Source organism: Streptomyces sp. NPDC037410 (assembly GCF_055602235.1).
In genome coordinates, this window is the sequence record NZ_JBVJWR010000003.1 from 269,085 (window position 1) to 314,770 (window position 45,686).

General features: G+C 72.6%; 45 protein-coding genes and 1 pseudogene. 18 read left to right on the plus strand and 28 right to left on the minus strand.

What is annotated here, in order from left to right:
* Positions 1–493, minus strand: a 493-nt coding sequence (locus ACZ7HT_RS06650) for an HAD family hydrolase (RefSeq protein WP_471160671.1), incomplete at its 3' end; no start/stop codon positions are given.
* A gap of 9 nt (positions 494–502) precedes the next feature.
* Positions 503–1,693 (minus strand): serine/threonine protein kinase, encoded by a 1,191-nt coding sequence (locus ACZ7HT_RS06655; RefSeq protein ID WP_471160674.1) that lies wholly within the window; start codon positions 1,691–1,693, stop codon positions 503–505.
* Between the two features lie 311 nt (positions 1,694–2,004).
* On the opposite strand from ACZ7HT_RS06655, the gene ACZ7HT_RS06660 reads away from it, so the two are divergent.
* The 4 genes from ACZ7HT_RS06660 (at position 2,005) to ACZ7HT_RS06675 (ending at position 6,300) form a co-directional block, all read left to right on the plus strand.
* The gene (locus tag ACZ7HT_RS06660; protein ID WP_471160677.1) at positions 2,005–3,300 is read left to right on the plus strand and encodes an extracellular solute-binding protein; all 1,296 of its coding nucleotides are present in this window, start codon (positions 2,005–2,007) and stop codon (positions 3,298–3,300) included.
* Complete coding sequence (locus ACZ7HT_RS06665; RefSeq protein ID WP_471160680.1) at positions 3,290–4,204, plus strand: carbohydrate ABC transporter permease; 915 nt, start codon at positions 3,290–3,292, stop codon at positions 4,202–4,204. The genes ACZ7HT_RS06660 and ACZ7HT_RS06665 overlap by 11 nt, the downstream gene beginning before the upstream one ends.
* Positions 4,201–5,136, plus strand: coding sequence for a carbohydrate ABC transporter permease (locus ACZ7HT_RS06670; protein WP_471160683.1), 936 nt, complete (start codon positions 4,201–4,203; stop codon positions 5,134–5,136). Before ACZ7HT_RS06665 ends, ACZ7HT_RS06670 begins: the two co-directional genes overlap by 4 nt.
* Before the next feature lie 66 nt (positions 5,137–5,202).
* On the plus strand, positions 5,203–6,300 hold the full coding sequence (locus tag ACZ7HT_RS06675) for a radical SAM protein (protein ID WP_471160686.1): 1,098 nt from the start codon (positions 5,203–5,205) through the stop codon (positions 6,298–6,300).
* Here the strand turns inward: ACZ7HT_RS06675 and ACZ7HT_RS06680 are convergent.
* From ACZ7HT_RS06680 to ACZ7HT_RS06690, 3 genes are all read right to left on the minus strand, one after another.
* Positions 6,282–7,250 carry a mevalonate kinase family protein gene (locus tag ACZ7HT_RS06680; protein ID WP_471160689.1) on the minus strand — a complete coding sequence of 323 codons (969 nt, stop codon included), beginning with the start codon at positions 7,248–7,250 and terminating at the stop codon, positions 6,282–6,284. The two genes, ACZ7HT_RS06675 and ACZ7HT_RS06680, sit on opposite strands and share 19 nt — an antisense overlap.
* 5 nt (positions 7,251–7,255) lie before the next feature.
* Complete coding sequence (locus tag ACZ7HT_RS06685; protein WP_471160692.1) at positions 7,256–7,750, minus strand: NUDIX domain-containing protein; 495 nt, start codon at positions 7,748–7,750, stop codon at positions 7,256–7,258.
* 61 nt (positions 7,751–7,811) lie between these two features.
* On the minus strand, positions 7,812–8,903 hold the full coding sequence (locus ACZ7HT_RS06690) for an NAD-dependent epimerase/dehydratase family protein (RefSeq protein ID WP_471160695.1): 1,092 nt from the start codon (positions 8,901–8,903) through the stop codon (positions 7,812–7,814).
* A gap of 218 nt (positions 8,904–9,121) precedes the next feature.
* On the opposite strand from ACZ7HT_RS06690, the gene ACZ7HT_RS06695 reads away from it, so the two are divergent.
* Positions 9,122–10,759: a hypothetical protein gene (locus ACZ7HT_RS06695; RefSeq protein WP_471160697.1), complete on the plus strand. Its 1,638-nt coding sequence runs from the start codon at positions 9,122–9,124 to the stop codon at positions 10,757–10,759.
* A 143-nt stretch (positions 10,760–10,902) separates the two neighbouring features.
* Here ACZ7HT_RS06695 and ACZ7HT_RS06700 read toward each other — a convergent pair whose 3' ends face one another.
* The 6 genes from ACZ7HT_RS06700 to ACZ7HT_RS06725 form a co-directional block, all read right to left on the minus strand.
* Positions 10,903–10,995 (minus strand): putative leader peptide, encoded by a 93-nt coding sequence (locus ACZ7HT_RS06700; protein ID WP_362218341.1) that lies wholly within the window; start codon positions 10,993–10,995, stop codon positions 10,903–10,905.
* Positions 10,996–11,107: 112 nt separating this feature from the next.
* The gene (locus tag ACZ7HT_RS06705; protein ID WP_471160700.1) at positions 11,108–12,925 is read right to left on the minus strand and encodes a glycoside hydrolase family 15 protein; all 1,818 of its coding nucleotides are present in this window, start codon (positions 12,923–12,925) and stop codon (positions 11,108–11,110) included.
* Positions 12,926–13,028: 103 nt separating this feature from the next.
* Positions 13,029–13,388 carry a nuclear transport factor 2 family protein gene (locus ACZ7HT_RS06710; protein ID WP_471160703.1) on the minus strand — a complete coding sequence of 120 codons (360 nt, stop codon included), beginning with the start codon at positions 13,386–13,388 and terminating at the stop codon, positions 13,029–13,031.
* Entirely contained in the window at positions 13,385–13,807 is a 423-nt protein-coding gene (locus ACZ7HT_RS06715) for a GlcG/HbpS family heme-binding protein (RefSeq protein WP_471160706.1), read from the minus strand. The genes ACZ7HT_RS06710 and ACZ7HT_RS06715 overlap by 4 nt, the downstream gene beginning before the upstream one ends.
* Before the next feature lie 60 nt (positions 13,808–13,867).
* Entirely contained in the window at positions 13,868–15,067 is a 1,200-nt protein-coding gene (locus tag ACZ7HT_RS06720) for an MFS transporter (protein ID WP_471160709.1), read from the minus strand.
* A gap of 167 nt (positions 15,068–15,234) precedes the next feature.
* Positions 15,235–16,047, minus strand: coding sequence for a universal stress protein (locus ACZ7HT_RS06725; protein WP_471160711.1), 813 nt, complete (start codon positions 16,045–16,047; stop codon positions 15,235–15,237).
* Between the two features lie 122 nt (positions 16,048–16,169).
* Here ACZ7HT_RS06725 and ACZ7HT_RS06730 point away from each other — a divergent pair, with 122 nt between their 5' ends.
* The 5 genes from ACZ7HT_RS06730 (at position 16,170) to ACZ7HT_RS06750 (ending at position 20,792) form a co-directional block, all read left to right on the plus strand.
* Positions 16,170–17,084, plus strand: coding sequence for a universal stress protein (locus ACZ7HT_RS06730; protein WP_471160713.1), 915 nt, complete (start codon positions 16,170–16,172; stop codon positions 17,082–17,084).
* On the plus strand, positions 17,081–17,986 hold the full coding sequence (locus ACZ7HT_RS06735; protein WP_471160716.1) for a universal stress protein: 906 nt from the start codon (positions 17,081–17,083) through the stop codon (positions 17,984–17,986). The genes ACZ7HT_RS06730 and ACZ7HT_RS06735 overlap by 4 nt, the downstream gene beginning before the upstream one ends.
* Positions 17,983–18,882 carry a universal stress protein gene (locus ACZ7HT_RS06740; RefSeq protein ID WP_471160719.1) on the plus strand — a complete coding sequence of 300 codons (900 nt, stop codon included), beginning with the start codon at positions 17,983–17,985 and terminating at the stop codon, positions 18,880–18,882. The genes ACZ7HT_RS06735 and ACZ7HT_RS06740 overlap by 4 nt, the downstream gene beginning before the upstream one ends.
* A gap of 184 nt (positions 18,883–19,066) precedes the next feature.
* Positions 19,067–19,639 (plus strand): Rv1733c family protein, encoded by a 573-nt coding sequence (locus ACZ7HT_RS06745; protein WP_471160721.1) that lies wholly within the window; start codon positions 19,067–19,069, stop codon positions 19,637–19,639.
* Positions 19,640–19,982: 343 nt separating this feature from the next.
* On the plus strand, positions 19,983–20,792 hold the full coding sequence (locus ACZ7HT_RS06750) for an HAD family hydrolase (RefSeq protein ID WP_471160723.1): 810 nt from the start codon (positions 19,983–19,985) through the stop codon (positions 20,790–20,792).
* 99 nt (positions 20,793–20,891) lie between these two features.
* On the opposite strand, the gene ACZ7HT_RS06755 is transcribed toward ACZ7HT_RS06750, so the two are convergent.
* Complete coding sequence (locus ACZ7HT_RS06755; RefSeq protein WP_471160725.1) at positions 20,892–21,878, minus strand: Acg family FMN-binding oxidoreductase; 987 nt, start codon at positions 21,876–21,878, stop codon at positions 20,892–20,894.
* Positions 21,879–22,228: 350 nt separating this feature from the next.
* Here ACZ7HT_RS06755 and ACZ7HT_RS06760 point away from each other — a divergent pair, with 350 nt between their 5' ends.
* Positions 22,229–23,962 carry a sensor histidine kinase gene (locus ACZ7HT_RS06760; RefSeq protein WP_471160727.1) on the plus strand — a complete coding sequence of 578 codons (1,734 nt, stop codon included), beginning with the start codon at positions 22,229–22,231 and terminating at the stop codon, positions 23,960–23,962.
* A 149-nt stretch (positions 23,963–24,111) separates the two neighbouring features.
* Here ACZ7HT_RS06760 and ACZ7HT_RS06765 read toward each other — a convergent pair whose 3' ends face one another.
* On the minus strand, positions 24,112–24,798 hold the full coding sequence (locus tag ACZ7HT_RS06765; protein ID WP_471160729.1) for a response regulator: 687 nt from the start codon (positions 24,796–24,798) through the stop codon (positions 24,112–24,114).
* 284 nt (positions 24,799–25,082) lie between these two features.
* Here ACZ7HT_RS06765 and ACZ7HT_RS06770 point away from each other — a divergent pair, with 284 nt between their 5' ends.
* Together ACZ7HT_RS06770 and ACZ7HT_RS06775 are read left to right on the plus strand one after the other, a co-directional pair.
* On the plus strand, positions 25,083–25,541 hold the full coding sequence (locus tag ACZ7HT_RS06770; protein ID WP_471160732.1) for a DUF6325 family protein: 459 nt from the start codon (positions 25,083–25,085) through the stop codon (positions 25,539–25,541).
* A 31-nt stretch (positions 25,542–25,572) separates the two neighbouring features.
* Entirely contained in the window at positions 25,573–25,860 is a 288-nt protein-coding gene (locus tag ACZ7HT_RS06775) for an SHOCT domain-containing protein (protein WP_471160735.1), read from the plus strand.
* Between the two features lie 92 nt (positions 25,861–25,952).
* On the opposite strand, the gene ACZ7HT_RS06780 is transcribed toward ACZ7HT_RS06775, so the two are convergent.
* The 7 genes from ACZ7HT_RS06780 to ACZ7HT_RS06810 all read right to left on the minus strand — a co-directional run bounded on the left by ACZ7HT_RS06780 (position 25,953) and on the right by ACZ7HT_RS06810 (position 33,053).
* On the minus strand, positions 25,953–27,260 hold the full coding sequence (locus ACZ7HT_RS06780; RefSeq protein WP_471161114.1) for a chloride channel protein: 1,308 nt from the start codon (positions 27,258–27,260) through the stop codon (positions 25,953–25,955).
* A 267-nt stretch (positions 27,261–27,527) separates the two neighbouring features.
* Positions 27,528–27,866: a P-II family nitrogen regulator gene (locus ACZ7HT_RS06785; protein WP_041133080.1), complete on the minus strand. Its 339-nt coding sequence runs from the start codon at positions 27,864–27,866 to the stop codon at positions 27,528–27,530.
* Positions 27,863–29,185: an ammonium transporter gene (locus ACZ7HT_RS06790; protein ID WP_471160739.1), complete on the minus strand. Its 1,323-nt coding sequence runs from the start codon at positions 29,183–29,185 to the stop codon at positions 27,863–27,865. Before ACZ7HT_RS06790 ends, ACZ7HT_RS06785 begins: the two co-directional genes overlap by 4 nt.
* A gap of 145 nt (positions 29,186–29,330) precedes the next feature.
* Positions 29,331–29,522 carry a hypothetical protein gene (locus tag ACZ7HT_RS06795; RefSeq protein WP_471160742.1) on the minus strand — a complete coding sequence of 64 codons (192 nt, stop codon included), beginning with the start codon at positions 29,520–29,522 and terminating at the stop codon, positions 29,331–29,333.
* A 32-nt stretch (positions 29,523–29,554) separates the two neighbouring features.
* Positions 29,555–30,595 carry a ComEC/Rec2 family competence protein gene (locus ACZ7HT_RS06800; protein ID WP_471160744.1) on the minus strand — a complete coding sequence of 347 codons (1,041 nt, stop codon included), beginning with the start codon at positions 30,593–30,595 and terminating at the stop codon, positions 29,555–29,557.
* The gene (locus ACZ7HT_RS06805) at positions 30,595–31,875 is read right to left on the minus strand and encodes a hypothetical protein (protein ID WP_471160747.1); all 1,281 of its coding nucleotides are present in this window, start codon (positions 31,873–31,875) and stop codon (positions 30,595–30,597) included. The genes ACZ7HT_RS06800 and ACZ7HT_RS06805 overlap by 1 nt, the downstream gene beginning before the upstream one ends.
* Positions 31,872–33,053 carry a caspase family protein gene (locus ACZ7HT_RS06810; RefSeq protein WP_471160750.1) on the minus strand — a complete coding sequence of 394 codons (1,182 nt, stop codon included), beginning with the start codon at positions 33,051–33,053 and terminating at the stop codon, positions 31,872–31,874. The genes ACZ7HT_RS06805 and ACZ7HT_RS06810 overlap by 4 nt, the downstream gene beginning before the upstream one ends.
* An 89-nt stretch (positions 33,054–33,142) precedes the next feature.
* Here ACZ7HT_RS06810 and ACZ7HT_RS06815 point away from each other — a divergent pair, with 89 nt between their 5' ends.
* Complete coding sequence (locus ACZ7HT_RS06815; protein ID WP_471160753.1) at positions 33,143–34,225, plus strand: DUF2235 domain-containing protein; 1,083 nt, start codon at positions 33,143–33,145, stop codon at positions 34,223–34,225.
* Here the strand turns inward: ACZ7HT_RS06815 and ACZ7HT_RS06820 are convergent.
* Genes ACZ7HT_RS06820 through ACZ7HT_RS06830 form a run of 3 tightly spaced genes read right to left on the minus strand, consistent with a single transcriptional unit; the run spans position 34,222 to position 36,268 of the window.
* Complete coding sequence (locus tag ACZ7HT_RS06820; protein ID WP_471160756.1) at positions 34,222–34,926, minus strand: sigma factor-like helix-turn-helix DNA-binding protein; 705 nt, start codon at positions 34,924–34,926, stop codon at positions 34,222–34,224. The genes ACZ7HT_RS06815 and ACZ7HT_RS06820 overlap by 4 nt on opposite strands.
* A gap of 19 nt (positions 34,927–34,945) precedes the next feature.
* A complete protein-coding gene (locus ACZ7HT_RS06825) occupies positions 34,946–35,146 on the minus strand; it encodes a sigma-70 family RNA polymerase sigma factor (protein ID WP_471160759.1) in 201 nt (66 codons plus the stop codon).
* Positions 35,147–35,173: 27 nt separating this feature from the next.
* A complete protein-coding gene (locus ACZ7HT_RS06830; RefSeq protein ID WP_471160762.1) occupies positions 35,174–36,268 on the minus strand; it encodes a baeRF3 domain-containing protein in 1,095 nt (364 codons plus the stop codon).
* A gap of 338 nt (positions 36,269–36,606) precedes the next feature.
* Between ACZ7HT_RS06830 and ACZ7HT_RS06835 the strand changes: the two genes are divergently transcribed.
* Positions 36,607–37,140, plus strand: a complete 534-nt coding sequence (locus ACZ7HT_RS06835) for an EF-hand domain-containing protein (protein ID WP_471160765.1) — start codon at positions 36,607–36,609, stop codon at positions 37,138–37,140.
* Between the two features lie 18 nt (positions 37,141–37,158).
* Here the strand turns inward: ACZ7HT_RS06835 and ACZ7HT_RS06840 are convergent, their stop codons facing one another.
* Positions 37,159–38,076 carry a LysR family transcriptional regulator gene (locus ACZ7HT_RS06840; RefSeq protein WP_471160768.1) on the minus strand — a complete coding sequence of 306 codons (918 nt, stop codon included), beginning with the start codon at positions 38,074–38,076 and terminating at the stop codon, positions 37,159–37,161.
* Positions 38,077–38,143: 67 nt separating this feature from the next.
* On the opposite strand from ACZ7HT_RS06840, the gene ACZ7HT_RS06845 reads away from it, so the two are divergent.
* Entirely contained in the window at positions 38,144–38,959 is an 816-nt protein-coding gene (locus tag ACZ7HT_RS06845) for an SDR family NAD(P)-dependent oxidoreductase (protein ID WP_471160771.1), read from the plus strand.
* 37 nt (positions 38,960–38,996) lie between these two features.
* On the opposite strand, the gene ACZ7HT_RS06850 is transcribed toward ACZ7HT_RS06845, so the two are convergent.
* A complete protein-coding gene (locus ACZ7HT_RS06850; protein ID WP_471160774.1) occupies positions 38,997–39,962 on the minus strand; it encodes a TetR/AcrR family transcriptional regulator C-terminal domain-containing protein in 966 nt (321 codons plus the stop codon).
* Positions 39,963–40,142: 180 nt separating this feature from the next.
* Here ACZ7HT_RS06850 and ACZ7HT_RS06855 point away from each other — a divergent pair, with 180 nt between their 5' ends.
* Positions 40,143–41,354, plus strand: coding sequence for an FAD-dependent monooxygenase (locus tag ACZ7HT_RS06855; protein ID WP_471160777.1), 1,212 nt, complete (start codon positions 40,143–40,145; stop codon positions 41,352–41,354).
* Between the two features lie 19 nt (positions 41,355–41,373).
* Here the strand turns inward: ACZ7HT_RS06855 and ACZ7HT_RS06860 are convergent.
* Positions 41,374–41,637: pseudogene (locus ACZ7HT_RS06860) on the minus strand (nuclear transport factor 2 family protein); the annotation flags it as partial.
* Positions 41,638–41,752: 115 nt separating this feature from the next.
* On the opposite strand from ACZ7HT_RS06860, the gene ACZ7HT_RS06865 reads away from it, so the two are divergent.
* Positions 41,753–43,288, plus strand: a complete 1,536-nt coding sequence (locus ACZ7HT_RS06865) for an alpha/beta hydrolase (RefSeq protein WP_471160780.1) — start codon at positions 41,753–41,755, stop codon at positions 43,286–43,288.
* A gap of 48 nt (positions 43,289–43,336) precedes the next feature.
* Here the strand turns inward: ACZ7HT_RS06865 and ACZ7HT_RS06870 are convergent, their stop codons facing one another.
* Together ACZ7HT_RS06870 and ACZ7HT_RS06875 are read right to left on the minus strand one after the other, a co-directional pair.
* Positions 43,337–44,362, minus strand: a complete 1,026-nt coding sequence (locus ACZ7HT_RS06870) for a TolB-like translocation protein (protein ID WP_471161117.1) — start codon at positions 44,360–44,362, stop codon at positions 43,337–43,339.
* Positions 44,363–44,367: 5 nt separating this feature from the next.
* Positions 44,368–45,576 (minus strand): MFS transporter, encoded by a 1,209-nt coding sequence (locus ACZ7HT_RS06875; protein ID WP_471160783.1) that lies wholly within the window; start codon positions 45,574–45,576, stop codon positions 44,368–44,370.
* Positions 45,577–45,686 lie beyond the last annotated feature (110 nt).

Below are 45,686 nucleotides of genomic sequence, written 5' to 3' on the forward strand. Positions count from 1 at the left end.
CTTCCCCCCCCCCCCCCCCCCCCCCCCCCCCCCCCCCCCCCCCCCCCCCCCCCCCCCCCCCCCCCCCCCCCCCCCGGTCCTCCAGGTCCCAGAACCAGTTGGAGCACACCCCGACGAGCAGCCCGCGCCCGCGCAGCGCCGCCAGCGACTCCCGTACGTCACCGAACAGCGCGAGCCGGAGCGACTTCATCGCCCGGTCGAGCTCCTCGACGAGACCGTCGAGCTGCTCCTTCGGCACGCCGCAGGACCGCGCCCGGCGCCGCAGCCGGTCGCGCTCCCACGTCACGTACGCCGTCTCGTCGGCCGAGTGCGCCGCGTGCTCCTCGCACTCGGCGGGTCCCACCGACCACTGGTCGCCCCACAGCTCGCCCTCGGCCGCCAGACCCCGGCGCGCGAAGACGCCCCGGTGGTCCGGCGGCAGCGGCTCCACCATGCGGACCAGCGTCCCGTAGAAGTCGAAGACGACCGCCCCGATCCCGGCCGGCACCACCACAGGGCTCTCCTAGAACCGGCCGTACCTGCGCGGGAAGTAGTCCTCAAGACCGCCGTCCCGCTCGATGTCGACGGTCGCGCAGTGCAGCCCGCCACCGAAAGGACCCACCGCCCGGAACGGCACCGGCACGATCTCGAAGCCGTACGAGGAGAGCTGCTCCGCGAGCCGCACCTCGTTCTCCTCGACGCACAGCGTGTTCGCGTCGAGGTTCAGCATGTTCCCCGCCAGCCACGGGCTGCAGAACGACAGCTTCGGCGGATGGTCCCAGCTCGCCGGCTGCACCGCCTCCACGATCTCCCAGTCGTTCAGCTTGAAGAACTCCATCAGCTCCGCGTCCGCGAGCCGCTCCCCGCAGTGCAGCACCAGGCCCGGACGCAGCGGCACCCACGTGGCGTCGATGTGCAGCGGATGGGTGTTCGTCGAGGTCACCGCGTGCACCCGGTGGTCCGGGAAGTGGCGCCGCAGCCAGTCGTACCCGCTCCGGTTCGTCACGAACGACAGCTGCACGAACAGGTCCTTGCCGAACCGTGCCACGTCCGCCGCGTCGAACAGCGGCTCCGCCTCCGTGAGCACCAGGTCGTAGTCACGGACCTTGGCCAGCTGCACGTCGGTCGGCAGGTCGTTGTACGTGTCCCAGAACCCCGTCCTGTACGAGGCGTCCGTGAGCCGCGGCTTCGGCGCGGCCTCCCAGCGCATCCGCGGGTCGGCGTCGAAGAGGTCCTGGAGCACCGGTCGGTAGCAGAGGTACTCGAACCAGCGGCTGCGGTACGACATGGTCGCTTCGAGGACCTCGTTGCCGACGGTGAGCAGCAGGTCCCGGGGCGGCATGCAGCCGAACATCGACTCGTGCGTCCACTCCGGCGTGGACACCTCCGTGGTGAAGTCGACCGGTGTCGGCCGGTCCACCCGGATGCCGCGCCGCCGCAGCATGTCCGCGAAGTCGTCGAGCTGCTGATCGGCCTCGGCCACCATGTCCCCGGGCATCGGGCCGTACGTCCCCAGCGGGAAGCCGTCGTCGGGATAGTCCCGGCGCACCGCGTGCTCGGGCGCCTGCACCACCGTGCCCTCGGCCCGGCCGACGATCACGTGCCGCAGCGGGTCCCAGCCGTTCCACGCGTTGACCCGCACGGGACGCTCGGCGGTGCCGGGGGAGTCGGGAGCGGAGCTGTCCTGCGCGGGGGTCGTCCTCTGCTCGGTCACGTACAAACCCTTCGATGGGGGACGTGGAGTGCCGCAGGTGCCAAACTGCGGGCAGCGAGCCGTCACCGTCAAGAGCCACTCCGTCACCCGCCGTGCCCTTCGCGCCAGCGTGGCCTGAGGTCGGCCCCGCCGCTGCCGTCCGCGACGACAACGGCGCAGCGCAGCCGGGGAGGACTCCGCTCTTCGGGGGACGCGCACCGCCGTCTTCCGGCCGAAACTCCGCGTCGCGGCGAAGACCCGTGATCAGCGGGGTAGGGAGAGACCGTCGCCGAAGCCCCGTACATCCCGACCCGTTCTCCACGGAGGAATCCATGACACCGCGCCTGACCCGCCGTTCCATGGTCCTGGGAGCCCTCCTGCTCACGGTGGCCGGCTGCGGCTCGGGCGGGGGCGACGCGCCGGGCGGACGGGCGGACGGCGGCGGCACGCTGACGGTGTGGCTGATGGTGGACGCCCGCGAGAGCTGGCCGGAGCTGGTCGCCTCCGCGAACAGCCGGTTCGCGAAGGCGCACCCCGGGGTGAAGGTCGACGTCCAGTACCAGCAGTGGACCACGAAGAACCAGAAGCTCGACGCCGTCCTCGCCGGGCGGAACGTGCCCGACATCGTCGAGATGGGCAACAGCGAGACCACCAACTACATCGTCAACGGCGCCTTCGCGCCGCTCGACCCGAAGACCTTCGACCGGTCAGGGCAGTGGCTGCCCGCCCTCGCCGACGCCTGTCGCTCCGACGGCCGGACGTACTGCGTGCCGTACTACGCGGGAGCCCGCGTCGGCGTCTACCGCACCGACTACTTCAAGAGCACCGGCATCACCGGAGCCCCGCGCACCTACCCCGAGCTGATCTCCGCGCTCGACCGGCTCAAGGCCCGGTACGGAGCCAAGGACCCCGCCTTCTCCGCCCTCTACCTGCCCGGCCGCTACTGGTCCGCCGCCATGGGCTTCGTCAAGGACGCCGGCGGCGAGATGGCGGTCGAGAAGAACGGCCGCTGGCAGGGCGCCCTCTCCTCGCCGAAGTCCGTCGCCGGGCTCACCACCTGGAAGAAGCTGATGGACGCCTACTACGTCGGCGACCGGGCGAAGGACAACGGCGACCAGCCGGCCGTCATCGGACAGGGCAAGGTCGGCGTCTTCTACGGCAACACCTGGGAGGCGGAGGCCGCCGCCGACGCCAAGTCCGGGGGCGATCCCCGCCTCAAGGGCAAGTTCGCCACCTTCGCCTTCCCCGGGCCGTCCGGCGAGCTGCTCCCGCCGTTCCTCGGCGGATCCACCCTGGCCGTCCCCGCCAAGTCACCCCGCCAGGAGCTCGCGGCCGACTGGATCCGGATCTTCACCGACCGGGAGTCGCAGCGGCAGCTCGTCGCCGCCGACACCCTCCCCAACAACACCGTCCAGCTCGCCGACGTCGCCGCCGGGGGCATCAACGGACCGGCCGCGCGGGCCGCCGCCCGCGGCTGGGTCACCCCCCTCGCCCCGGGCTGGACCTCGGTGGAGAAGTCCAACGTCCTGCCCGAGATGCTGGAGCGCATCGCCACCGGCAAGGCGTCCGTCGAGGACGCGACCCGCGAAGCGGACCGCAGGATCGACGCCGTGATCAATGAGCGCTGAACCGGCCGGCCGCCGGCCGCGGCCCCTCCTGCCCTACCTCCTGATCGCCCCCTCCCTGCTCGCCCTCCTGGTCGTCCTCGGCTATCCGCTCGTCGACATGGTGACCCTGGCCTTCCAGGACATGACCCGCAAGGAGCTGTTCAGCGGCACGGCACCCCCCTGGGCGGGGCTCGGGCAGTTCCGGACGATCCTCGGCGACGGGTTCTTCTGGACGGTCGTCGCCCGCACGGCCCTGTTCACCGGCGTCTGCGTGACCCTCACCATGGGCTGCGGCCTGCTCGTCGCCCTGCTGATGCGACGCACCTCGCCCTGGGTACGGGCGGCCGTCGCGGGAGTCCTCGTCGCCGTCTGGGCCATGCCGGTGATGGTCGCGGCGGCCGTCTTCCGCTGGCTCTTCGACGCCGACTACGGTCTCGTGAACTGGCTGCTCTCGACACTGCCCGGCATCGACCTCGCCCGGCACAACTGGTTCACCGACCCCTGGGAGGGCTTCGCCGTCATCACCGCCGTCGTCGTCTGGGGCGCCCTGCCGTTCGCCGCCATCAGCCTGCACGCGGCGCTCACCCAGATCCCGCCCGAACTGGAGGAGGCCGCCCTCATCGACGGCGCCCGGCCCTCGCAGGTCTTCCGGTACGTCACCTTCCCCGCCGTCAAACCCGTCTTCGTGATGGTCACCACCCTCATGGCGATCTGGGACTTCGGCGTCTTCAACCAGATCTGGCTGATGCGCGGAGGACAGCCCGAGCGCGAGTACTACCTGCTCGGCGTGTACTCGTTCATCGAGTCGTTCGCCGTCAACCGCTACAGCACCGGATCCGCCATCGCCCTGGTCACCGTGGTCCTGCTGCTCGCCGGGGCCGTGCTGTACCTGCGGCAGATGCTGAGGCTGGGGGAGGCCGAATGAGCGCTCCTGCCAAGCATGTGGGCGGAGTCCGCCGACCGAGCACCCCTGCCGGGCGTACGAGCGGGGCCCGCCGACCGGGCACCCCAGCCAGGCGTACGAGCCGGGCCCGGCGCCGAAGGCAGCGCCGCCGTGACGACGTCCTCGGGCTCCTCGTCGCCGCCGCCATCGGATTCCCCGTCTACTGGATGGTCCTCACCGCGTTCCGGCCGGCGACCGAGATCCTCAGCCTGCCCCCCGAGTTCTGGCCGAGCCACCCCACCCTGGCCAACTTCGACCGGGCCCTGAACACCGAGACCTTCTGGGCCAACGTGCGCTCCAGTGCCGTCATCGGCCTGGGCACCGTCCTCCTCTCCCTCCTCGTCGGCACGCTCGCCGCGTTCGCCCTCGCCCGCTTCCGCTTCGCCGGGCGCAAGGCCTTCGTCGTCGTCATCCTCACCGTGCAGATGATCCCGCTCGCCGCCCTCGTCATCCCCGTCTACCTGCTCCTCAACGACGCGGGCATGACCGACAGCCTCGGCGGTGTGATCGTCGTCTACCTCGTCTTCACGCTGCCGTTCACCGTGTGGATGCTCCACGGCTTCATCGCGGCGATCCCCGTCGAGCTCGAAGAGGCGGCGATGGTCGACGGCTGCGGCCGGCTCGGCGCCTTCGTCCGCATCGTCCTGCCCCTGCTCGCCCCCGGGCTCGTCGCCACCTCGGTCTTCGCGATGGTGCAGGCGTGGAACGAGTACGTCCTCGTCTACGTCCTGCTCTCCACCCCCGAGAAACAGACCCTCAGCATCTGGCTGGTCTCCTTCCAGACCAGCTTCGGAACCGACTACGGCGGCCTGATGGCAGGAGCCACGCTCACCGCCCTGCCCGTCGTCGTGTGCTTCCTGGCCGTCCACCGCAAGATCGCCGCGGGGCTCGCCACCGGCGCTGTGAAGGGCTGAGAGACGCCCGGCCGGCACCGGCACGACCCGCCACGGCAACCGTTCACCACCTTTGAGGAGAGCCCTGTGACGCACGACCGTCTCGACCTCGTCTCCAAGCTCTACCAGCCCTCCGGCTGGCCCCGGATCCTGGAGGCCGCCTCCGGCTCGCCCTCCGGCGCCCCGCTCGTGGTGGACCTCGACCCCACCACCTTCTGCGACCTCGCCTGCCCCGAATGCATCAGCGGAAAGCTCCTCAACCAGGGCCGGTTCACCCCCGAACGGCTCGCCGCCCTCGCCGAGGAGCTCGTCGCCCTCTCCGTACGGGCCGTCGTCCTCATCGGCGGCGGGGAACCCCTCGCCCATCGCGGCACACGCCGGGTCTTACGCATCCTCGGCGAGGCCGGCCTGGCCGTCGGAGTCGTCACCAACGGCACGATGATCAGGCAGAACCTCACCGAGCTCGCGCAGTACGCCTCCTGGGTCCGGGTCTCCGTCGACGCCGGCACCGCCGAGACCTACGGCAGGTTCCGCCCCGACCGCAAGGGCCGCAGCGTCTTCGACAAGGTCATCGGGAACATGCGGCTGCTCGCCGCCGAGAAGAAGGGAGCCCTCGGCTACTCCTTCCTCGTGATGTCCCGGCAGGAACCCGACGGCACCACCGCCACCAACCACCACGAAGTGCTGCGGGCCGCCGAACTCGCCCACGACATCGGCTGCGACTACTTCGAGACCAAGGCGATGTTCGACGACGACCACCACATCGTGCAGGTCCCCCGCACGATGCTGGACTCCGTCGACCGGCAGCTCGCCGAGGCCGCCCGCCTGGAGGGCGACCGCTTCCAGCTGGTCAACTCCTCCACCCTCACCTCCCTGCGCGGCCACGTGGGACCCGTCCAGCCCAAGGCGTACGACCGCTGCCGCGTCGCCGAACTCCGCACCCTCATCACCCCCTCCGGGGTGTACGTGTGCGCCTACCACCGGGGCAACCCGCTCGCCCGCATCGGCGACGCCGTCACCGACGACCTCGCCACCATCTGGCAGAAGTCCGACCGCGGGATCGTCGACCCGAGCCGGGACTGCCGGTTCCACTGCGCGCGCCACCGCTCCAACCTGGAACTGGAGCGCATCGCCGACGGAACCGGCGAACCCCCGCTCACCGAGGACTACGACCCCTTCCTCTGACCTCCCGCCACCGGCACCGCCTCCCGTCGCCCGCCCGGCGCCGCCGACGTGGCAATGACCCGGGCCGCCGGATGGGAGACGCCCAGGTCCCGCGAGAGCCGCGCCACGGTCGCCGTCACCTCCGCCGTCGGGCAGACGCCGACCAGCGCACCGCCTCCGCCGGCCCCGCTGAGCTTCAGCGGCAGACCGGCGGAGCGCAGCGCGGCCTCCCGCAGCTCCTCCAGGAGCGGCGTCGACATCCCCTGGTGGTCCCGCATCGCCACGTGCGCGTCGGACATCGCCGCCCCGAGCGCCGCCAGGTCCCGGCCCCGCAGCGCCTCCCACACCCGCCCCGACGCCTCGTCCGCCGCGGCGCGGTAGGCGGCGAGCGCCGGGTCCCCGGCCGCGAGCTGCGCCCGCACGTCCCGGATGTGGTGCCCGGTGTCCTTGCGGGTGCCGGAATCCACGACGATCACCCGCCACTCTTCCGGGAGCTCAAGCCGGTCACGCACCACGGGCAGCCCCTGCTCCCGGCCGTCGAGGAGCAGCGCCCCTCCCTCCACCACCGCCAGATGGTCCATGCCGCCGCCGTGGAAGACGGCGAACTCGAACTCGTACGCCCACCGCGTCAGCGTGCCGTCGGAGACTCGCCGCCCACGGACCGAGGCGTCCGCGAACGCCCGGAACAGCGCCACGATCCGCGCCGTCGACGACGACAGACCGCTCGCCGCCGGCGCCTCGCTGTGGACGGTGACGGCCGGCGGGCGCGCGGCCAGGCCGGGCAGCCGCTCGCGCAGGAACGCCCACACCTCCTCGCCCCAGCCGCCCTCCTCGGCAGCGGGTCCCGCCCCGACCTCCACCGTCGTCATCAGGCCGAGCGCCAGGCTCACCGAGCGGCCCCCGCCGAGCCAGTCCAGGTCCTCGCCGGACAGACAGGCCCGGCAGGGCACCACCGCGCGTATCGGATCCATGGAATTCACCTTGCCTGGAACCTTCCCTCCGTCAGGAACCTCTCGAACAGGGACAGCACCACCGCCGTCGGCGGGTGCAGCGGCCCGGGCGGCGCGTCGAGCGGCAGGAACCGCGCCTGCCGCACCTCGTCCGCACCAGGGCTGAGCGTGCCGGACCAGCGGCGGGCGACGAAGCACAACGCGAAGCAGTGCGTCACGTCCCCGTTGGGGTACGTCACGGTGTGCAGCCCCGGATCGGACAGCGACGCGAACGCCTCCAGGTCCTCCCGCGCCACCCGCAGCCCGGTCTCCTCCGACAGCTCCCGCACGGCGGCGTCGGCGAAGTCGCCGTCCTCCTCGCAGGACCCGGCCGGAAGCTCCCACACGCCCGTGTCCACCCGCTGCTGGAAGAGCCCGCGGCCCTCCCCGTCGAACAGCAGCACCTGCGCCCCCGGCACGAGGAGCTTGCGGGAGCCGACCCGCTGCCGCAACGACCAGATGTAGGAACCCGCGTAACCCATCGCGTCCGTCTCGCTCTCGCCGCCGTGACCCGGCCCCGCGGGGCCCCGGAACCGCAGCGTGTCACGCGCCCGGCGACTCCTCGGTGAGCCAGCGCGGCATGGCGTCCGGCGTCGCGAGCAGCCACCGCACGTACCGCTCGACGCCCTCCTCCACCGGGATGCGGGCCCGCCAGCGCAGCAGGTCGCGCGAGCGCTCGGTGGAGGCGTACCCGCCGAGCGGGTCGCCCTCGGGACGGGGGGTGACGATCCGCCGCGCGCCCGGGAAGTACGGGGCGATCAGATCGGCCACCTCGCGCACCGACGTCGGCCGGCCGGTGCCGATGTTGACCGTCTGCTCGGCCATCTGCTCCTCCGTCAGCGCGAGCGCGGTCGCCTCGGCGATGTCGTCGACGTGGACCAGGTCGCGGACCTGGACCCCGCCGCCGTTGAGCCGCATCGGCCGGCCGAGGCGGGCCTGGAGCGAGAGCCAGGGCACCATCCACGAGTGGCTGCCCGGCTTGGGGATCTGCGGCTCGCCGTAGACGGAGAAGTAGCGCACCACCGCGTACTCCGTCCCGCTGGACGCGCCGAGCATCAGCCGGGTCTGGTGCTCCGCCCACAGCTTGCCGTTGGCGTACACGGACATCGGGAAGAGCGGCTGGTCCTCGTGGAAGACCTGCGGTCCCGCCACGTCGGGGAGCCCGTCCCCGTACACCGAGGCGGAGGAGACGAGCACGAGCCGCCGCACCGGGAACCGGGCCGTCTGCTCCAGGACGACCTGCGTGCCCTCGACGTTGGCGCGGAACGCGATGTCGGGGCGCCGGGTGCAGGCGGCGACGTCCGCGTACGCGGCGGCGTGGACCACGAAGTCCGCCTCGCGGATCAGCACCCCGACGGTGTCCCGGTCGCGCACGTCGCCGACGACGAGCCGGGCGCCGCTGCGGGCCACCCCGAAGGTCTCGTGACCGGATTCGGGATAGGCGTCCATCCGGTCCAGGACGGTGACGACCGCACCGGCGTCCCGCAGCAGTGCGACCAGCCTGCTGCCGACGAGGCCGCCGCCGCCGGTCACGACGACGCGCGCGTCGCGGAGCTTGTCGAGGCGCGAGCGGACGGTCTCCTCGGCGGCCTCGCCCGCGGCGGCGCGGTCGGTCGAGTGGGGTAACACGGGCATGGAAGCCTCTTTCCGCTGTCGGGGGAGAGGCACGCGCGCTGTGACGGGCCCCGGCGTGCCGGTGCCCAGCATCACCGGCCCCTCGCCCGCCTGCCAGAGGGCCATTTCGGCACCCTTGCGGGCCCCCGGCACCGCCCGTACTGTCCGGAACCGGCTGGCGGACACGGGTTTCACGGAGGCCCGGCGCGGTCCGGGCCGAACCGGAGCGAGGAGGACGTATGGCGCGTCAACGGCTCAGCGCGGTGGTCATGACCCATCCCAGACGCCGTGAGGCGGCCGAAAAGCTGGCCCTGAGCGCGCCGTCCGGCCGTCTGCGGGTCGTCATGGACCCCGATCCCACCGGCACCCCGTCGGTCCTTCGCACCGCGCTCGCCGCGTGGTCGGCCATCGAGGACGGGGCCACGCATCAACTGGTGATCCAGGACGACATGGTGTTGTCCGAATCCTTCTTCGGCCGCGTCCGCTCCGCCGTCGAGGCACGGCCCGACGCGGCCCTGGCCCTGTTCGCCCTCTGGGACTCCAGGAACGGCGCCGCCGTACGCATGGGAGCCATGGCCGGCGCCCGCTGGGTCGGCGCCGTCAACGAGTACTTCCCGTGCGTGGCCATCGTGCTGCCCAGACGGCACGCGGAGGGCTTCGCGGCCTACGGCAGGCAGCGGCTCGGCGGCTGGCCCGACGACATCCTGATGCACCGCTACCTGCGCGACCAGGACGTGCCCCGTCTCGTCGCCGTACCCAATCTCACCGAGCACGAGGACCGCGGCTCGATCTCCGGGAACGCCTTCCGCGGGCCGCGCCGCTCGGTCTGCTTCCTGCCGAAGGACGAACCCATCCGGGAGGACCGGACCCTCACCGGCCTGACCGTGCTGCCGTTCTTCAAGTACGGCGTCGCGCAGTGCGCCGTCCGGGTCCCCGGACCCGGCCCCGAGCGGTGGCTGCACCTGGACACCGAGCAGTACCTCGAAGGCGCCGGACTTCCGGCCGCGTCACTCCGCCCACCCGGTGCGGGTACGGCCGGGGCGGACGTGCGGGGGACCTGGCTGACGGCCCTTGCCATGGGCTTCGAGGCGGCCCGCAACGGCCTTGCGGCACCGGCCACGGAGGCGTACGAGGAGGCCCTGGCGACGATCGGCCCCGGCGGCATCAGCAACGTCTCCACCGAGGAGCACATCGCCCGGCGCCGCGACCCACTGGCCGAAGTGGCGCGCCGGGCGATCGACACCGGACGGGAGGCCGCCGCCGAGCTCCGCCCCCGCCCGCGCAGGCGGAGCGGCCTCGTGTGGCAGGGCGCCGCGAACCCGCTCGGGGAACACCTCGCTCGCCGCCTTGCCGACCGGCGGGTGCGAGCGGACGCCGTGATCGACCTCACCCGACTCGACTCGGCGCGACCGCACCTGACGGTCCATCCGCACGGCGACCCGCACCCGTACACGCTGAGCGTCGGCGAACTCTACGGCCCGGGCTGCTCGCACCGCACCCCCATCGGCCGCATGGTGTGGGACGCGCTGCGCAGCCGGCCCGTCACCGTCCAGGGCGACCCGGACGCCGCGGTGCACGCCGTGTACGTCCACGACCTCGCCGACGCCGTCGCCGAGGTCCTGCGCACCCGCCCGGAGAACCGCGCGCTCACGGTCGCGCCGGAGGAACCGTGCACGGCGGCCGAACTCGCCCAGTCCGTACACGATTCCGTCCGACCCGTCCCCCTCCTGACGTCACCCCAGGCCGAGCCGGCCTGGCGCACCCCGCCCGACCACGCGCGGCCCGCCGCCTGGACACCCGCGACGGGCCTGGCACGCGGACTGCACGCCTTCGCCCAGTGGCTCGCGTACGAGGGAATCCTGCTCGAACCGAAGTGACCGTACGGGAACAGGTCCTGCAGGGCGGGCCCGCGGGCTCAGTAGCGCAGGAGCCCCGCGTCTGCGGGGATGCCTCCGGGGCCCGGCGGACGGGGCGTGCGGAGGGGGAGCGTGAGGGAACGGCGAAGTGAGCGGAGGAGCGGTCAGACGCAGCGACAGACAGCGCTCGCGACACGGACGAGGTCCACGTGCCGGCGCTGGACGAGGGTGACCGAGCGGTCACGCGGGGGCTGCATGGGGCAGGAGTCTCGCGGAGTCGGTCAGGGGCGTCAACGGCGTTCGGGCAGGTTGACGCGCGTAGTTCGCATGATCGAAACGGTGCGTACGCGGTCGGTCCTCGCGGCGGCGTCAGGCGTCCAGCGCCGCGTCCAGGGTCAGCGCTGCGGTGATCAGCGCGAGATGGGTGAAGGCCTGCGGGAAGTTGCCGAGCTGTTCGCCGGTCGGGCCGATCTCCTCGGAGAACAGCCCGACGTGGTTGGCGTAGGTGAGCATCTTGTCGAAGGCGTAGCGGGCCTTCTCGACGCGCCCGGCCCGCGCGAGCGCGTCCACGTACAGGAAACTGCACAGCGAGAACGTGCCTTCGGAGCCGCGCAGACCGTCCGGGGACGCGGCCGGGTCGTAGCGGTAGACGAGGCTGTCGGAGACCAGTTCGGCGTCCATCGCGTCGAGCGTGGACAGCCAGCGCGGATCGCGCGGCGCGATGAAGTGGGTGATCGGCATCATCAGCAGCGAGGCGTCCAGTACCTCGCTGCCGTAGTGCTGGACGAAGGCCTGCCGCTCGGCGGACCAGCCGCGTTCCATCACCTGGTGCAGCACCGCGTCCCGGGCGGCGGTCCAGCGCGGCACGTCGGCGGGGCGGCCGAACTCGTAGGCCATCCGCACCGCGCGGTCGAAGGCGACCCAGCACATCAGCCGGCTGTAGGTGAAGTCCTTGCGGCCGCCGCGGGTCTCCCAGATCCCCTCGTCGGGGCGGTCCCAGTGCTCGCACAGCCAGTCCACGGTGGCGGCGAAGCGCTGCCAGCCGTCGTAGCCGGCCAGCTGCGCCAGGTCGCGGGCCTGCGCGAACGCGTAGACGGCCTCGCCGTAGATGTCCAGCTGGAGCTGGTCGGCGGCGCCGTTCCCGGCCCGGACCGGGGCCGAGCCGCGCCAGCCCTCCAGATGGTCGAGCACCTCCTCCCTGAGGTGCGGGTCGCCGTCCACCCGGTACATGATCTGCAGCGGCTCCCCGCTGACCGTGCCACCCGCCTGCACGCGGGCGCCGAGCCAGCGGCGGAAGGCGTCCGCCTCCTCGATGAAGCCCAGGTCGACCATCGCGCGCACGGACAGCGAGGCGTCCCGGACCCAGGTGTAGCGGTAGTCCCAGTTGCGTTCCCCGCCGACCTGCTCGGGCAGCCCCATGGTGGCGGCGGCCACCGGCGCGCCGGTCGGGGCGTACGTGAGCAGCTTCAGCGTGATCGCCGAGCGGTTGACCTGCTGCTGCCAGCGGCCCCGGTAGCGGCAGCGGCTGATCCAGTCGTGCCAGAAGAAGCGGACGGCGTCGAACGCGGCCAGCAGGCTCGTCGCGTCGGCCGGCTCGGGAGGCTCGGCGCCGGGCGCGTCCAGGGTGAGCACGGCCGCGGCGCGCTGACCGGCGGTCAGCTCCACCTCGGCGCGGACGTCCTGGCCGTCGCGCTCCAGCGGGACGGGACCGAGCACCTGGAGGTGCGCGCCGGCCGATGCTCCGGCGAAACGCGCGGTCGCGCCGTCGAGGACCAGCTCGTGCGTCTCCCGGCCGTAGTCGAAGCGCGGCCGGCACTCGACCTTGAAGCGGACGGTGCCGCGGACCACCCGCATCACCCGGACCAGGGTGTGCCGTTCGGTGGGGACGGCCGGGTCGGCGGGGAGGGTCATGAAGTCGCCCACCTCGCCGACCCCGTCGGGGGTGTGGAAGCGGGTCAGGAGCACCGCGCTGTCGGCCAGGTACAGCTGACGCACCGTCGTGCCCGGCGTGTCCACGGTGATCGAGAAGTGGCCGCCGCGCTCATGGTCGAGGAGCCGGCCGAAGACGCTCGGCGAGTCGAAGCGGGGTGAGCAGAACCAGTCCACGACACCCTCGGCGGACACCAGCGCGCACGTCTGCAGATCTCCGACGAGACCGTGGTCGGCGATCGGCGGGTAGCGGTGCATGGGCGGCGTCCTCGTGGGCTGGGGCCTGTCTGACGTTCGTCCCGCTCCACCCTCGGGCCGCACGGCGTCCGGGGCCACCGGGACTGAGCCGTACGTGCGATCCTCACGAGGTGCGTGCGGCGAGGGTGTAGCGGACGGTCTGGGCGCTGATGAGCCCGTCGCGGAAGACGAAGGTGTCGACTCCGTCGGTCACCCGGTGGGTGGCGCCGGTGGCCGTCCACTCCAGGAAGAGGACGTCGCCCGCGAACCGCGGAGTCAGCTGCCAGTCGGCGTCGGGCAGATCGGCCAGGAGCCGGCCGATGCCCTCCTGCACGCCCTCGCGTCCGGTCAGGACGCCGTCGGGGGTGATGAAGACCGCGTCCTCGGTGTAGTTCCGGCTGATCAGGTCGAGGTCGCCGGAGCCGAGGCGGTTGCCGTGGTCGGCGAAGACCTCCTGGGGCGTACGGGCGCTGGTGTCGGTCATCGGGAGAGCTCCTCGAGTGCGGTGGCGGCGAAGCCGTGGTCCTGCTCGGGCGCGCCGCCGCCCACGCCGATCGCGCCGATCAGCCGGCCGTCGCGGTGCACCGGGATGCCGCCGGCGATGAACAGCAGCGGCCGGTCGAGCGCGGTGGGCAGCGAGTGGAACGGGCCGTCGGGCCTGACGAGGTCGACGAGGTCGGCGGTCGGGGCGTTGAGCTGGAGGGCGGTGTACGCCTTGCGGGTGCTGGTCTCGCCCGAGATCAGCACCGCCCGGTCGTCCCGGCGGAAGGCCAGCAGGTGCCCGCCCGCGTCCAGGACGGTGACGCTGACGGTGACCCCGGCGGCCTCGGCGGCGCGGCGGGCGGCGGAGACCAGGGTCTCGGCGTCGCCGGTGCTCAGCGGGGTGACGGCGGCGGTGCTCATGGCACTACTCCTTGAGGTGAGGTGAGGTGAGGTGGGGTGAGGTGAGGTGGGGTGGGTGGTTCAGTGGTGTACGGCGGCCGGGACCGGAGCGTCGGCGGTCGGCGCCTCGACAGCGGGGGTACGGCGCTCCAGGGCCGCGGACCAGAAGGCGAGGCCCAGGGCGGCGGCGGCGAGGGCGGCGCCGACCCAGTTCGGGGCGGTGTAGCCGAGACCGGCGGCGATGACGAGGCCGCCGAGCCAGGCGGCGAGCGCGTTGCCGAGGTTGAACGCGCCGATGTTGACGGCGGACGCCAGGGTCGGTGCGCCGTGCGCCTGGTCGAGGACGCGCTTCTGCAGCGGGGGCACCGTGGCGAAGCCGAGCGCTCCGACGAGGAGGATGGCGATCGCGGCCAGGATCTTGTCGTGGGCGACCACGGTGAACAGGGCGAGCACGACCGCGAGGCCGCCGAGGGTGGTGTACAGCAGGGGCATCAGCGCGCGGTCGGCGAACCGGCCGCCGAGCAGGTTGCCCAGGAACATGCCCACCCCGAACAGGACCAGGAGCCAGGTGACGGCGCCCTCGGAGTAGCCGGCGACCTCGGTCATCATCGGCGCGATGTAGGTGATGGCGGCGAAGACACCGCCGAAGCCGAGCACGGTCATCGCCATCGCGAGCAGGACCTGCGGGTTGCGGAAGGCGGTCAGCTCCCCGCGCAGGCGGGCGCCCTCGGGTCGGGGCATGGCGGGCACGAGCTTCGCGATGCCGAGCAGGCCGATCACGCCGAGCAGGGAGACGAGGGCGAAGGTGGTGCGCCATCCGACCGTCTGCCCGATCAACGTGCCGAGCGGCACGCCGACGATGTTGGCGACGGTCAGGCCCGTGAACATGGTGGCGATGGCGCCGGCCTTCTTGTCCGGGGCGACGAGCCCGGCGGCGACGACGGAGCCGATGCCGAAGAACGAGCCGTGGGCGAGCGAGGCGACCACGCGGCCGGTCAGCATCAGCCCGAAGTTCGGGGCGACGGCGGAGACCAGGTTGCCGAGCACGAACAGGCCCATCAGCAGCATGAGCATGCGCTTGCGGCTCACCTTGTTGCCGAGGACGGTCAGGACGGGCGCGCCGATGACGACGCCGAGGGCGTAGCCGGTGACCAGAAGGCCGGCGGTGGGGATGGTGACGCCGTAATCGGCGGCGATGTCGGGCAGCAGGCCCATGATGACGAATTCCGTCGTGCCGATGCCGAAGGCGCCGACAGCCAGGGCGAGGAGTGCGAGCGGCATGCTCAACCCTTCCGTAATTGCTTGAGCGAGCTCTTTGCGTGCCTTCACAATAGTTGCATACGCGCTCTAAGTGCAATCGCGGATAGTGCGTGCACTCGGGATGGCGGTGACCGCAGGTGAACTCACCTCGGGACCGGGCGCGCGCCCGGCCCCGGCCCGCCGCGGGGTCAGTCGTGAGGGACGACCGCGACCGGTGCGCGGCTGTGATGGAGCACCGCGTGGGCCACGCTGCCGAGGCGTGCGCCCAGGACCGAGCGCCGGGTGCGCCGGCCGACGACCACGAGAGCGGTGTCGCCGGAGGCCTGCACCAGTTCGAGGCCGGCCGACCCGGTCGCCACGCGGACGGTGGCCGTCACGTCGGGATGGCCGGCCCGCCACGGCTCGAGGAGATCGTCCAGGGAACGCTCGACCTCGGGGGCCACGCCGAGCCGGACGTCCGACACCACGGCCGGCCCGAGCGTGCCGTACGGCGGGAGCTGCCGGGCGTGGACGACGTGGACGGGGCCGAGCCGTCGTTCGGCCTCCTCGAACGCGAACTGCAGGACGGTGTCGGCGGGCTGCTCCGCGTCGACCCCGACCGTGACGGAGCCGTCGCGAGAAGGGTTGTCGAGGTCTCGTACGAGGACGACGGGTCGTTCGACGACACCGGCCACGGACAGCCCGACCGAACCCAGCAGATACCCGGCGACGCTGCCGAGGGCACGCGACCCCAGGACCAGGAGCTCACCCTCCTCGGCCGCTGCGACGAGGCCCGGGACCGGTCCCGAAGGGATGAGCCCGATGGTCACCGAAAGGCCCGGGTGCCGCGCACGGAGTCCGTCGGCGGTCCGGGCGAGAAGCTGCTCGGCCCATGACTCCTCCGCTTCCGGCCACAGCTCCTTCGCGTGCACGAGACGCAGCCCGGTGCCGCGCAGGACGGCCTCGTCCGCCGCCCACGCTGCGGCGGCGTCCGCCTGCTGCGTGCCGTCGATGCCGACCACGACAGGTTCCGGGCCGGACAGGGCGAGGTCAGGACCAACCGGCCCTATCCGCCGCCGCGGCCCCGGTGCGAGCGTAGGGAGGAGGCATCTCGTACCCGGAAGGCCGGAAGGCGGTGGGGACGATGGAATCGGCCCTGGCGGCAGGTCCCGTGGTCGTGGGCGTCGACGGTTCCGACGCCGGTCTCACGGCCCTGGACTGGGCAGTCGACGAAGCCCTCCGGCACGGGCTGCCGCTGCGCATCGTCCACGCCTCCCTCTGGGAACGCTACGAAGGTGTCGCGCCGGCCTCGAGCACGGACCGGCCCTCGGGGCAGGTCCTCGCCGAGAACATCGTCGGCGCGGCTGCCGACCGGGCCCGGCGGCGCGCACCCGGACTCGCCCTCAGCACGGACGTGCTCGCCGAGGACGCGTCGGGCGCGCTGCTCCGGGAGGGACAGGACGCCACGGTCCTGGTCGTCGGGTCGCGCGGGCGGGGAGAGCTGAAGGACCTCCTGCTCGGATCCGTCGGTCTCGTCGTGGCCGCCCGGGCCCCCGGCCCGGTCGTCGTCGTCCGTGGCGACCCGCACGCCCTGGAGGGGCGCCATCGGCGGATCCTGCTGGGCGTCGGCGACCACGACGTGGACGCGCCGGCCGTGCGGTTCGCCTTCCGTGAGGCGGCGGCCCGGGACGCGGAGCTCGACGTCGTCAGCACCTGGCGGCGACGGGCGCACGAGCCGATCGGCCGGCCGCACCCGACGGGTGGGCCCGCCTCGGCCGGCGAGCACCGCGCGGCGGACATCCTCGACAAGGCCCTCGAACCGCTCGCCCGGGCACACCCCCGCGTCCGGCTGCGCAGAAGCACCGTCGAGGGTCCCGCGCACCGCGTGCTGACCGAGCGCTCCGCCGCCGCCGACCTGCTGGTCGTCGGGGCGCGGCGCCCGGAGCGCCTGGTCGGACTGGAACTCGGCAGGGTCGCGCACCGCGCCCTGCACCATGCCTCGTGCCCGGTCGCCGTCGTCCCACGGCACGACCCCGCCCCTCCGGAGGAGGAACCATGACCAGCGAGATCTCCGTCCGCCCGGAGCTCGGCGACGTGGTCGTGGGAGTCGACGGGTCCCCCTCCGCGTACACGGCCGTGCTCTGGGCCGCCGACGAAGCGGACCTCCGGGGCCGCCGCCTGCGGCTCGTGCACGCCGCCGACACCGACCGGCGCGCCTACTGGTCCAACGCCGAGACGATGCAGGCGGTGCGCGAGGCGGGGCGCGACCTGCTGGAGAGGACGGCCGACGCGGTCCACGAGCACCATCCGGACCTCGCCGTGACCAGGGAGCTCGGCCGCAGAGAACCCGTGTCCGGTCTACGGGAGGCCGCCGGTGACCAGGGGACGATCGTGGTGGGCAACCGGGGCCTCGGCGGCTTCTCCGCCCTCATGCTCGGCTCCGTCGGACTGGGCGTCGCCGCACGCGCCGAGGTGCCCGTGGTCGTCGTACGAGGGGAGGGCGAACGGCCCCGGACGGGCTCCGTGACCGCCGCCGTGCACGAGCCCGCCGACCTGGACTGGCTGCTCCTCGCCGCGGCGGAGGCCGACGCGCGCAAGGCGGCACTGCGCATCGTGAGCGTGTGGAACGTCCTCACCCATGTCGGCAGTGTGGCCACCATGCTCGACGACATGGACGCGATCGCCCGACGGCGCGTCCACGAGACGAAGGCCCTCGCCGACCGGGTCCGCGAGGTCTACCCCCGGTTGATCGTCGGACACCATGTGGAGACGGGCACCAGCACCCCCGGCATCCTGACCGAGGCGAGTGCCCACACCGACCTGCTCGTGATGGGCCGCGGCCGCCGCCCCCTCGGCATCGGCCCGTCCCTCGGCCGCGTCGCCCACGCCCTCATCCACCACGCCCACTGCCCGGTGGAGATCGTCCCGGCCGCCTTCGTCTCCCGGGAAGAGGAGCCATGAGCGACGTCCTGGTCGGCATCGACCCCCGCGACCTGTCCGTCCCGGCCCTCGTCTGGGCCGCCGACGAAAGCGAACGCAGAGGTGCGCGGCTGCGCCTGGTCGCCGCCGTCTCCCCGGTCCACGACCGGCTCCCGTACGGTGCGACCGCCCACCAGAAATCCCTGCGCATCCGGGCCGAGTCGGCGCTCGCCAACGCCGAGGACCTCGTACAGGAACTGCACAGCGGGCTGTGGACCGCGACGGAACTCGTCGACGGGACGCCGGGCGCCGTGCTGTGCGGGAGGACACGGGGTGCCGCACTCGCCGTGGTGGGCTCGCGGCGGCTCGGCAGGGCCGCCGAAGTCCTCAGCGAGGGTTCGGTGGTCGTCCCCCTCACCGCACGTGCCCACTGCCCGGTCGTCGTGATCCGCGAGCCGGAGCACACGGCCGTCCCTCCGCCCCTGGTCGTCGTCGGCGTGGACGGCAGCAGGGACTGCCGGGCCGCCGTCGCCTTCGCCGCGGCGGAGGCGAGCCTGCGCGAGGCACGGCTCATGGCGGTCTGGGTATGGCCGCGCCCGCTGCTGACCAGGGGCGACGAATCCGAGGACCTGGCCGAACACCGCCGGCTGCTCGCCGAGTCGGTGGCCGGTTGCGCCGAGCGCCACCCGGACGTCGACATCGAGCAGGTGGTCATGCGCGGGCACCCCGTCGAGGAACTCACCCGCGCCTCCCGCGAGGCCCTCGCGGTCGTCGTCGGACGCAGGGGGCGGGGCGGCTACTCCGGCATGCGGCTCGGCTCCACCGTGCACGGCCTGCTGCACCACGCCGCCTGCCCCGTGATCACCGTGCCGCTTCCCGACGGGGGAGAGACGGACGGTACCTCTTCCGTCACCGACAGGTCTGGAGGGCCGCCGTGACCGCCGTGACCGCCGGGACACCCGGGCGCATCGCCCGGTCCGGGTCCACCATGGCAAGGGTGGAGAGTTCCGCGATCCGGCGCGGATCCAGGCGTGGGCGCATCACATCGGAGGCGAGCTCGGCGCCACGCCCCGAATGACGTCGTCGAGGCGTCCGGCGGGCCAGCCCACCGGGAGGTACGACATGACCGCAAGCGAGCCGGCGGACCGTGGGCGTTTCGGTCGCGTCGCCGTGACCGTCATCCTGGCCGTGGCCCTGATCTTCGGCGCCGTGGCCGCCGCGATGGTGTGGAACGCCGGAGCCCGGGCCGACCGTGAACGCGCCGCCCACCGGCACCAGGTACAGGGGGTCACCACGGGACGGGCCGAGGAGCCGCCTGTCGCCGTCCGCCAGGGCGCCGGGCCGCAGTCCGTCGCGGCGGCGGTCTGGGAGTACCCCGACAACGTCAGCAGATCGGGAACCGTTCAGGTGCCGCCCCGGACCCCGAAGGGACACACGGTGACGATCTGGGTGGACGACACCGGTGCCCCCGCCCACCCGCCGGGCAGTGCGTCGGAACGGGCGATGACCACGTTCGCGGGCGGCATCTCCGTCGCGAGTGTCGTCGCGGCCATGGAGGCCGGCGCGGTCGTCGTCGTCCGACGACGGATCGGACCGCACAGGCTCGCGGCCTGGGAGCGGGAGTGGGAGCAGGTCGAGCCCGTCTGGTCCGGTCGGCTCCGGCGCGGGAGCGGCCCCGAGAACGACGACGGCTGACCGCACCGCAGGGCCGTCACGGCGTGGACGTCGGCGGCGTCCCGGGCGAACCGCTCCCGGTTGCGGCGCCGCAGGTTCGCGAAACCCTGGAAGAGACCGCAGTCGAGGAGGATCCGCGCATGGTCGCTCTCGACGAGGAACTCGCTCCCGGGGACCGATCCCACGCTGCCCAGGAAGCTCAGCAGGGCCGGGCGCTGGGCGGCGGGACCGGCGGACGCGGGGTTCGGGACTGCCTCGGACACGACTGCCCTCGTGCGGAGTGGGGGCCGGACTCCACCGTCGCACCAGAGGCGTCCGAGCCGCAGGGAGCCCGAGAGGCCCGCCCCGAGGGGCCGGTCGGCTCATGCGGCGCGGTCCGACCGCGTACGGGGGTGAGAGCGTGAGCGGCCAGACCCCCGGCTCCCGATCGCCGCGCGCGGTCGTCTTCGACACCGACGGTGTACTGCTCGACTCCGCCCGGGTCCACGCGTCGGCGTGGAAGACCGCGTTCGACGCCTGCCTGTCCGCGCGGACCCGCGACGGCACCAGGCAGCGACCCTTCGACGCGGAGGCCGAGTACCGTCACCTCGTCGACGGCAGGTCCCGCTACGACGGCGCCGCGGCCTTCCTGGCCGCCCGTGGCGTCGAGCTCCCGACGGGGACCCCGCGGGATCCACCCGGCTGCGACACGGTCTGGGCCATCGCCGCCCGCAAGGAACAGGTGTTCCGCGCCCTGGTCGGCGCCCGCGGGGTACCGGTCTTCACCGACGCCGACCGGGCACTCGACGCGCTGCGCGCGGCCCGCATCACCTGCGCCGCCGTGTCGCCGTCACGGCACGCCCGGGCCCTGCTGAGGGCCTCCGGGCTCGCGGGGTCGCTCGCGGTGATCGTGGACGGCGAGGACGTCGCGCGGCTCGGCCTCGTCGGAAAGCCGGACCCGGCGCTCTTCCTGCACGCGGCCGCACTGCTCGGGAACGATCCGGCGGACACCGCGGTGGTGGAGGACGCGCTCGCGGGCATCAGGGCGGCGCGGCGCGGGGGATTCGGCCTCGTCGTCGGTCTCGACCGCACTCCGGACGGAAGCATGACCGCCCCGCTGCGCGACCAGGGCGCCGACCTCACGGTCACCGATCTGACGGCACTGGTCCGGAGCGTGCGGGGTGAATCCGTATGACCGGGGCCCGGAGATCACGGGCCGTGCGCCGAAGCTCAGACGAGGCCCGGGCGCGGGCTCAGACGAGGCCCAGGGCCCCAGCTCAGGCGGCGCCCGGCCTCAGGCGAACGTGAGCACCTCGGAGACCGGCCGGCGAGGTGTGGCCCTGCCGCCGGGGCCGTATCCGAGGCGGATGACCATGTGGACGTACCCGGTCGTGGAACGCGGATCCCGTGCGACGGAGCGGAGCTCGGGCCATTCGAGGGGCTGGGACATGAGCGAGGTCGCAAGACCGTCGAGGGTGGCGCGGAGCAGCACCCGCTGCATGGCCTGGCCGGCCCGCAGCCAGTCCGTCGGGGTGTCCTCGACCGTGCCGAGGAGGACGATCTGGGGGACCTCCTCGAAGCGGGCCGAGGGCCGGTCGGCCACGCGGCGGGAGAAGTCGAGGTCCCGGACCGGAGAGGTCACGTCGTACTGGCGCGGGCCGAAGGCGTACGAGGGGACGCCCTCGGTCGCGGGACCCTCGCCGGCCGCCCCCGTACGGATCCACCGCGCGATCTCCGCACCGACCGAGGCGTCCGCGGCTTCGAACAGTTCCGAGGTGTGCACGGCGTCCATGAGGGTGTCGGTGTGCCAGGCTCCCGGCACATCCAGCCGGCAGCCTTCCAGGAGCGCGGCGGCACGGAGACCGTCCAGGATCTCGGCGGGGATCCGTTCGCCGGTGAAGGGGAACCGGCTGGTGTGCCGCTTCCGCAGGGCGGGCCGGAGCACGGCCAGGTCCTCGTCGTCGGTGGCCCGCCGGATGTGGACGTCGGCGAAGTGCCAGGGATCGTCCCGGTCGGGCAGCAGCCGGGGCACGGCCCCCAGGCCGTGGTGAGCGGCGGCGACGCGGAGGCCGAACAGGGCGGCGCCGCAGCCGAGGTGGAGGGAGCGGTGGGCGGGGTCCTCCCGCGGCATCTCGCGTGCGGGGTCGCCATGGAGCTCGATGACGTCGGTGCCGGACCGGTGGACGAACCTCCACGGCTGGGCATTGTGCATCGACGGCGCCGTGACGGCGTCCTCGACCAGCGAGGCCACGAGCGGTCGGGTCAGAGTGGTGGCGGTCACGGTTCGTCCCGTCTGTGCGCGGTGAGTCATGCGAAGACGCCTGGGGTCGTACGTGCTGTGGGCCGGCCCGAGCCGGGTGCCGTCCTCCGCCTCCTCCTCGTGCGTTCGTCACACGGCCCCTCGTCATCAGGCTCCTCGGCCCGTGCCCGGCCCGCGCGGGCCGAACGGTACCCGGTCGGGGGCCGAACGGACGCGGGAGCCGAGCCGTCCGGGCCCTTTCGCGCCCTGGTGGGACCTTCGGCGCCGGCCGCGGGCGTACCGCCGCGGGATGAACCTCCCGGGCATCGCGACTACCGTGAGAGCGGGCGCGGCGAGTGCCGATCGCGCGCCGTACGCGACCGGAGGTTCCCATGGTCCGGGAGGACACCGAGTCCGCGGATGCGCGGTTGCCACGACTGAGGCTGGACGAACTCCTCGACGAGCTGCAGGCACGCATCGACGAGGTCCGGGGCACCAGAGACCGGCTCCACGGGCTCCTCGAAGCCGTCATGACCGTCGGACGGGAACTCGACCTGCCACAGGTGCTGCGCGGCATCGTGGAGGCGGCCGTGACCCTCGTCGACGCCGAGTACGGAGCACTCGGGGTCATCGGGGACGACCGCAAGCTCTCCGAGTTCGTGCCCATCGGCATCGACGACTCGCTGAGGAAGCGGATCGGCCCGCTGCCCTCGGGGCACGGCATCCTCGGCGAGCTGATCCGCGACCCCCGGCCGCTCCGGCTGGCCGAACTGTCCGAGCACCCGGCCTCGTACGGCTTCCCGCCCCATCACCCGCCCATGCACACCTTCCTCGGCGTCCCGGTCCGCGTGCGTGAAGAGGTGTTCGGCAATCTCTATCTCACCGAGAAACGGGGCGGGGCCGACTTCGACTCCGAGGACGAGGCCGTGGTGACGACCCTGGCCGTCGCGGCGGGCATCGCCATCGAGAACGCCCGCCTCTACGAGGAGGGCCGGTTGCGCCAGCGCTGGCTGGCGGCGAGCTCCGACATCACCAGCGCCCTCCTGTCCGGTGCGGAGGAGACGGAGGTCCTCGGCGGCATGCTGGAACAGGCCGTCGACATCGCCGGTGCCGACAGCGGGGTCTTCTACCTGGTCGGACCGGGAGGGGAGCTGCGCGGATCGCTGGCCTGCGGTGAAGGCGCGGAAGCCCACCAGGGCGTCGTGCTCCCGAGCAGCGAGGGAACCCTCGCCGCCGCTGCCCTCACCCGCAACGGCCTGCTCACCGTGGCCGACGTCGAGAACGACTCCCGCATCACGGTGCAGCCCGAACGCTGGCGGGGCTTCGGACCGGCGGTGGCCGTCACCGTGGGCACGAAGGAGCGGTTGAGCGGCGTACTGATCCTGGCGCGCCGCAGGGGGCGCTCCCCCTTCGCGGGCAAGGAGATCACCGCGCTCCCCGGATTCGCCGGACAGGCGGCACTCGCCCTCGAACTGGCCGACCGGCGCCGTGACGCCGAACAGGTGAGCCTCCTGGAAGACCGCGACCGGATCGCCCGCGACCTGCACGACCTGGCCATCCAGCGCCTCTTCGCCACCGGGATGACGTTGCAGAGCGCCCGTCGGTTCGTCGAGCACCCGGAGGCGGCGGACCGGCTGACCCGGGCGATCGACGACCTGGACGCCACCATCAAGATCATCCGGTCGACCATCTTCGGCCTCCGGGAACACGAGCCCCCCGGAAGCGCGCCGAAGCTCAGGACCCGCATCGTCAAAGCCGTGGACCAGGCCGCCGCGGTGCTCGGGTTCGCCCCGGCTCTACGCATGGAGGGCCTGCTCGACACCGACGTGCCGCCGGAGATCGCCGAGGACGTCGTCGCGGTCATCGGCGAAGCCCTCACCAACGTGGCCCGCCATGCGGACGCGCGTCACGCGGAGGTGGCGGTCGTGGCCGAGGACGGCACCCTCGAGGTGTCGGTGAGCGACGACGGTGTGGGCTTCCGCCGCGGTGGGCCCCGCAGCGGACTGCGCAACCTCACCGAACGGGCCGAACGCCTCGGCGGTGACCTGTCCGTCCGCCGCCGGTCGGAATCGGCGGGCGGCACGCTCCTCGAATGGCGCATTCCCCTGCCGGCCGAAGGGGCCTGAGCGACGGGCCTGCTGCTCGCCGGTCTGAGCGACGGGCCTGCTGCTCGCCGGTCTGGGCGACGGGCCTGCTGCTAGCCGGTCTGAGCGACCGGCCTGCTGCTCGCCGGCCGGAATGACCGGTCTGCTGGTCGGCGGCCGGAATGACCGGCCTACTTCTCGTCGGTGCCGTGCTCGTGGACCTGCGCCGCGATCACGGCCGCCTGTACGCGGCGCTCCACGCCGAGTTTGCCGAGGAGCCGTGAGATGTGGTTCTTGACGGTCTTCTCCGAGAGGTACAGCCGCTTGGCGATCTGTTTGTTGGTGAGACCCTGCCCGATCAGTTCCAGTACGGAGCGCTCCCGCTCGGACAGCACGGCGAGCCGCTCGTCCTCCGGCGGCCTCGCCGCTCCGGGATCCCGCAGCGAGCGCATGAGCCGCGCGGTGGTGGCAGGGTCCAGCATCGACTGACCGGTGGCCACGGTCCGTACCGCCGACACCAGGTCCGCGCCCTTGATCTGCTTGAGGACGTACCCCGCGGCCCCGGCCATGATCGCGTCGAGGAGGGCGTCCTCGTCGTCGAACGAGGTCAGCATCAGGCAGGCCAGGCCGGGCATCCGCGAGCGCGGCTCCCGGCACACGGAGATCCCGTCGCCGTCGGGCAGCCGGACGTCGAGGACGGCCACGTCGGGCCGCAGCGCGGGCCCCCTGGCCAGCGCGTGGGCCGCCGTCGACGCCTCCCCGACCACCTCCAGGTCGGGCTCGTCGTCGAGCAGGTCACGAAGACCGCGTCGGACGACCTCGTGGTCGTCCACGAGGAACACCCTGGTGGGCGCGTCGGCTGCCGGCAGATCGGACATGGCGACCTCTGTCCTCGGTGGGCGGAGGCGGGCGGATGGCCGATACCCGCCCCCACGAGGATTGTCCGTCATGGGCCGCCTTCCCGCGGATCGGCGCCGATGCGGACGTCGTCGCCGACACCGAGCCCCGGCCCCGGGGCTTCCGTGTTCCCTAGGGCGTGAACGTGCGGGGCGCACCGGCCGATGCTGCAATGGGGACAGGACTGCGTCCGGCGCGTCCGCCGAGACGCGGCACGGACGGGGTGGGTTCGGCCAAGTCCTTCCCAACTGCGTGTGGAGTGGTCATGAGCGATGAATTCGAGGACATGGGGCCGGTGGACTACCTGGTCATCGAGTTTCCCGGCAACCGCATGACGGGCAAGGGAGTGCCCCTTCTCCTCGATCTGGTCGACAGAGGCATCATCCGCATTCTCGACCTCTCGTTCGTCCGGAAGGACGCCGACGGCAGTGTCTCCGGCGTGGCACTACGGGATGTCGACGCCGACGGCGAACTGGACCTGACGGTGTTCGAGGGTTCCTCCTCGGGACTCCTCGGCCAGGACGACCTCGACGAGGCGGGAGCGGCCCTGGAGGCGGGCAATTCGGCCGGCATCATCGTCTACGAGAACCTCTGGGCCGCGCCCCTCGCGCGGGAACTGCGGCGCGGTGGCGCGCAGCTCGTGGCCGGCGGGCGGATCCCCGTACAGGCCCTGCTGGCCTCGCTGGACGCCATGGAGGAAGCGGGCGGCAGCGCCGCCGCCTGACGCCGACGGACGACAGTCAAGGAGGAACGACATGCCAGGACTTCTTCGGGGCGTGGCGCGCACCGCGGTAGTGGCGGGGACGGCGACCGCCGTCTCCAACAGGGTCTCGCGACGCCAGGCGGGCCGCTGGGCCCGGCAGGAGGCGGCGCCGCCGGAACAGTACGCACCGCCGCCCCCGCCGCCGCCCGCGGCCCCTGCGCCGGCCGACGACATGAGCAGCAAGATCGCTCAGCTCAAGGAGCTCGGAGAGCTGAAGGAACAAGGCGTGCTGACCGAGGCGGAGTTCGCGGCGCAGAAGAGCAAGATCCTCGGCTCCTGAGCGTGCAGGAGCGAACCGGCTCCTGAGCGTGCAGGAGCGAGCCCGCTCCTGAGCGCGCCGGAGCGCCCACACCGTCGCTCGCCTCGAAGGGCTCATGGCCGCCGGGGCGAGGGGCGGTGCGTTCGCCCGCTCGGACGCTCGTCGAAGGCGGGGACGCGCGGGCCCTGCGGCAGCAGCTCGGTGACGACGAAGGACAGGACGGCGGCCAGCACCACCAGGGCCACCGTCTCGACGTTGCCCAGCAGGAGCACGACCAGGATCACGCCGCTCACGGGCAGCCGCAGCGCCGCGGTCACCGAGGCCGCCATGCCGATCGCCATCGCCGGCACGAGGCCGAGGCCCGGCAGTGGCGCGAGCAGGACGCCGCCCGCTCCGCCCAGGAACAGGGCGGGAAAGACGGGGCCACCGCGAAGACTGCCCAGACACAGCGCGTACGCGAGGCCCTTGAAGACCAGCACCGCGACGAGGGCACCCACCGACCAGGCATGGGGGCTCTGCGCGAGGTCGGACAGCGTCGCCTCGCCGGAGAGGGCCGCTTCGGCCGGCGACCGACCGGTGGTGACGGCGTAGAGCGTGACGCAGACCGCCGCGCCCGTCGCGCAGAGGACCGTGTTCCGTACGATCCTGCTCACCACGAAACGGGCCGCGAACCGGCCGCCCACCAGGGCCCAGTGGACGACGAACGCGATGGCGGGCGCCACCACGAGCACCCACAGCACGTCCGCGCCGTCGAGCGGCGGCGGCGCGGGCAGCCCGATGTCCAGGGTTCCCGTCTCAAGGCCCGTCCAGTGGACGAACCCGGTGAAGATCAACGCTCCGACGCCGCTGGACAGCAGCGCCGGCAGCATCACCGCGAACAGCTGCGGCCCGCCCACGCCGGCCACCTCCATCAGCAGCACGGCGCCGACCACCGGGTTCCCGAAGAGCGCGGAGATGGCCGCCGCCGCCCCGGCCGCGCCGAGCAGCGCCGTGCTCGCTTCGGTCTGCGGGGCGCGGGCCAGGCCCGCGAAGAACAGCGCGAGGCCTCCGCCCAGGGCGATCAGCGGCGCCTCGGGGCCCAGTACGGCGCCGAGCGGAAGACCGGCCAGCGCGGTGAGGAGGACACCGGGGAGCGCCTGCTTCGCGACCCCGCCCGAGTGCAGTCCGCCCGCCGGAACGTGTCCGCCCCGGCCGGGCAGGCGTGCGACCACCAGACCGACGACGAGCCCGGCCACCGGCAGCAGCACGAGCCCCCACCACCAGGGAGCCTGTTTCCAGCCCAGATCCTTCGGCCAGTCCGTCCAGATCAGGCCCTCGAGCTCGTGGAGCGCCACGAGGAACCAGAAGGCGACGAGCGCCACCGGAATGCCGATCAGCCCGGAGAACACCAGAGCCTTGCGGTACTCGGGCCGCCGCAGCATGGTCCGCAGCAGGTCGGCTTCCTGCGGCTGGCTGCCCTGCGCGGAGGCCGAGCGGCTCGGGGGTGGGGTTCCGGTGATGGGGTCCTCCACGGCTCGACACCACGCCGGGCGCCCGGGCCGGCGGGACGCAGGATGGCGCTATGGGTATATATCGGGGCGTATATACCGTGAGGGCGGCGCGGTTATGCGTGTGCTCAGCGGTTCAGCCGTTGAGCGCAGCCCGGAAGTGCGCTTCCCGACCCGTGTCGACGCGTGCCGACCCGTACGTCAGAGTGCGTCCGGGCCGCGCTGCCCCGTGCGGACGCGTACCACCGTCTCCACCGGCACCGCCCACACCTTGCCGTCGCCGATCTTGCCGGTATGGGCGGCGCGGACGATGGCGTCGATGGCGGGCTCCATGTCGGCGTCCTCGACGACGACCTCGATACGGGCCTTGGGGACGAGGTCCACGCGGTACTCGGCGCCCCGGTACACCTCGGTGTGCCCCCGCTGGCGCCCGTAGCCGCTGGCCTCGGTGACCGTCAGCCCGTTGATGCCGAGTTCCTGGAGCGCGTTCTTCACCTCGTCGAGGCGGAACGGCTTGACGATCGCGGTGATCAGCTTCATGCGGAGGGCTTCCTGTCCTTGACGGGCGAAGTGACGGGGGACGCGGCGTGCAGCGGCGCGCCGCCGTGGCCGAGCACGCCGTGATCGTAAGCGGTCTCCGCGTGCACCGTCTGGTCGAGTCCCGTCAACTCCTCCTCGGCGGAGGCCCGCAGCCCCATCGCCCGGTCGAGGGCCTTGCCGATCCCGTACGTGACGAGGAAGGTGTACGCGGCCACGACCGCCACCGCGAGGGCCTGCCGGCCGAGCTGGCCGAGCCCGCCGCCGTACAGCAGCCCCTCCGGGCCGCCGGTCATCACCGAGGTCGCGAACAGGCCGATCAGCAGCGTGCCGACGACACCGCCGGCGAAGTGCACGCCCACGACGTCGAGCGAGTCGTCGTAGCCGAAGCGGAACTTCCAGGCGACCGCGTACGAGCAGACGACGCCCGCGGCGAGACCGACCGCCGCCGCGCCCGGCATGCCGACGACGCCGCACGCCGGAGTGATCGCCACGAGCCCGGCGACCGCGCCGGACGCCGCGCCGAACGTGGTCGGGTGGCCGTCGCGCCGCTGCTCGACGAAGAGCCAGCCGAGGAGGCCGGTGCACCCGGCGACGAGGGTGTTGAGGAGGGACGCGGCGGCCAGGCCGTTCGCGCCGAGCGCCGAGCCGCCGTTGAAGCCGAGCCATCCGAACCACAGCAGGCCCGCGCCGAGCAGCACCATCGGCAGGTTGTGCGGCCGCATCGCGTCCTTCCTGAAGCCGATGCGCGGACCGAGCACCAGGCACATCGCCAGGCCTGACGCGCCGGACGCGATCTCGACGACGAGTCCGCCGGCGAAATCGAGGGCGCCCAGCGAGTGCGAGATCCAGCCGCCGGGACCCCACACCCAGTGCGCCACGGGAACGTATACGAGAAGCGTCCATACCGGTACGAAGACGAGCCAGCCCGCGAATTTGGTGCGGTCCGCGACCGCGCCGCTGATCAGCGCCGCGGTGATGATCGCGAAGGTCAGCTGGAAGGTGCTGAAGAGGAAGGTGGGAACCGTGCCGGTGAGGGTGCCGGGACCGATGCCCGCCAGGCCGAGGTGGTCGAGGCCGCCGATCAGGCCGGCGAAGGCGTCGTCGTCGAAGGCGAGCGAGTAGCCGGCGACCAGCCAGACCACCGTGACCAGGGCGATCGACACGAAGCTCATCATCAGCATGTTGAGGACGCTCTTCGTGCGGACCATGCCGCCGTAGAACAGGGCCAGGCCCGGGGTCATCAGCAGAACGAGCGCGGTGGCGGCGAGCATCCAGGCGGTGTCGCCGGTGTCGAGCCGGGGTGCGGCGGCGAGGGGCATCAACGGTCTCCTCCTACGGGTCAGGGGGAGAGCCTCGTGGTGGCGCGTTTCGCGATGCGTACACGGGAGTTTCCGCTGTGTTTCGTATGACGCGAAGATTGCCGGACCCTCACGCCGCACCCCGCGGACTTCTTCCCCGGATCTCCTACGTGCGCGCGCCGGCCGCGGCCCGGGCGGCGGCCGTGGTGACCCGAGCGGCGGTGCGTGCGGCGCGGCCGGTCACCTTCCAGGCGAGGGTGCGCAGGACGGCGGGACTCGCACCGCACCAGGGCTTCGTGACGAAGGAGGACCAGGCGGAGAGCTTCAAGGCCGGAGCCCCGGTGGGGCCTGCAGCCACTTACGCCCCACACCTCGCATCGCGCAGGGGGCTCAGAACTCCACGGTGACGAAGCCGTCCTCGTCGGCCGAAGGGGGCGCTTGGACGCGGTAGCCGAACTGGGTCTTGAGGCCGGCCAGGTCCCAGTTCGCCGCGCGGTCGCGGTAGTTGAAGACGAGGTCCTTCGCTGTTCCGCCGTGCTTGAGGACGCGGGCGATGGCGATGTCGTCGGGGTGGCCGTGGATCTTGCCGTTGGTGGAGATCAGGTAGCGGCCGCAGTCGAGGAGGTCGAGGAGGTCGGTCGAGAGGTTCTTGGAGCTGCCGTGGTGGGCGAGCTTCAGGGCGTCGATCCGCAGGCGTCCGCCCTCGGCCTCGGCGCGCGGGCGGACCGAGGCCACCAGGCGGGGGTCGTCCGCGTCGCCGGTCAGGATGATCCGGGTGCCCTCGAACTCGAAGAGCAGGCCGATGCTGGTCGGGTTCGTGGGGGAGCCGTCGCGCCTGAACGGCTCGGCGGCCAGCGCGTCGACGTCGATGCTGCCGAAGCGTTCGATTGCGGGGGTGAGTTCCCGCTCCACCGGGTCCACTCCCGGGATCAGGCCGTTCTCCTCGCACTTCCTCTTCCATTCGTCGATCAGCGACTCCAGCAGGCGGCGGTCGGGGGCCAGCACCTCCATCGTGGATCCGTCGTCGAACCAGGTGAGTGGATGGCCGACCTCGACGCTGCGGCCGCCGAAGGCTTCGTTCCACGGGAGCCGCTGAGTCATGAGCGCCGTCGTCAGGAGTTCCCCGTCCAACGCGCCGAAGATCTCGCGGTCGTGGAGGTGGTCGAAGCCGTTGAACCACACGTCCCCGAACTCCACCGGCCGCTCGGGGTCGTCGAGCATCGCCAGCACGCCGAGGATGTGGTCCTGGTCGACATGGGTGACGACGAGTACGTCGATCCGTCCGTCCAGTCCGGCCAGCAGCGGTTTGATCCGTGGGTAGGTGCCGCGTCGGCCGCCGTCGACGAGGATCCGCCGGACGAACGAGTCGTCGCCGTATTCGAGGAGGAGGCAGTCGCCGTCCTCCGCGGGCAGCATCGAGAGCCGGATCATCACGCATTCCTTTGCCGCAGGTCCAGGATCAGGAATGGCTCGCGCATGTCGGCCAGCCAGGACAGTCGGCGCACCTGGTCGAGCCGGTGCACGCACTCGGGGTCGTCGGGGAAGGCGGACAGGCCCTCGATGAGCCAGGCGAGCCCGAGCGTGTAGAAGGGGATGCCGCGGTCGAAGGCCTCGATCAGCCCGTCCCGGGCGGGCTGCCGGTTCTCCGAGCCCCGGCGCAGCAGCCGCATCGCCCGCAGGATCGCGCCGTCGGCCAGCCAGGGGAAGCCCGCGGCCAACGTCTCCACCCAGGGATCCCAGTACCTCTCGCCCCCCGAGTGGTCGGTGCCGATGAGGACGTACGCCCCGGCGGCCGCCGCGAGCGGGTTCTGCATCTTGGAGTGGAGCATCGCCTCGACGTCGGTGAAGAGCTGCGCCGCGGTGTCCAGCGCGCCCTGGGCCATGTACGCGAGCCCCGCGCCGACCAGCGGGTCGCGGACGGTTACGGCGACGGCGCTGCCGGTCGGGCTCTGTCGCAGGTTGACCAGGACCTCGACCTCGTGCTCGCCCCAGGGCAGCGGAAGGGTGACCAGGCGCACGGATCCGGCGACCTCCACCACCAGGAACTGCCGCTCGCCGATGGGACCGCCCGGGGCCGCGGTGGGGCCGAACCGGCCGAAACGGTAGAGCGGCGCGAGCGCCTCCCCGGGCACGTCGGGCGTGGGCAGGACGCGGTGCGCGCTGCCGGCGATCAGCCGGGCGAGCCCGGGGATGTCGTTCTCCAGCTCCAGCATCGCGGCGAAGGACAGGTTCGCCGGAGGGGCGTCGCCGATCCAGGTGACGAACGCGGTCGCGTCGACGGGCGCCTCGGCGAACTCTCCGTCCGGCCCGGCGGCGGGGGCGACCATGGACCGGGAGGCGACCGACTCGGCGAGCGGGATCGTGGTCCCGCTGTGGTAGACGCTGTCCGGCTCGATGTTGCCCATGAGGTACTGCCAGGAGTGTGTCTCGTACGGCGAGTCGGTCATGACGAAGTCCACCGGGGTCTCCTCGCCCGGGACCGCCACGGCGTTCTCCGTCAGCACCATCCCGGACGGCAGGGTGGCCGACACGACATAGCGGCCGGGGGCTACCTGGTACGACGTGGGCTTGGGGGACGTCCCGCAGGGGATCAGGATGCTGCGCCGGGTGTCGCCGGTGAGGTCGGATGAGTAGATGTCACCGACGATCACCGCGTCGTTCGACTCCCCGGCGGAGGAGATGAAGAGCCTGACGGCGAGTGCGGTGCTCATGGCCTGGCCAATCCGATGCGGAACAACGGTGGACGGGCGTCCAGTTCCTCCTTGCGTACGTCCCCTGGGCTGACGACGGCCTCGACCTCGTAGTGCCCGAACGGGAGGTACAGCGCCCACTCCCTGACGTCCGCCGCGTCGTCGACGGGTGCGGGGGGCGGACGACGGCGGTCCGGCTGCCCGGGGTGTCGGCAGACGAACTCGGCGAGCGCGTTGTCCTCCTTGGGCCGGCAGCCGATGTACACCGGGACGACCGGATCCCCTCTCAGCTCGTGGAAGTCGAAGTCGAACGACTCGGGGCTGACCGGTACCGCGCCTCCCGCGAGGGTGCCCGCGAACGGAGGCTCTCTCATGAAGCGGCTGATCGCGTGCATGAGGGTGCCGGTGGTCACCCGCCAGACGCGGTCCTCGGTGTTCTCGCTCCCGGCGCCGTCGAAGCTCCGCAGCAGCGCGTCCGTGAACAGGCTCACGCTGTCGGCGCGTGCGAAGGACGGCTCGCCGTGCAGGGTCGCGAAGTACACGGCGTGTTCCCGATCGACGAACCCGTCGGGTCGATCGTTCCCGGCGACCGGGACCCGGCCGAGGGTGTCCCTGCCCACCAGCCTGACGAGCGCGTCCGACCCGGCCCGGCAGGCGTCCACGAAGAACACCTGCTGTGCGGCCCGGCAGTTGTTGAGCCCGCGCGTCAGCGCCTCGAAGTGCAGCGCACCGTTCAGCGGGCTGTTGCGGTCGGCGAAGACGTCCGCCGCGAGGAGGGAGGTGTCGAACCCGAGCGAGACGCCGTGGCCGCAGAAGTAGAAGACCAGCCGGGCCTCGTCGTGGTCGCCGCGGTCCTTCCACTCCGTGACGGCGGCCACGATGTTGTCGATGGTCGCCGCTTCGATGACATGCCCCGCGTTCGTCCTCGGGTGGACGAAGGGGGCCGGAGCCGCCTCGCTGAGCAGGAGCGCCAGACTCCCCAACGGCCTGGCCTCGTCGTGGTACTGATCGATCATCCAGGAGGCGAAACTGCGTGCCGAGAGCGGCGGCGAGGACAGCTGACGCATCCCCACCGCGCCGGGATGGGGCGTGGGATCAAGCCCGCCCTCCAGGTGGGTGTACGCCCCGACTCCGATGACGAGGGCGTGTGTGGACGAAGGCCCCGCGTTCTCGTCCAGGTGCACGGTGAAACCGGCCATGGAACCTCCGCGTGACGTACCGGCGGGCCGGCGGGAGGGTTTACTCCTATTATAGGAATGGATGTGGCGTATGTCCCTCGGAGGCCATGATGGGAAAGAACATCGTGGTGTGCCTGGACGGGACGGGCAATCAGCTCAAGGCCCGGGGCAACACCAACGTCGTCAAGCTCTACGAGATGCTCGACCTTCACGACCCCACGGCGCAGATCGCCTACTACGACCCCGGCGTCGGCACCTTCTCCGCCGCCGGCGTGTGGACGACCCCGGGGCGCAAGATCTCCAAGCTCCTCGGGCTCGCCTTCGGCTCCGGCCTCAAGGCGAACCTCGCCGAGGCCTATACGTATCTGATGCATCATTACGAACCGGGCGACCGGATCTTCCTGTTCGGCTTCAGCAGGGGCGCGTACACCGCCCGAGCCCTCGCCGGGCTGCTCAAGTCGGTCGGCCTGCTCCGCCCCGGATCGGAGAACCTCGTCCCGTACGCCATCGCCGTCTACGCCAAGAACCGGACCTGGACCGACGACGACTGGAAGCAACTGCACAAATTCGCGGGTGCGTTCAGCCGGAAGGTGAACGAACGGATCGGCATCCCCGTCGCTTTCATGGGCATCTGGGACTCCGTGAAGGCGGCCGGACTGCTGCGCTGGAACCTGCGTTGGCTCTTCACCCGGCGGATCCCCAACGTGGGCCGGGTCCGCCACGCCGTCTCCATCGACGAGAAGCGCCGACCGTACGAGGAGTACCTCGTCCTGCCCCCGGAGGAGCCGGGCGCGCCGGGCCCGATGATCGAGGAGGTCTGGTTCGCCGGAGTCCACTCCGACGTGGGCGGCACCTTCGACGACGACCCGAAGCTGCCCACCGTCACCCTCAAGTGGATCGTCGACGGCGCCCTCGACGCCGACCTGCTGCTCAAGGACGGGGCGTACCTCAAGCACCTCGCCCTCGGACCCGGCCACGCCCTCGGCACCGTGCACCGCATGGGCCGCGTCTGGGCCCTGCTCACCTACCGGCACCGCCGCGTCCCCCGCGACGCCCGGGTGCACGAGAGCGTAAGGCTGCGCACGGAAGTCGACGCGGACTACAGGAAACACATCCCGGCCGGCGTGACCTGGTCGGACGAGAAGTGGCTGGACCCGCACCCGCGTGCCGGGCGACCTGCGTTCAGGCCCTAACGACTCGCGCGACCGGCACCTCCCTCGACCGGGAGGAGCACGTGAGGATCCGTGAACACGACGTTTGCGCGCGATCCGTCCGCCGGTGGCCGTGAGGACCTGCAGCGAGTGGAGCCGGCACGCGCCGCCGGGCTCCGGTGCGTACGCGGCGAGCGCGGGCTGCCCGTTGGCGGTGACGGGCGTCGCGGCCCAACCCGGCCGCGCATCGCGAAGACCCGCTCCATGAACAGGCCGTAGTCGCGTCCGCCCGCGTACCACAGCGGAACCGGCGGCATCTCCAGCACCGCGTCGTCCGTCAGCAGCCGCACGAGCGCGGGGACGTCCGCCGCCTCGAACGCCCGCACATACCGCTCGATCACCGCACGCGTCCGCGGACCCTCCGGCCCCATGACCTGCTCCGCGCTCCCCGCGGTCGCGAGCGCGGAACGGGCTCGCTGCAGCGCGCTGTTGACGGCCGGGGTGGTGGTCCCCAACTGCTCGGCCACCTCGGCGGCGGAGAACTCAAGGACCTCCCGCAGCACCAGCACGGCACGCTGCCGTGGCGGCAGCACCTGCATCGCCGCCACCAGCGCGAGCCGCATGTCGGCCCGTACCTCCGTCTCGAACCGCGCGTCGGGGAACGGCTGCAGCCAGCGGACGTCCGAGGCCGGGGCGAGCGGCGCCCCGGGGTCGTCGCTCGGCCCCGCGAGCCCGGACGGCAACGGCCGCCGCGCCCGCCCCTCAAGCGCGGTCAGTCAGGCAGGCGTTGGCCGCGATCCGGTACAGCCACGTCCGGACCGAGGCGCGTGTGCCGTCGTACCGGTCACGGGCTTTCCAGGCGCACAGCATCGTCTCCTGCACGAGGTCCTCGGCCTCGTGAAACGACCCCAGCATCCGGTAGCAGTACGCCAGCAACTCGCCCCGGTACGGCTCGACATCCACCCGCCCATCATGGCGTACCCCGGCGGTTCAGTAGCGCAGAGCGGCCGCGATGCGCTGCTGGCCGGCGAGCGTGTCATGGGGGACGAACTGGACGTCCGTGCCGGTCTCCAGGGCCTGCTCCACGATCTCGTCGACCATGTCGTCCCGCGCCGCGGGGTCGTCGGCACCGGCGGGTTCGAGGTGGCCGCCCTCCTCCCGGACGACGGTGCGGTAGTCGTCCTCCACGGCGAGGAGCCGTACCCGTCCCTCCTTGACGGCCTGCCACACCTCGTCGATGCCGCCCGCGAACTGCCTCCCGCTCCGGGCGGCGTCGAGTTCGGCGACGACGGTGGAGGCCGCCGCGGCCTGGCGGGCGGTGAGCGAGGGGGCGACCGCCTCGTGGACGGCGGCGGCCGGGCCGGCGGCGAGGCCGCCGTGCTGGATCGTCACGGTTCCGGGCGCGAGGGGCCCGAGGTCTTCCAGGAGCGCGAGGGCGGGGGTGGAGCCGATGACGTAGAGCGGGCGGGGGTCGGAGTCGAGGACGGCGCGCAGGCGCTGGTGGGCGTCGCGCAGGAACTGCCGGGTGGCCTCGTCCTGCCAGGTGCTGGGGAGGTCGCCGATGCGCTCCTTGCGTTCGGCGTCGGGGTCTTCGAGGCTTCTGACGATTGGGAAGCCGTCGCTCGCGGCCTCGGCGGCGCGCTCGGGCTCACCGCTCCACAGGGAGACCCGGTCGGCGGCCACGGCCAGGGCCCAGTACGGCTGCTCGGCGGCGTGGGCCGCGACGAGGTTGCGGGTGAGGAAGGTGTCCGCCACCACGACCCGCTCCGGCACGGGACGGGCCACCGTCCACACGTGGTGCTCGCCAGGTGCCGCGTAGATCACCAGACCGTCCTCGGCGTGGACGAGGTCCACCTCGCCGACCGCCTGCTTCAGCTGGTCGAGGACGTCCAGGCGCCGCTCGCGGGTCACACCGGCGTCGCTCTGCAGCGCCTTCTCGGCCTCGGCGAGGAGATTGCGGAGACGTACGGGGTCCTGGGCGTCGTCCGGTTCCCGGCGGTGCGTCGGCATCACCAGGGAGACGGCGGGGTACGGCCGGGGCTGGCGCAGCTGGTCGAGCACCTCACTGCTGAGCACGGGGTCCATGACGGGATCCTTCCTTCTGGATCAGGTGGAACCGGTGAGCGGCGCAGGCGGGTCGCTGCAGGCCCACAAAGCGTCATCTTGTCCCGATACACCCCGCCCTGCGACTTGGCGGCTTCGGTTTGACATCGTCACGTCGGGTGAGTCTTCGCCGCTCTCTGGCGGGTCGCGGGGACGCGAGGAGACCGGCCGTCGATCATGAGCGCGGTGTCCGGGGAAGCGCCGCACCGGACGCCGACCGCACCGGACACCGACCGTGCCAGACACCGACCGTGCCAGACACCGACTGGACCCCGCGCCAGTCGACCGCGCCGTACGCCTCGAACGAAAGAAGACCCGACATGCCACTCCCGCGAACCGAGCTGCGGACCGCCCCGGCCGACCCCACGACCCCGAAGGCCCGCATCTACGCGATGCTGGACACGGACGGCGACGGAGTGGCCTCCAGGCACGACTACTTCGTCCGTATCGACCGGGCCCAGCGGGCGACCGGCCGCAGCGACGACGACCCTCTGGTCGTCGCCGCCCGCGCCACCGGCGAACGGGCCTGGGCGGCGATGGACGCCAACGGCGACGGCGTGATGACGTACGAGGAGTACATCGCCTGGGTGGACGCCGAGAAGTTCGACAACATCTGCCAGTACGCCCTGGGCGCGCTCTTCGACCTCGCCGACGCCGACGGGGACGGCGCCCTGGACCGCGCACAGTTCACGATGCTGCGCCAGGCGCTGGGCAACCGCGCCGACAACGCCGACGCGGCGTTCGACGCGCTGGACGGCGACCGTGACGGACACGTCAGCCGCACCGAGTACCTGGCCTCCATCCGCGCGTACGTCACGGGAGACGACTCGCCCATGGGCGCCGCCCTGTACTGAGCGCCCGTTCCCGTCCGACTACGCGTCCCGTGTGGCGGCGACGGCGGCGGACAGGAGGTCGGCGAGGTCGTCGACGACCGGGTGGGACGCTCGCGGCCGGGTGACGGCGAGGACCTCGCGCTCGGGCCGGCCGGCCGCGGGGAGGTCGTCGACGCGGGCGAGCGGCCGGGCCGGGTCGTGCCAGCCGCGGACGACGGAGGCCGGTACGAGCCCGACCGCCAGGCCCTGGGCGATCAGCGCGAGCGCGGTGTGATAGTCGTCCGTCTCGTACCGCACCGCCGGGTCGACGCCGGCGCGGTGGGACCAGCGCTGCAACAGGCGCCGGTCGGCGGTCCCCGGATGCCCGGCCGCCCAGTCGCACGTACGGCAGTCGTCGAGCGTGACGATGCCGGTGCCGTGTGCGGCCATCAGCCACAAGGGCTCCCTGCCGAGCCCGCGGATTCGCAGATCGGCTGCGCCGGGAGGGTCCTCGGGGAGATAACCGTAGGCCAGCAGCAGATCGATCTCCCCGGTGCGCAGTCCGCGCAGTCCGTGCACGGGCTCGGTCTCCGTGACATGGAGCGCCACGTCCGGATGCGTCCGGCGCAGCTCGGCCAGCGCGGTGGGGAGCAGACGCCCGGCCGCGGTCGCGTAGACGCCGATGCTCAACTCCGGCGCCCCGGACCGGGAGATGTCATCGGCCAGGCGCTGGAAATCGGCGGTGGCCGCCAGGACGTGGGCGGCCGAGTCCGCCAGCGCGCGGCCGGCGGCGGTCGGGGTCACACCGCCGCCCGGACGGCGCGACAGCAGCTCCGTCCCCACCTGCTGCTCCAGCCGGGCGATGTGCTGCGACACCGCCGAGGGGACGTAGCCCAGCGCGGCCGCCGCGGCGCTCATCGACCCGTGCCGCATCACGGCGAGCAGGGTCCGCAGCAGCCGGGGATCGATGCTGCTCATGATTCGTGAAAGCTCACTTTCTTGATCGTCGCTTCCCATGATGCCCGCCGCGGGTGAGGCTGTGCCCATGGACATGAACACGGAGCAGGACGTGACGGAGCAGGACGTACGGGTGCCGGTCGCGGTGGTGACCGGCGTGGCACAGGGCATCGGCCGACGAGTCGCCGAGGTGCTGGCGGGCGAGGGATACGCACTGGTCCTCGCCGACCTGAAGGAGCCGTCGGAGACCCTGACGGCGGTACGGGACGCCGGTGCGGAGGCGTACGCGGTGGTCGGCGACGTGGCCTCGGAGGCCTACGTGAACGGGCTCGCCGAGCAGGTACGGGAACGCTTCGGCCGGGTCGACGTCCTCGTGAACAACGCCGGCGTCTCGCTGCTCACCCCTGCCGAGGACACCACCGCCGAGCAGTGGCGCCGCGTCCTGGAGGTCAACCTCACCGGCCCCTTCCTCCTGTCCCGGGCACTGGGGAAGCTGATGCTGGACGCGGGCGGCGGCTCGATCGTCAACATCGCCTCGATCGCGGGGCTGCACGGGGTCGCGGACCGGGCCGCGTACAACGCGAGCAAGCACGGCCTGATCGGCCTGACCCGGACCCTGGCCGCGGAGTGGGGCGGTCGCGGGATCCGCGTCAACGCCGTGTGCCCCGGCTGGGTCAAGACCGAGATGGACGCCGAGGACCAGGCCTCCGGCGGCTACACCGACGCCGACATCGTCGAGCGGGTGCCCATGGCGCGCTTCGCCGCGCCCGGCGACATCGCCCAGGCCGTCGCCTTCCTGGCGGACCCCGCGCGGAGCGGCTTCGTGAACGGCGTCGCCCTGCCGGTGGACGGCGGCTGGACCGCGGACGCGAGCTGGAACTCCCTGCGCATGCGCAAGCGTTGAGCCGAGCCGCCGCAGGGGGTCTCTCGCAGCTCTCCGTTCAGCCCGCCGAGCCCTCGTCGAGGAGTGTGGCGAGGCCGTCGAGGAAGCGCTGGAGGCCGAACTCGAAGAGGGCGTCGAGGTCGAGGTCGTAACCGGCTGCGGCGAGGCGGGAGAGCGCGGGGAACCGGCCGGTGGCCAGAATCGCCAGGAGCGCGGGCTCCTGGGTGTCCATCCACTCCTCGCTGTCGATGCCGCTGTGCGCCTCGGCTTCCCGCTGCGCCTCCAGATTGACGGCGATTCCACGGACGTAGTTGAGCAGCGTGAGGTGCGCGGTGAAGGCGGACTGCAGGTCGAGTCCGTGCGCGTGCAGGGTGGCGAGCATCCACTCGCTGTACGGCAGTGCCGAGGTGATCATTTGAGGGCGGGTCACCGACATGGCCGGAGCCAGCCACGGGTAGCGGCGGAACAGACCCCAGAGCTGCCGGGCAGCCAGCTCGATCGCCTCCCGCCAGCCCGCCGGTGGGTGGGCGGGCAACGGATGCTCCGCGAGGACCGTGTCCATCATCCGCGTCAGCAGGTCGTCCTTGTCGGCCACGTGCCGGTACAGCGACATGGTCGCCACTCCGAGATCGGCGGCCACCCGACGCATCGAGACCGCGGCCAGCCCCTCCGTGTCGGCGACCGTGACGGCGGCACCGACGATGCGTCCGAGCGTGAGCGCCGCCTGGGCCGAGGAGGTGTCGGACAGCCCGCCGGTGTGCGCGGCGGCAGCGGGGCGGGTGGCTCGCACCGGGCGGCTCGGGGCCTCCACGACCGTCCCGACGCCCGGGACCGCGCGGACCACGCCCTCCCGGCGCAGTTCCGAGAGCACCTTGGTCGCGGTCGCCATGGCGACGCCCCACTGCTTGGTGATCTCGCGGGTCGAGGGCACGCGATCGCCCGGCGCCAGCTCGCCCGTCGCGATCCGCTGCCGCAGTTCGGCGACGATCTGGATGTAGCGCGGTACCGCCGCCTGTCTGCCCACCGACACCCCTCCGTACTAGTGCACCTGGTTGGGCGCCATCCTAGCCGCCGACACCGGGTCGATCCCCGCTCGCGAGCGCCTTTCGTGCCTCTCCGCACTAGTGCGGTATGGCCCAACAGTGCATACTCCACAGCGATTTCGCGCTTGCGATCTCTCTTGCGTACGGCGTACTTTCGCAGCATGCCGAACAACGAGATACTCATCTGCGGTGCTGGCATCGCAGGGCCCGCGCTGGCGTACTGGCTACGCAAGGGAGGCTTCACGGTCACGATCGTGGAGCGCGCGCCGGAACCCAGGCCGGGCGGACAGACCGTGGATCTGCGCGGCGCCGGCCGCACCGTGATCGAGCGGATGGGCCTGATGGACCGGGCCAGGGCGGAGAGCGTGGACCAGCGCGGCCTCGCGCTCGTCGACGCCTCCGGCCGGACCACCGCGCGCGTGCCCGCCGACAGCTTCGGCGGCGAGGGGATCGTCTCCGAGATCGAGATACTCCGCGGCGACCTCGCCCGTCTGCTGTACGAGGCCACCCTGCCGGACACCGAGTACCTCTTCGACGACACCGTCACCCAGATCGAACAGGACGCGGACGCGGTCACCGTCACCTTCGAGAAGGCCGCGCCGCGCCGGTTCGCGCTCGTCGTCGGCGCGGACGGGCCGCACTCCGTCGTGCGCGCGCTGACCTTCGGCCCGGAGCGGGACTTCGTCCACCCGATCGACCTCTACACGGCCTGGTTCACCGCCCTGGACGACCTGGACCTCGACGGCTGGTACCTGATGCACAACGCGCCCGGCGGCCTGGTCGTCTCCGCCCGGCCCGGCCGCCTCCCCGGCGAGATCAAGGCCGGCTTCAGCTTCCGCTCACCACCGCTGGCCTACGATCGCCGCGACGTCGCCGCCCAACGGGAACTCGTGGAACGGCACTTCGCCCACGTCGGCTGGGAGACCCCACGCCTGCTGCGGGCGATGCGCACCGCCCCGGACTTCTTCCTCGACTCCATGGGACAGGTCCGCCTCGACAGCTGGTCACGCGGCCGCGTGGCGCTGCTCGGCGACGCCGGATACTGCGCGACCCCGCTGACCGGCCTCGGGACCAGCCTCGCCCTGGTCGGCGCATACGTCCTGGCCGGTGAGATCGCCGCTGCCGAGGGCGACCACCGCATCGCCTTCCGCCGCTACGACGAGGTGATGCGCCCGTACGTGAACCAGGCCCAGCAGCTCCCGCCGGGCGGCGCCTCGGGATACGCACCGTCAGGCGGCCTCGGCATCCGCCTGCGGGACCTCTCCATGCGGCAGATGACCCGCTGGCCGATGCGGAACCTGCTCGCCGCACAGTTCGCCAAGGCTGGGGACATCGCCCTGCCGGAGTACGGTCTCGCCGCGGACGTACGCTGATCGGCCCCGGCCACAGGTCTTACGGCGTCGGCGCGAGCACCGGGGCGTTGTGGTAGGCGGCGATCAGCCAGCGGCCGTCCCGCTTCTCGAACACCCAGGTCGCGTGGACCTTGCGCTCCTGCGGAACCTCGGTCTGCTCGTAGGAGTCGGTCAGCACGGCCTGGATGGCGGCGCGGTCATCGGTAGGCGTGTCGGTCATGTGGATGCTCCTGGTCGTCGGTTCCCCGGGGAGTTCCGGTGAACTCGCCCGTACATACCGACCGGTGGCCCGGAACTCATCGCGCGCCCGGAGAGAATCGTCGACCTCTGCGGTCTGAGGTGTATCTGGGGGACATCCCTGGCACGTTTCGGGGTTGTCCCGGACTGTGCTGAGCGTCCGCCGCTTCTAGGTTCGAGGTATGTCAACTTCCCGACGTTTCAGGGCACTCGTCGCCTGCGCCGTGGTGCTCACCGCCACCGTCACGACGGCGTCCGTCACCACCGCCACGGCCGGTCCGGACCCGCTGGCCCGCTTCCACGGGCAGCACGTCGACTGGCACGCCTGCGCCCTCGGCGCCGACGACGCGCTCGGCCGGGCGCTCGACGACTCCGGCGCCGACTGCGCCGACATCACCGTCCCGCTCGACTACACGGACCCCGGCGGGCGCACCCTCACCGTCGCCATATCCCGCCGGAAGGCCACCGACACCGCCCACCGCGTCGGCCCGCTGCTGCTCAACGACGGGGGACCGGCCGGCCCCGGTCTCCACATGCCCCTGACCAAGCGGGGGGTGATGGGAGAGGTCGCCGACCGTTACGACCTCATCGGCATGGACCCGCGTTTCGTCGGCCGCAGCACCCCGCTGGACTGCGGCTGGGACCTCGGCTCGGCGCCGCTGCGCTCCGCGGGCGCCGACCGGGCGGCGTACCGCGAGGAGGTCGGCCTCGCGCGCGACCTGGCCGAGCGGTGCAAGGAGACCCAGGGCGATGTGCTGCCGTACGTCACCACCCGCAACACCGCCCGCGACATGGACGTCATCCGCGCCGCCCTCGGCGAGAGGACCCTCTCCTACCTCGGCTACTCCTACGGCACCTACCTCGGCGAGGTCTACACACAGCTCTTCCCCGGCCGCACCGACCGCATGGTGCTCGACGGCGTGATGCCGCCCGAGCGCTACAGCTCCACCCTGCTGCGCGGCTCCGAGGCGGCGAACGAGGCGGCCCTGCACGCATGGGCGTCCTGGGCCGCCGCACGGGATCGCACGTACGGGCTCGGTGCCACGCGCGCCGAGGTCCTCGCGACGGTGGACCACATCCTCGACGCCGCCGCGGAGGAGCCGCTGCGGATAGGCACGACGTACCTCCTTGACGAGCACGTCGTCCCCGCCTTCTTCATCGCCGGCCTCGGCAGCGACCTCGACAAGCGGCGCGCCGACCTGGCGGCGACCGTCCGCGTCCTGGCGCGCGCCGCGGACCGGGAGCCGGTCGAGCCGTCCGAAGAGCTCGCCGGGCGCCTGGAGTTCCTGCTGACCGGGGCGGGTTCGGCACCCGCCAGTCAGATGACCGCGATCCTCTGCGGCGACATGGCCGAGCGGCGTGGCGTCGGCAGCTACTGGCGCGCGGTCGAGGAGTCCCGCGACCGGTTCCCCCTCGCCGGGCCCCTGGCGAACAACATCAACCCCTGCGAGTTCTGGGACCGGCCGGTCGAGGAGCCGACCGTACTCGACAACGACATACCGGCCCTGCTCATAGCGGGGACCGGCGACCCCCGCACCCTCTACTCCGGTGCCCGGGCCATGCGCGAGCAGTGGCCGAGCTCCCGACTGCTCACGGTGGACGGCGCCCGCCAGCACGGTCTGTACGGGGAGTACGGCAACGCCTGCGTCGACGCGCGCGTCAACGCCTACCTGAGCTCGGGACGGCTTCCGGCACACGACCTGACCTGCGAGGCGTAGCCCTGCCGGCGGGCCCGGCGGGCAGCCGGGCGGGCCGGGTCCGCCTCCTCACTCCAGGAACGCCGGCGCCAGCGCCGCCGTCATCAGGCGCTTCGGGGCGCCCGAGCCGTCGGCCGGGACGGTGTAGAGGTCGGCGCCGTAGTCGCCCGGCAGGGAGTACGAGACCGTGCGGTCGTCGAGCCAGACCGCCTGGTCGTCGACGCTGCGGGGCTCGGCGAGCGCGGTCTCCCGCAGGGTGGCCAGGTCCAGGGCGTACTCGTGCCAGGGCGCGTCGGCGGGGGCGCCCGCGACGCGCTTCTTGTACACGATCCGCGTCTCGTCGGGGGAGAGCGACGGGCACTCGACGTTCTGGTGCAGCGTGGTGACGGTACGGGCCGTCAGGTCGCCGCGCACCAGGTAGGTACGGCCGGCGGTCGCCATCGTGGCGTAGAAGTGCCGGTCGTCGCGGGAGAAGGTGACGCCCCAGAAGTTGGTGTCGGCGGCGCGGTAGTCCTTGCCGTCCTTCACCACCCGGAACTCCTCAAGGGACGGGGTGAGCCGGTTCGTCGAGGTGTCCAGGACGGCGGTACGGGTGGAGAAGTTCGCGCTGGCGTACGAGTCGCCGCCGACGAACACCGTCCAGGCCACGAGCCGCCCCGACGGCGAGACCCGGGCGCGGGTCGGGATGCCGGGCAGCGGGTGGTGGGCCCGCTCCTTGAGGGCCGAGTCGAGGACGACCGCCCGGTAGCCGTCCTCCACCGCGCCCCGGACCGCCTGCAGGCAGATCCCGGTGCCGCCGGCCGCGTGGAAGCGCAGGCACTTCACCCCGGACGCGGTGCGCGGGCCCGCGGGGGTGCCGGCCGGCACGGTGACCAGCTCGTCGCGGTGCGGGCCCCAGGCCATGTTGCGGAAGACGATCCGGCGGTCGGATCCGACCGCGAGCGAGACCCGCCCGGATCCGATGGCCGGGCCGCCCGCCTGCGGGCGGTCCTTCTCGGCGGCCCGGTCGGCCGCGTGCAGCAGCGACGCGGCGGCCACACCGCCGAGCACGGCGAGCGCCGCGAGCAGGACGAGCAGTTTGCCGCGCAGGGTCAGCGGGGTCATGCGGGGGATTCCTCCGAAACCGTGGGGGTGGGCGAGACCGCGCCGGGGTCCGTGGGCCGCAGGGCGTACGCCGCCGCCACGGACACCGCGAGCACGGCGGTCGCCGCGCCGACCGCCCAGCGGTCGCCCCACGCGGTCCAGGCCGCGCCGAACGCGATCGAGCAGCCGAACCGGGCGAGCGCCTGCCCGGTCTGGATCAGCGCGAGCCCGGACGAGCGGAGCTCCGGCGGTACGCAACCGGCCGCGGCCGCCATCAGGACGCCGTCGGTCGCCGCGTAGAAGCCGCCGTGCAGCGCGAGCACCAGATAGGGGAGGGCCGGACTCTGCCAGCCGCTGAGCAGCACTCCGTACACGAGCAGCAGGGCGAGGTGGCCGCCCAGGAACACCCGCTGGCGGCCGACCCGGTCGGCGAGCCGGCCCAGCGGCACGGCGAGCAGCAGGAAGGCGGCCGCGGTGCCGAGCGGCAGCAGCACGAACCAGTGGTCGGTGACGCCGAGCCGCCGCTGCAGCAGCAGATAGACGAAGGAGTCGCTGATCGTGGCGAGCCCCAACAGCAGGGCGGACAGGGCGAGTCGGCGCACGTCGGGCACCCGCAGCAGGGCGATCGCGGCCTTGAGCGAGGCGCGTGGCGCGCCGTCCGGCGGCGCGGCCAGGTACTGGGGCCGTGAGGGTACGAAGAGCAGCAGGACGAGCACGCCGATCGCGGCCACGGAGAAGCTGACCGTGAACACGGCGTCGTATCCGTCCGCCGCCCGGCGGAGGATCAGGAAGGCGACCAGGGGGCCGATCAGGGCTCCCGCGGTGTCCATCGCCCGGTGCACCCCGAAGGCACGGCCGCGCGACTCCTCCGAGGACGCGAGGGAGATCAGCGCGTCGCGCGGCGCGGTCCGCAGGCCCTTGCCGGTGCGGTCGGCCGCGAGGACGGCGCTGATCAGCGGCACCGAACTCGCCACCAGGAGAAGGGGCTTGCACAGCGCGGAGAGGCCGTAGCCGAGCGCGGCCACGGTCTTGTGCCGGCCGCCGCGGTCGGCGAGATGGCCGCCGACGAGCCGGACGAGCGCGCTGAAGCCGTTGTACACGCCGTCGAGCAGGCCGAAGCCGAGCGGCGAGAGGCCGAGACCGGCGACCAGGTAGAGCGGCAGCACGGCCGTGACCATCTCCGAGGACACGTCCGTGACGAGGCTGACCGTGCCCAGCGCGAGCACGGTCGGTGCGACGGCGGCGCGGGGGGGGGGGGGGGGGGGGGGGGGGGGGGGGGGGGGGGGGGGGGGGGGGGGGGGGGGGGGGGTGGTTGTCCGGCCGCCACACGCCGCGC

Bases quoted from the DNA above. Each gene is read 5' to 3' on its own strand.
- ACZ7HT_RS06745 (WP_471160721.1), top strand. From the start codon at position 19,067: ATGACCGCAAGCGAGCCGGCGGACCGTGGGCGTTTCGGTCGCGTCGCC.
- ACZ7HT_RS06695 (WP_471160697.1), top strand. From the start codon at position 9,122: ATGGCGCGTCAACGGCTCAGCGCGGTGGTCATGACCCATCCCAGACGC.
- ACZ7HT_RS06700 (WP_362218341.1), bottom strand. From the start codon at position 10,995: ATGCAGCCCCCGCGTGACCGCTCGGTCACCCTCGTCCAGCGCCGGCAC.
- ACZ7HT_RS06775 (WP_471160735.1), top strand. From the start codon at position 25,573: ATGCCAGGACTTCTTCGGGGCGTGGCGCGCACCGCGGTAGTGGCGGGG.
- ACZ7HT_RS06710 (WP_471160703.1), bottom strand. From the start codon at position 13,388: ATGACCGACACCAGCGCCCGTACGCCCCAGGAGGTCTTCGCCGACCAC.
- ACZ7HT_RS06735 (WP_471160716.1), top strand. From the start codon at position 17,081: ATGACCAGCGAGATCTCCGTCCGCCCGGAGCTCGGCGACGTGGTCGTG.
- ACZ7HT_RS06665 (WP_471160680.1), top strand. From the start codon at position 3,290: ATGAGCGCTGAACCGGCCGGCCGCCGGCCGCGGCCCCTCCTGCCCTAC.
- ACZ7HT_RS06670 (WP_471160683.1), top strand. From the start codon at position 4,201: ATGAGCGCTCCTGCCAAGCATGTGGGCGGAGTCCGCCGACCGAGCACC.
- ACZ7HT_RS06765 (WP_471160729.1), bottom strand. From the start codon at position 24,798: ATGTCCGATCTGCCGGCAGCCGACGCGCCCACCAGGGTGTTCCTCGTG.
- ACZ7HT_RS06705 (WP_471160700.1), bottom strand. From the start codon at position 12,925: ATGCACCGCTACCCGCCGATCGCCGACCACGGTCTCGTCGGAGATCTG.
- ACZ7HT_RS06730 (WP_471160713.1), top strand. From the start codon at position 16,170: ATGGAATCGGCCCTGGCGGCAGGTCCCGTGGTCGTGGGCGTCGACGGT.
- ACZ7HT_RS06715 (WP_471160706.1), bottom strand. From the start codon at position 13,807: ATGAGCACCGCCGCCGTCACCCCGCTGAGCACCGGCGACGCCGAGACC.
- ACZ7HT_RS06865 (WP_471160780.1), top strand. From the start codon at position 41,753: ATGTCAACTTCCCGACGTTTCAGGGCACTCGTCGCCTGCGCCGTGGTG.
- ACZ7HT_RS06760 (WP_471160727.1), top strand. From the start codon at position 22,229: ATGGTCCGGGAGGACACCGAGTCCGCGGATGCGCGGTTGCCACGACTG.
- ACZ7HT_RS06855 (WP_471160777.1), top strand. From the start codon at position 40,143: ATGCCGAACAACGAGATACTCATCTGCGGTGCTGGCATCGCAGGGCCC.
- ACZ7HT_RS06830 (WP_471160762.1), bottom strand. From the start codon at position 36,268: ATGGACCCCGTGCTCAGCAGTGAGGTGCTCGACCAGCTGCGCCAGCCC.
- ACZ7HT_RS06790 (WP_471160739.1), bottom strand. From the start codon at position 29,185: ATGCCCCTCGCCGCCGCACCCCGGCTCGACACCGGCGACACCGCCTGG.
- ACZ7HT_RS06835 (WP_471160765.1), top strand. From the start codon at position 36,607: ATGCCACTCCCGCGAACCGAGCTGCGGACCGCCCCGGCCGACCCCACG.
- ACZ7HT_RS06810 (WP_471160750.1), bottom strand. From the start codon at position 33,053: ATGGCCGGTTTCACCGTGCACCTGGACGAGAACGCGGGGCCTTCGTCC.
- ACZ7HT_RS06800 (WP_471160744.1), bottom strand. From the start codon at position 30,595: ATGATCCGGCTCTCGATGCTGCCCGCGGAGGACGGCGACTGCCTCCTC.
- ACZ7HT_RS06680 (WP_471160689.1), bottom strand. From the start codon at position 7,250: ATGGATCCGATACGCGCGGTGGTGCCCTGCCGGGCCTGTCTGTCCGGC.
- ACZ7HT_RS06685 (WP_471160692.1), bottom strand. From the start codon at position 7,750: ATGGGTTACGCGGGTTCCTACATCTGGTCGTTGCGGCAGCGGGTCGGC.
- ACZ7HT_RS06805 (WP_471160747.1), bottom strand. From the start codon at position 31,875: ATGAGCACCGCACTCGCCGTCAGGCTCTTCATCTCCTCCGCCGGGGAG.
- ACZ7HT_RS06840 (WP_471160768.1), bottom strand. From the start codon at position 38,076: ATGAGCAGCATCGATCCCCGGCTGCTGCGGACCCTGCTCGCCGTGATG.
- ACZ7HT_RS06815 (WP_471160753.1), top strand. From the start codon at position 33,143: ATGGGAAAGAACATCGTGGTGTGCCTGGACGGGACGGGCAATCAGCTC.
- ACZ7HT_RS06720 (WP_471160709.1), bottom strand. From the start codon at position 15,067: ATGCCGCTCGCACTCCTCGCCCTGGCTGTCGGCGCCTTCGGCATCGGC.
- ACZ7HT_RS06740 (WP_471160719.1), top strand. From the start codon at position 17,983: ATGAGCGACGTCCTGGTCGGCATCGACCCCCGCGACCTGTCCGTCCCG.
- ACZ7HT_RS06660 (WP_471160677.1), top strand. From the start codon at position 2,005: ATGACACCGCGCCTGACCCGCCGTTCCATGGTCCTGGGAGCCCTCCTG.
- ACZ7HT_RS06845 (WP_471160771.1), top strand. From the start codon at position 38,144: ATGGACATGAACACGGAGCAGGACGTGACGGAGCAGGACGTACGGGTG.
- ACZ7HT_RS06780 (WP_471161114.1), bottom strand. From the start codon at position 27,260: ATGCTGCGGCGGCCCGAGTACCGCAAGGCTCTGGTGTTCTCCGGGCTG.
- ACZ7HT_RS06785 (WP_041133080.1), bottom strand. From the start codon at position 27,866: ATGAAGCTGATCACCGCGATCGTCAAGCCGTTCCGCCTCGACGAGGTG.
- ACZ7HT_RS06750 (WP_471160723.1), top strand. From the start codon at position 19,983: ATGCGGCGCGGTCCGACCGCGTACGGGGGTGAGAGCGTGAGCGGCCAG.
- ACZ7HT_RS06770 (WP_471160732.1), top strand. From the start codon at position 25,083: ATGAGCGATGAATTCGAGGACATGGGGCCGGTGGACTACCTGGTCATC.
- ACZ7HT_RS06690 (WP_471160695.1), bottom strand. From the start codon at position 8,903: ATGCCCGTGTTACCCCACTCGACCGACCGCGCCGCCGCGGGCGAGGCC.